At 63.8% G+C, this 54,854-nt stretch carries 61 protein-coding genes (1 of these 61 running past the window's edge); 31 read left to right on the top strand and 30 right to left on the bottom strand.

The features are described from left to right. The 4 genes in view from topA to Q2941_RS27015 are tightly spaced (at most 32 nt apart) and all read left to right on the top strand, a layout consistent with a single transcriptional unit that may run on beyond the window. Positions 1–776: the 3' end of a type I DNA topoisomerase gene (gene topA / locus Q2941_RS27030; RefSeq protein WP_254112070.1), read on the top strand. It extends 1,978 nt beyond the left edge of the window; the window shows 776 of its 2,754 coding nt (coding positions 1,979–2,754); its start codon lies off the left edge, out of view; the stop codon is at positions 774–776. Positions 777–783: 7 nt separating this feature from the next. Beyond that, positions 784–3,126 carry a ribonuclease R gene (rnr, locus tag Q2941_RS27025; RefSeq protein WP_458194253.1) on the top strand — a complete coding sequence of 781 codons (2,343 nt, stop codon included), beginning with the start codon at positions 784–786 and terminating at the stop codon, positions 3,124–3,126. Further along, positions 3,114–3,554 carry a DUF983 domain-containing protein gene (locus tag Q2941_RS27020; RefSeq protein ID WP_027522982.1) on the top strand — a complete coding sequence of 147 codons (441 nt, stop codon included), beginning with the start codon at positions 3,114–3,116 and terminating at the stop codon, positions 3,552–3,554. The genes rnr and Q2941_RS27020 overlap by 13 nt, the downstream gene beginning before the upstream one ends. A gap of 32 nt (positions 3,555–3,586) precedes the next feature. Next, entirely contained in the window at positions 3,587–4,336 is a 750-nt protein-coding gene (locus Q2941_RS27015; RefSeq protein WP_254112068.1) for an NUDIX hydrolase, read from the top strand. Position 4,337: 1 nt separating this feature from the next. On the opposite strand, the gene Q2941_RS27010 is transcribed toward Q2941_RS27015, so the two are convergent. After that, entirely contained in the window at positions 4,338–4,898 is a 561-nt protein-coding gene (locus Q2941_RS27010; RefSeq protein WP_027522984.1) for a hypothetical protein, read from the bottom strand. A gap of 294 nt (positions 4,899–5,192) precedes the next feature. Between Q2941_RS27010 and Q2941_RS27005 the strand changes: the two genes are divergently transcribed. The 3 genes from Q2941_RS27005 to Q2941_RS26995 all read left to right on the top strand — a co-directional run bounded on the left by Q2941_RS27005 (position 5,193) and on the right by Q2941_RS26995 (position 7,444). Continuing rightward, positions 5,193–6,518 (top strand): LLM class flavin-dependent oxidoreductase, encoded by a 1,326-nt coding sequence (locus Q2941_RS27005; RefSeq protein WP_027522985.1) that lies wholly within the window; start codon positions 5,193–5,195, stop codon positions 6,516–6,518. A gap of 126 nt (positions 6,519–6,644) precedes the next feature. Next, positions 6,645–6,812, top strand: a complete 168-nt coding sequence (rpmG, locus tag Q2941_RS27000) for a 50S ribosomal protein L33 (RefSeq protein ID WP_027522986.1) — start codon at positions 6,645–6,647, stop codon at positions 6,810–6,812. A 113-nt stretch (positions 6,813–6,925) separates the two neighbouring features. Further along, positions 6,926–7,444, top strand: coding sequence for a hypothetical protein (locus Q2941_RS26995; protein WP_458194252.1), 519 nt, complete (start codon positions 6,926–6,928; stop codon positions 7,442–7,444). Positions 7,445–7,591: 147 nt separating this feature from the next. Here Q2941_RS26995 and Q2941_RS26990 read toward each other — a convergent pair whose 3' ends face one another. The 3 genes from Q2941_RS26990 to Q2941_RS26980 form a co-directional block, all read right to left on the bottom strand. Continuing rightward, positions 7,592–8,581: an ABC transporter substrate-binding protein gene (locus tag Q2941_RS26990; RefSeq protein ID WP_458194251.1), complete on the bottom strand. Its 990-nt coding sequence runs from the start codon at positions 8,579–8,581 to the stop codon at positions 7,592–7,594. Between the two features lie 360 nt (positions 8,582–8,941). Beyond that, positions 8,942–9,868, bottom strand: a complete 927-nt coding sequence (locus tag Q2941_RS26985; RefSeq protein ID WP_458194250.1) for an alpha/beta fold hydrolase — start codon at positions 9,866–9,868, stop codon at positions 8,942–8,944. Beyond that, complete coding sequence (locus Q2941_RS26980; protein WP_458194254.1) at positions 9,865–10,257, bottom strand: PDZ domain-containing protein; 393 nt, start codon at positions 10,255–10,257, stop codon at positions 9,865–9,867. Before Q2941_RS26980 ends, Q2941_RS26985 begins: the two co-directional genes overlap by 4 nt. A gap of 360 nt (positions 10,258–10,617) precedes the next feature. Here Q2941_RS26980 and Q2941_RS26975 point away from each other — a divergent pair, with 360 nt between their 5' ends. From Q2941_RS26975 to Q2941_RS26955, 5 genes are all read left to right on the top strand, one after another. Further along, a complete protein-coding gene (locus Q2941_RS26975; RefSeq protein ID WP_458194249.1) occupies positions 10,618–11,157 on the top strand; it encodes a DUF2867 domain-containing protein in 540 nt (179 codons plus the stop codon). Positions 11,158–11,509: 352 nt separating this feature from the next. Further along, positions 11,510–11,701, top strand: a complete 192-nt coding sequence (locus Q2941_RS26970; RefSeq protein ID WP_458194248.1) for a hypothetical protein — start codon at positions 11,510–11,512, stop codon at positions 11,699–11,701. Continuing rightward, on the top strand, positions 11,698–11,907 hold the full coding sequence (locus Q2941_RS26965; protein ID WP_027522991.1) for a hypothetical protein: 210 nt from the start codon (positions 11,698–11,700) through the stop codon (positions 11,905–11,907). The genes Q2941_RS26970 and Q2941_RS26965 overlap by 4 nt, the downstream gene beginning before the upstream one ends. 333 nt (positions 11,908–12,240) lie before the next feature. After that, the gene (locus Q2941_RS26960; RefSeq protein WP_458194247.1) at positions 12,241–14,691 is read left to right on the top strand and encodes an arylsulfatase; all 2,451 of its coding nucleotides are present in this window, start codon (positions 12,241–12,243) and stop codon (positions 14,689–14,691) included. 35 nt (positions 14,692–14,726) lie between these two features. Next, positions 14,727–15,068, top strand: coding sequence for a hypothetical protein (locus Q2941_RS26955; protein WP_458194246.1), 342 nt, complete (start codon positions 14,727–14,729; stop codon positions 15,066–15,068). Between the two features lie 196 nt (positions 15,069–15,264). Here the strand turns inward: Q2941_RS26955 and Q2941_RS26950 are convergent, their stop codons facing one another. The 6 genes from Q2941_RS26950 to Q2941_RS26925 all read right to left on the bottom strand — a co-directional run bounded on the left by Q2941_RS26950 (position 15,265) and on the right by Q2941_RS26925 (position 21,620). Then, entirely contained in the window at positions 15,265–15,741 is a 477-nt protein-coding gene (locus Q2941_RS26950) for a hypothetical protein (RefSeq protein ID WP_458194245.1), read from the bottom strand. Positions 15,742–16,117: 376 nt separating this feature from the next. Beyond that, the gene (locus Q2941_RS26945) at positions 16,118–17,233 is read right to left on the bottom strand and encodes a DUF6745 domain-containing protein (protein WP_458194244.1); all 1,116 of its coding nucleotides are present in this window, start codon (positions 17,231–17,233) and stop codon (positions 16,118–16,120) included. Further along, complete coding sequence (locus tag Q2941_RS26940) at positions 17,223–17,567, bottom strand: hypothetical protein (RefSeq protein ID WP_458194243.1); 345 nt, start codon at positions 17,565–17,567, stop codon at positions 17,223–17,225. Before Q2941_RS26940 ends, Q2941_RS26945 begins: the two co-directional genes overlap by 11 nt. A 173-nt stretch (positions 17,568–17,740) precedes the next feature. Then, entirely contained in the window at positions 17,741–19,138 is a 1,398-nt protein-coding gene (locus tag Q2941_RS26935) for an ammonium transporter (RefSeq protein ID WP_458194242.1), read from the bottom strand. A gap of 729 nt (positions 19,139–19,867) precedes the next feature. After that, positions 19,868–21,241: a PleD family two-component system response regulator gene (locus Q2941_RS26930; protein ID WP_458194241.1), complete on the bottom strand. Its 1,374-nt coding sequence runs from the start codon at positions 21,239–21,241 to the stop codon at positions 19,868–19,870. A 13-nt stretch (positions 21,242–21,254) separates the two neighbouring features. Beyond that, positions 21,255–21,620 carry a response regulator gene (locus Q2941_RS26925; RefSeq protein ID WP_027523000.1) on the bottom strand — a complete coding sequence of 122 codons (366 nt, stop codon included), beginning with the start codon at positions 21,618–21,620 and terminating at the stop codon, positions 21,255–21,257. A 231-nt stretch (positions 21,621–21,851) separates the two neighbouring features. Between Q2941_RS26925 and Q2941_RS26920 the strand changes: the two genes are divergently transcribed. From Q2941_RS26920 to Q2941_RS26910, 3 genes are all read left to right on the top strand, one after another. Next, positions 21,852–22,151, top strand: a complete 300-nt coding sequence (locus Q2941_RS26920; RefSeq protein ID WP_458194240.1) for a DUF3572 domain-containing protein — start codon at positions 21,852–21,854, stop codon at positions 22,149–22,151. Next, positions 22,148–23,437, top strand: coding sequence for a DNA polymerase IV (locus Q2941_RS26915; protein ID WP_458194239.1), 1,290 nt, complete (start codon positions 22,148–22,150; stop codon positions 23,435–23,437). Before Q2941_RS26920 ends, Q2941_RS26915 begins: the two co-directional genes overlap by 4 nt. A 232-nt stretch (positions 23,438–23,669) precedes the next feature. Further along, complete coding sequence (locus Q2941_RS26910; protein WP_458194238.1) at positions 23,670–24,077, top strand: ACT domain-containing protein; 408 nt, start codon at positions 23,670–23,672, stop codon at positions 24,075–24,077. A 6-nt stretch (positions 24,078–24,083) separates the two neighbouring features. Here Q2941_RS26910 and Q2941_RS26905 read toward each other — a convergent pair whose 3' ends face one another. From Q2941_RS26905 to Q2941_RS26895, 3 genes are all read right to left on the bottom strand, one after another. Then, entirely contained in the window at positions 24,084–24,485 is a 402-nt protein-coding gene (locus Q2941_RS26905) for a RidA family protein (RefSeq protein ID WP_027523004.1), read from the bottom strand. A gap of 100 nt (positions 24,486–24,585) precedes the next feature. Further along, positions 24,586–25,098 carry a phosphatase domain-containing protein gene (locus Q2941_RS26900; protein WP_371933066.1) on the bottom strand — a complete coding sequence of 171 codons (513 nt, stop codon included), beginning with the start codon at positions 25,096–25,098 and terminating at the stop codon, positions 24,586–24,588. A gap of 225 nt (positions 25,099–25,323) precedes the next feature. Beyond that, positions 25,324–26,172, bottom strand: a complete 849-nt coding sequence (locus Q2941_RS26895) for a cell envelope integrity EipB family protein (protein ID WP_458194237.1) — start codon at positions 26,170–26,172, stop codon at positions 25,324–25,326. A gap of 247 nt (positions 26,173–26,419) precedes the next feature. Between Q2941_RS26895 and Q2941_RS26890 the strand changes: the two genes are divergently transcribed. The 4 genes from Q2941_RS26890 (at position 26,420) to Q2941_RS26875 (ending at position 29,604) form a co-directional block, all read left to right on the top strand. Then, on the top strand, positions 26,420–26,887 hold the full coding sequence (locus tag Q2941_RS26890) for a RidA family protein (protein ID WP_458194236.1): 468 nt from the start codon (positions 26,420–26,422) through the stop codon (positions 26,885–26,887). A 16-nt stretch (positions 26,888–26,903) separates the two neighbouring features. Continuing rightward, positions 26,904–27,650 (top strand): glycerophosphodiester phosphodiesterase, encoded by a 747-nt coding sequence (locus tag Q2941_RS26885; RefSeq protein WP_458194235.1) that lies wholly within the window; start codon positions 26,904–26,906, stop codon positions 27,648–27,650. A gap of 233 nt (positions 27,651–27,883) precedes the next feature. Next, on the top strand, positions 27,884–29,125 hold the full coding sequence (locus tag Q2941_RS26880) for a GNAT family N-acetyltransferase (RefSeq protein ID WP_458194234.1): 1,242 nt from the start codon (positions 27,884–27,886) through the stop codon (positions 29,123–29,125). Between the two features lie 50 nt (positions 29,126–29,175). Then, complete coding sequence (locus tag Q2941_RS26875; RefSeq protein ID WP_254112054.1) at positions 29,176–29,604, top strand: HIT family protein; 429 nt, start codon at positions 29,176–29,178, stop codon at positions 29,602–29,604. A gap of 108 nt (positions 29,605–29,712) precedes the next feature. Here Q2941_RS26875 and tsaA read toward each other — a convergent pair whose 3' ends face one another. The 4 genes from tsaA to Q2941_RS26855 all read right to left on the bottom strand — a co-directional run bounded on the left by tsaA (position 29,713) and on the right by Q2941_RS26855 (position 32,533). Further along, positions 29,713–30,204, bottom strand: coding sequence for a tRNA (N6-threonylcarbamoyladenosine(37)-N6)-methyltransferase TrmO (tsaA, locus tag Q2941_RS26870; protein ID WP_027523010.1), 492 nt, complete (start codon positions 30,202–30,204; stop codon positions 29,713–29,715). 31 nt (positions 30,205–30,235) lie between these two features. Continuing rightward, positions 30,236–30,580: an AzlD domain-containing protein gene (locus tag Q2941_RS26865; RefSeq protein WP_254112053.1), complete on the bottom strand. Its 345-nt coding sequence runs from the start codon at positions 30,578–30,580 to the stop codon at positions 30,236–30,238. Further along, positions 30,577–31,317, bottom strand: coding sequence for an AzlC family ABC transporter permease (locus tag Q2941_RS26860; protein WP_254112052.1), 741 nt, complete (start codon positions 31,315–31,317; stop codon positions 30,577–30,579). The genes Q2941_RS26865 and Q2941_RS26860 overlap by 4 nt, the downstream gene beginning before the upstream one ends. 244 nt (positions 31,318–31,561) lie before the next feature. Further along, on the bottom strand, positions 31,562–32,533 hold the full coding sequence (locus Q2941_RS26855; protein ID WP_051389745.1) for a lytic transglycosylase domain-containing protein: 972 nt from the start codon (positions 32,531–32,533) through the stop codon (positions 31,562–31,564). 86 nt (positions 32,534–32,619) lie between these two features. On the opposite strand from Q2941_RS26855, the gene Q2941_RS26850 reads away from it, so the two are divergent. Continuing rightward, positions 32,620–33,267: an HAD family hydrolase gene (locus tag Q2941_RS26850; RefSeq protein ID WP_027523014.1), complete on the top strand. Its 648-nt coding sequence runs from the start codon at positions 32,620–32,622 to the stop codon at positions 33,265–33,267. A gap of 30 nt (positions 33,268–33,297) precedes the next feature. Here the strand turns inward: Q2941_RS26850 and Q2941_RS26845 are convergent, their stop codons facing one another. Next, positions 33,298–34,314, bottom strand: a complete 1,017-nt coding sequence (locus Q2941_RS26845) for a carbon-nitrogen hydrolase family protein (RefSeq protein ID WP_458194233.1) — start codon at positions 34,312–34,314, stop codon at positions 33,298–33,300. A gap of 190 nt (positions 34,315–34,504) precedes the next feature. Here Q2941_RS26845 and Q2941_RS26840 point away from each other — a divergent pair, with 190 nt between their 5' ends. The 6 genes from Q2941_RS26840 (at position 34,505) to Q2941_RS26815 (ending at position 38,383) form a co-directional block, all read left to right on the top strand. Continuing rightward, entirely contained in the window at positions 34,505–35,461 is a 957-nt protein-coding gene (locus Q2941_RS26840) for an AraC-like ligand-binding domain-containing protein (RefSeq protein WP_458194232.1), read from the top strand. A gap of 75 nt (positions 35,462–35,536) precedes the next feature. Next, entirely contained in the window at positions 35,537–36,697 is a 1,161-nt protein-coding gene (locus Q2941_RS26835; protein ID WP_156944286.1) for a transporter substrate-binding domain-containing protein, read from the top strand. Positions 36,698–36,824: 127 nt separating this feature from the next. Continuing rightward, positions 36,825–37,058, top strand: a complete 234-nt coding sequence (locus Q2941_RS26830; RefSeq protein ID WP_156944287.1) for a hypothetical protein — start codon at positions 36,825–36,827, stop codon at positions 37,056–37,058. Positions 37,059–37,068: 10 nt separating this feature from the next. Continuing rightward, a complete protein-coding gene (locus Q2941_RS26825; RefSeq protein WP_458194231.1) occupies positions 37,069–37,326 on the top strand; it encodes a hypothetical protein in 258 nt (85 codons plus the stop codon). 5 nt (positions 37,327–37,331) lie between these two features. Next, on the top strand, positions 37,332–37,670 hold the full coding sequence (locus tag Q2941_RS26820) for a c-type cytochrome (RefSeq protein WP_458194230.1): 339 nt from the start codon (positions 37,332–37,334) through the stop codon (positions 37,668–37,670). A 257-nt stretch (positions 37,671–37,927) separates the two neighbouring features. Beyond that, on the top strand, positions 37,928–38,383 hold the full coding sequence (locus tag Q2941_RS26815) for a peptidase associated/transthyretin-like domain-containing protein (protein ID WP_458194229.1): 456 nt from the start codon (positions 37,928–37,930) through the stop codon (positions 38,381–38,383). Between the two features lie 72 nt (positions 38,384–38,455). Here the strand turns inward: Q2941_RS26815 and clpA are convergent, their stop codons facing one another. Both clpA and clpS read right to left on the bottom strand, forming a co-directional pair. Next, positions 38,456–40,870, bottom strand: coding sequence for an ATP-dependent Clp protease ATP-binding subunit ClpA (clpA, locus tag Q2941_RS26810; protein ID WP_458194228.1), 2,415 nt, complete (start codon positions 40,868–40,870; stop codon positions 38,456–38,458). 269 nt (positions 40,871–41,139) lie between these two features. Further along, positions 41,140–41,472: an ATP-dependent Clp protease adapter ClpS gene (clpS, locus tag Q2941_RS26805; protein WP_027523020.1), complete on the bottom strand. Its 333-nt coding sequence runs from the start codon at positions 41,470–41,472 to the stop codon at positions 41,140–41,142. Positions 41,473–41,979: 507 nt separating this feature from the next. Between clpS and Q2941_RS26800 the strand changes: the two genes are divergently transcribed. Further along, positions 41,980–42,153, top strand: coding sequence for a hypothetical protein (locus Q2941_RS26800; RefSeq protein WP_458194227.1), 174 nt, complete (start codon positions 41,980–41,982; stop codon positions 42,151–42,153). Positions 42,154–42,228: 75 nt separating this feature from the next. Here the strand turns inward: Q2941_RS26800 and Q2941_RS26795 are convergent, their stop codons facing one another. Continuing rightward, complete coding sequence (locus tag Q2941_RS26795) at positions 42,229–42,567, bottom strand: phasin family protein (protein ID WP_027523022.1); 339 nt, start codon at positions 42,565–42,567, stop codon at positions 42,229–42,231. Positions 42,568–43,004: 437 nt separating this feature from the next. On the opposite strand from Q2941_RS26795, the gene Q2941_RS26790 reads away from it, so the two are divergent. Continuing rightward, positions 43,005–44,822 carry a serine hydrolase gene (locus tag Q2941_RS26790; protein WP_458194226.1) on the top strand — a complete coding sequence of 606 codons (1,818 nt, stop codon included), beginning with the start codon at positions 43,005–43,007 and terminating at the stop codon, positions 44,820–44,822. Between the two features lie 223 nt (positions 44,823–45,045). On the opposite strand, the gene Q2941_RS26785 is transcribed toward Q2941_RS26790, so the two are convergent. From Q2941_RS26785 to Q2941_RS26770, 4 genes are all read right to left on the bottom strand, one after another. Further along, positions 45,046–45,771, bottom strand: a complete 726-nt coding sequence (locus Q2941_RS26785) for a DnaJ domain-containing protein (RefSeq protein ID WP_027523024.1) — start codon at positions 45,769–45,771, stop codon at positions 45,046–45,048. A 67-nt stretch (positions 45,772–45,838) separates the two neighbouring features. Next, positions 45,839–46,594, bottom strand: coding sequence for a vWA domain-containing protein (locus Q2941_RS26780; protein ID WP_027523025.1), 756 nt, complete (start codon positions 46,592–46,594; stop codon positions 45,839–45,841). A gap of 131 nt (positions 46,595–46,725) precedes the next feature. Continuing rightward, positions 46,726–47,586: an alpha/beta fold hydrolase gene (locus Q2941_RS26775; protein WP_027523026.1), complete on the bottom strand. Its 861-nt coding sequence runs from the start codon at positions 47,584–47,586 to the stop codon at positions 46,726–46,728. A 328-nt stretch (positions 47,587–47,914) separates the two neighbouring features. After that, the gene (locus tag Q2941_RS26770; RefSeq protein WP_458194225.1) at positions 47,915–48,838 is read right to left on the bottom strand and encodes a division plane positioning ATPase MipZ; all 924 of its coding nucleotides are present in this window, start codon (positions 48,836–48,838) and stop codon (positions 47,915–47,917) included. 271 nt (positions 48,839–49,109) lie between these two features. On the opposite strand from Q2941_RS26770, the gene panC reads away from it, so the two are divergent. Both panC and Q2941_RS26760 read left to right on the top strand, forming a co-directional pair. Further along, positions 49,110–49,961 carry a pantoate--beta-alanine ligase gene (gene panC, locus Q2941_RS26765; RefSeq protein WP_458194224.1) on the top strand — a complete coding sequence of 284 codons (852 nt, stop codon included), beginning with the start codon at positions 49,110–49,112 and terminating at the stop codon, positions 49,959–49,961. A 78-nt stretch (positions 49,962–50,039) separates the two neighbouring features. Beyond that, the gene (locus tag Q2941_RS26760; protein WP_458194223.1) at positions 50,040–50,789 is read left to right on the top strand and encodes a hypothetical protein; all 750 of its coding nucleotides are present in this window, start codon (positions 50,040–50,042) and stop codon (positions 50,787–50,789) included. A 7-nt stretch (positions 50,790–50,796) separates the two neighbouring features. On the opposite strand, the gene Q2941_RS26755 is transcribed toward Q2941_RS26760, so the two are convergent. The 5 genes from Q2941_RS26755 to Q2941_RS26735 form a co-directional block, all read right to left on the bottom strand. Next, positions 50,797–51,237 (bottom strand): DUF1489 family protein, encoded by a 441-nt coding sequence (locus Q2941_RS26755; protein WP_458194222.1) that lies wholly within the window; start codon positions 51,235–51,237, stop codon positions 50,797–50,799. A gap of 41 nt (positions 51,238–51,278) precedes the next feature. Beyond that, positions 51,279–52,259, bottom strand: coding sequence for a hypothetical protein (locus Q2941_RS26750; protein WP_458194221.1), 981 nt, complete (start codon positions 52,257–52,259; stop codon positions 51,279–51,281). 147 nt (positions 52,260–52,406) lie between these two features. After that, positions 52,407–52,610, bottom strand: coding sequence for a hypothetical protein (locus Q2941_RS26745; RefSeq protein ID WP_156944292.1), 204 nt, complete (start codon positions 52,608–52,610; stop codon positions 52,407–52,409). Between the two features lie 203 nt (positions 52,611–52,813). Further along, positions 52,814–53,206, bottom strand: a complete 393-nt coding sequence (locus Q2941_RS26740; RefSeq protein WP_479684032.1) for a YidB family protein — start codon at positions 53,204–53,206, stop codon at positions 52,814–52,816. Positions 53,207–53,297: 91 nt separating this feature from the next. Beyond that, a complete protein-coding gene (locus Q2941_RS26735; RefSeq protein WP_458194219.1) occupies positions 53,298–53,957 on the bottom strand; it encodes a glutathione S-transferase family protein in 660 nt (219 codons plus the stop codon). 125 nt (positions 53,958–54,082) lie between these two features. On the opposite strand from Q2941_RS26735, the gene Q2941_RS26730 reads away from it, so the two are divergent. Continuing rightward, positions 54,083–54,781: a DUF599 domain-containing protein gene (locus Q2941_RS26730; RefSeq protein WP_027523035.1), complete on the top strand. Its 699-nt coding sequence runs from the start codon at positions 54,083–54,085 to the stop codon at positions 54,779–54,781. The last annotated feature ends 73 nt before the right edge of the window (positions 54,782–54,854 follow it).

Below are 54,854 nucleotides of genomic sequence, written 5' to 3'. Positions count from 1 at the left end.
GGGTCAAGGCCGGCCGCTTCGGGCCCTACATCCAGCTCGGCGAGCAGAAGGACTATGCGGAAGGCGAGAAGCCGAAGCGCGCCGGCATCCCGAAGGGCACCTCGCCCGGTGATGTCGAGCTCGAGCTTGCGCTGAAACTGCTGTCGCTGCCGCGCGAGATCGGCAAGCATCCGGAGACCGGTCAGCCGATCACCGCAGGCCTCGGCCGCTTCGGGCCGTTCGTGAAGCACGAAAAGACGTACGCCAGCCTTGAAGCCGGCGACGAGGTGTTCGACATCGGTCTCAATCGCGCGGTGACGCTGATCGCGGAGAAGGTCGCCAAGGGCCCGAGCCGCCGCTTCGGCGCCGATCCCGGCAAGGCGATCGGCGATCATCCGACGCTCGGCACCGTCACCGTGAAGAGCGGCCGTTACGGCGCCTATGTCACGGCAGGTGGCGTCAACGCCACGATCCCCGCCGAGTTCGAGAAGGACGCGATCACCCTGCCCCAGGCGATCGCGCTGATCGACGAGCGCGCAGCCAAAGGTGGTGGAAAGAGCGGCGGCAAGGCCAAAGCAAAGAAGGCGAAGGCGACCAAGACCACGGCAAAGACCGCCGAGGGCGAGGACGCGCCCAAGCCAGCAAAGAAACCGGCCGCAAAAAAAACCGCGGCCAAGACGAAATCTGAATCAACCAGCAAGGCACGCGCAGCCGTGTCGTCGACCGCCAAGACGTCGCCGACCAAGGGATCTGCCGCTGCCAAGGCACCGGCCAAGAAGAGTGCCGGCAAGAATTAGAGGTTAAGTGAAACGTAAGAATGACCATGGCTTTCCTGATCGGAACGCCATCGTCGCCTTCATCAAGGCAAATCCAGGAAAGGTCGGCACTCGCGAAATAGCGCGCGAGTTCGGCCTGAAGAACGCCGATCGCGTCGAGCTCAAGCGCATGCTGCGCGATCTCGCCGACGACGGAATCATCAAGAAAAAGCGCCACAAGGTTTCAGAGCCGGACAGCCTGCCGCCGACGCTGCTCGCCGACATCACCGGCCGCGACAGCGATGGCGAGCTGATCGCCTCCCCCGCCGAATGGGACGAGGTCGAGCGCGGCGAACCGCCGAAGATCCTCATCGAGATGCCGCGCCGGCCGAAGCCGGGCGCCGCGGCCGGCGTCGGCGACCGCGCCTTGCTTCGCATCGAGCGCTCCGACGAGACCGAAGGTCCCGCCTGGCGGGGCCGCATCATCAAGGTCATCGACAAGGCCAAGAGCCGCATTCTCGGCGTCTTCCGCAGCCTGCCCGAGGGCGGCGGACGGCTCGTGCCGGTCGACAAGAAGTTCGCCGACCGTGAACTCAACATTGCGAAGACCGAGACGCAAGGCGCAGAGGATGGCGACCTCGTCAGCGTCGACATCGTGCGCTCGCGCGGCTTTGGCCTGGCCTCGGGCCGGGTGAAAGAGAAGCTCGGCTCGGTCAAGTCCGAGAAGGCGATCAGCCTGATCGCGATCTACGCCCACGATATCCCCCTGCAATTCTCTCCCGCCGCGGAGCGCGAGGCGGAAGCGGCGGAGCCGGCAAACCTGAAGGGCCGCGAGGACTGGCGCGACGTCCCGCTCGTCACCATCGATCCGCCTGACGCCAAGGATCATGACGACGCGGTGCACGCGGAGGCCGATCCCGATCCCAACAACAAGGGCGGCTTCATCGTCAATGTCGCGATCGCGGATGTGAGCTTCTACGTCCGCCCCAGCACTGCGCTCGACCGCGATGCGATCGACCGCGGCAACTCGGTCTATTTCCCGGACCGCGTCGTGCCGATGCTGCCGGAGCGGATCTCCAACAATCTGTGCTCGCTGGTACCGGGCGAGCCGCGCGGCGCCCTCGCCGTGCGGATGGTGATCGGCCCCGACGGCCGCAAGCGCTCGCACTCGTTCCATCGCATCCTGATGCGTTCGGCGGCAAAGCTGCACTATGCGCAGGCGCAGGCCGCGATCGACGGCCGGCCGGATGACACCACCGGCCCCCTGCTCGATCCGATCCTCAAACCGCTCTATGCCGCCTACGCCTGCGTCAAGCGCGCCCGCGACGAGCGCGATCCGCTCAATCTGGATTTGCCCGAGCGCAAGATCCTGTTGAAGAGCGACGGCACGGTCGATCGCGTTGTCGTGCCTGAAAGGTTGGACGCGCACCGGCTGATCGAGGAGTTCATGATCCTCGCCAACGTCGCGGCAGCAGAGATGCTGGAGAAGAAGTCGCTGCCGCTGATCTACCGCGTGCACGACGAGCCGACGCTGGAAAAGGTCCACGCGCTTCAGGAGTTTCTGGAGACGCTCGACGTTCCCTTTGCCAAGAGCGGCCCGCTGCGCCCGACCCTGTTCAACCGCGTGCTGGCCCAGCTCGAAGGTCACGACTACTACCCGCTGGTCAGCGAGGTGGTGCTGCGCGCACAGGCGCAAGCCGAGTACTCAGCCGAAAATTATGGGCACTTCGGCCTCAACCTGCGCCGCTACGCGCATTTCACTTCGCCGATCCGCCGCTACGCGGACCTCGTGGTGCACCGCGCGCTGGTTCGCGCGCTGGGCCTGGGCGAAGGCGCGCTGCCCGACAGCGAGACCCCGGAAACCTTAAGCGAAGTCGCCGCGCATATTTCGGTCACCGAACGGCGCGCGATGAAGGCCGAGCGCGAGACCGTCGACCGGCTCATTGCGCATCATCTCGCCGATCGCATCGGCGCGACGTTCCAGGGCCGCGTCTCCGGCGTCACGCGCGCCGGCCTGTTCGTCAAGCTCGACGACACCGGCGCCGACGGGCTGATCCCGATCCGATCCCTCGGCACGGAATATTTCAACTATGACGAGGGCCGCCACGCCCTCGTCGGCTCGCGCAGCGGTGCCATGCACCAGCTGGGTGATGTCGTCGACGTCCGTCTGGTAGAAGCTGCTCCCATTGCCGGCGCGCTGCGCTTCGAGCTGTTGTCGGCGGGCGAGCGCGCGCCGCGCGGCCGCAGGGACTTTCGTCCGCAGCGCAAATCGGCGAAGGCGCGCCCCGGACGCAGTCCGGAGAAGAAGCGCAAGCCAGAGAGGCAGACCGGCAAGGGAAAGAAGGGCAAGGGCGCGAAAGGCAAGGGAAAGAACAAGGCATGGAAGCGATGAGCACGGCGCCGAAGATCTGGACGCGCGAGACCGGCCTCGTCGAGAAGCGCGACGTCTGGGATGCGATGAAGCGCGGCTTTCGCGGTCGCTGCCCGCGTTGTGGCCAGGGCAAGCTGTTCCGCGCGTTCCTGAAAACTGCCGACAACTGCTCGGCCTGCGGGCTCGACTTCACGCCGCATCGCGCCGACGACCTGCCCGCCTATCTCGTGATCGTCATCGTCGGCCACATCGTGGTGCCGACGATCCTCTGGATCGAGACCAACTACACCACGCCGGCCTGGATCAGCTTTGCCGCCTATCTGCCCTTCACCTTCGTCGCATCACTCGCGTTGCTGCAACCGGTCAAGGGCGCCGTGGTCGGCCTGCAATGGGCCCTGCGCATGCACGGCTTTGACGACAATCCGCCGGATGGTATTCCGCCGGTCTAAACAACAATGAAGAAGAGAATTTGGGGTTGGAGATGACGGACGTGGCGCAAGCGGCACCGGAAAAAGTCCACGAAGAAAAGGAAGCCGACCACCATCCTTATTTTCGACCAAAGGATGCTGCCACCCTGATCCTCGTTGATCGCAGCGGCTCTGTTCCAAAAGTGCTGGTCGGCAAGCGCCACGACAAGGTGGTGTTCATGCCGGGCAAGTTCGTCTTCCCCGGCGGCCGCGTCGACAAGGACGATTATCGCGTGCCCTGCGCGGCGCCGATCACGCCTGAGCTTCAGGCCAATCTGTTCAAGGGCAGCCCGAAGACGGAAGCCTCGCGTGCAAAATCGCTTGCGATCGCCGCGATCCGCGAGGCCTGCGAGGAAACCGGTCTCTGCCTCGGGCGTCAGCACGAGGGCAAGGCGCCGAAGCTTGCCGGCCCCTGGAAGCCGTTTGCGGATGCGGGACTGTTGCCTGATCCCTCCGGCCTGTTCCTGATCGCGCGCGCGATCACACCGCCCGGTCGCGTCAAGCGTTTCGACACGCGCTTCTTCACCGCGGATGCCTCCGCCATCACCCATCGCGTCGAGGGCGTCGTGCATGCCGATGCCGAGCTGGTCGAGCTGGTCTGGGTCGAGCTCGGCTCACAGCCGCTCGCCGACCTGCATCCGATGACGCGGAACGTGCTCAACGAGCTGGACAGGCGGCTCGCCACCGGCCCGCTCCGCCATGACGCGCCGGTGCCGTTCTTCCATTTCTACGGCGGCAAGATGCAGAAGGATATCTTGAGCTGACCTATTCTTGCGGATCTCTGAGATCCGTATCATCTGGCTCGGTGCCGACGTAGTCGCGCGCGGGGAGCTTGAGGGCTCGGCCGAGCTCGTTCGCAAGCTTGTTCGCCTCGTCGCGCGACGTGAAGCTCGACAGCGTGATCGGCGTGGTGTCCCTGTTGCCGCAGAGATTGACGTCGTACATCGTCAGCTCCGCATCGCAGTCATCGGTGATGCTGATCAGGTTATAGTCGGCCAGATTGCGCAATGAGCGGAAATTCAGCGGACCAAACTGCCTGGTGATGATGACCTGGCGCAGCTTATCGTTCAGAATGATGAAATAGCGGTATGTCAGCAGGATGAGGCCGGGAATGCCGACCGCAACGCCGAGACCCGTAAACACCAGCACAGGCACCCAGTCATCCGCCAGCCGTCCGAAGCCGAACAGGTCCTGTCGCAGCCCCAGAGCGACGTTCCACAGCAGGTAGCCACTCGCCGCAAGCAGTGGCAGCGACAGCAGCCGGCCAATCCAGGGCATCGGCCGATCGATGCGGATTGTGCCGTCCAATATGGTTGCGCCGGCCATAGGCATTGGTTCTCGTCTCGCGGAAACAAGACTTTGTCGGCCGGGACGGCTGACAGGTTCGAGGGCAATGGCTCTCCACCCTCGTCATTCCGGGGCGCCGCATAGCGGCGAGCCCGGAATCCATAACCACGATCGGGAGTATGGATTCCGGGCTCGCGCCAAGGGGCGCGCCCCGGAATGACGGCCATGCTGAGTATGGAGCGAAAAACAAAAAATTGTTCTGCGCGTGGCTGATGGCACATGCGGACGCGGCACCTATGTCATGTCGAGCGACACCCAGCATGGACACGGGCGATGGCACAGCGGCAACTCAAGCTCGGCGCGTTCATGCGCCCGATCTCAATCCACACCGGCGCCTGGCGCTATCCCGGCGCCTGGCCCGACGCCAATTTCAATTTCGGCCACATCAAGCAGCTGATCAGGAAGCTCGAGGCGGGCAAGTTCGACGCTTTCTTCATGGCCGATCACCTCGCCGTGCTGAACATGCCGATCAATGCCTTGAAGCGTAGCCACACCGTGACGTCGTTCGAGCCGTTCACGCTTCTGTCGGCGCTCGCCGCCGTGACCGAGCGCATCGGCCTGATCGCGACGGGCTCGACCACCTTTGATGAGCCCTATCATGTCGCGCGTCGTTTTGCCTCGCTCGACCATCTCAGCGGCGGCCGCGCGGGCTGGAACATCGTCACCACCTCGAATCCGGACGCGGCGCTGAATTTCGGTCTCGACGATCACATGGAGCACGCCGAGCGCTACAAGCGCGCCCGCGAATTCTATGATGTCGTCACCGGCCTCTGGGATTCCTTCGCCGACGACGCCTTCGTGCGCGACGTCGAACAGGGTCTGTTCTTCGAGCCGTCAAAGATGCACGTGCTCGACCACCAAGGCAAATATCTGAAGGTACGTGGTCCCCTGAACATCGCCCGCCCCGTCCAGGGCTGGCCGGTGATCGTGCAGGCCGGAGCGTCCGAGGACGGCAAGCAGCTCGCGGCGGAGACCGCGGAAGCCGTGTTCACCGGCGGCGGCAGCCTTGCCGACGGGCAGAAGCTCTATGCCGACATCAAGGGCCGCATGGAGAAGATCGGCCGCGATCCCGAGCATCTGAAGATCTTGCCGGGCGCTTTCGTGGTGGTCGGCGATAGCGTCGATGAAGCCAAGGAGAAGCGCGCCCTGCTCGACAGCCGCGTGCATTACGACAGCGCCATCGCCTCGCTCTCGGTCATCCTAGGCACGGACGCGAGCGGCTTCGACCCGGACGGGCCGCTGCCGCCGATCCCCGAGACCAACGCCAGCAAGAGCGGCCGGCAGCGGATGGTCGATCTCGCGGCGCGCGACAAGCTCACGGTGCGCCAGCTCGCCCAGCGCGTCGGCGGCTATGGCGGGCTGTCCTTCGTCGGCACGGCGAAAACCATCGCCGACCAGATGGAGGAATGGCTCCTCAGTCGCAGCTCTGACGGATTCAACATCATGTTCCCGTTCCTGCCGGCGGGCCTCGACGATTTCGTCGACAAGGTCGTCCCGGAACTGCAACGGCGCGGGATTTTCCGGAAAGAGTACGAAGGGGCCACTTTGAGGGAGAATCTGGGGCTGCCGCGGCCGAAAAACCGGTTCTTCGAGGGTTAATCGGGCCGATTTGAGCGAGTTTCTGGCCGCAAAACCTTGACTTTGGGCGGTTTGTGGCTAGGTTGCCGGCCAACGCGGGCCGTTTGGCCGGCTCCTCAAATCCCATTCCATTCGAGGTTTCTGAACATGGCCAAAGCGGTCACCATCAAGGTCAAGCTCGTGTCCTCGGCTGACACCGGCTTCTACTACGTCGCCAAGAAGAATTCGCGCACGATGACCGAGAAGCTGGTCAAGAAGAAGTACGACCCGGTCGCGCGCAAGCACGTCGAATTCAAGGAAGCCAAGATCAAGTAAGATCGCGGAACGCTGAAGCGACTTCGGCGGGGTCCCTTGCGGGCCCCGTTTTTATTTGCGGCCGTTTTTATTTGCGGCCGTTGGTCGTAGCCTTGGCGTCCATGAGCGCAACCATGGACGAAGGAAACGTTGGTGGCTACTCGGTCGCCTATGGCCGCGACGACACCTATTTCCCCGTCTACGTGACGGCGGCGCTGGCTGCGATCTTCTGCGCCGCCGCCCTCCTCACCGGCGCGCTCTACTGGCTCCTGCTCGCAGCGCTTGCAGCCGGCTTCACCTACTACAACATTCCGCTGCTCGAGACCGGCCGTCCCACCATCGGCGCCAATCAATACGGCATCTTCATCCAGGCCTTCGGCCTGATCCGGTGGCGCGCCATCGAGCGTATCGATCTCGTCGAGATCGCCGAACGCGCGATGACCGTGCACGAGCTGCAAATCGTCCTCAACGCGCCGCTCACCAGCGCGCTGGTCGCCGACTGGCGCAAGCAGCCGTCCTGGCGTTGGCTGATGCGCCTGCCCTGGCGGATGAGCCATACCAACATGGTGCGAATCAATGTCGAGCCGTTCGACCAGCCTCCCGACATGATCCATCGCACGTTCCTGAGGATGTGGCGCTACTACCGTAGCTAGCGTGTACCCATAAATCCGTGATGTCCGCTTTCGGTGGTAAAAATGCGAAGAACCCAGTGTGAGCAAATCTGGTCCGCTGTAACCCACTGACCGGACCTCGACGAGGCGTGCGGACACGTTGCTGATGGGCCAATGGGCGACCTCAACCTATTCAATCACCTCGTCGGCGCGGGCGAGCAATGAGGCAGGAATTTCGAGGCCAAGCGCCTTTGCAGTCTTGAGGTTTATGAACAGATCAAACTTGGTGGGCTGTTCGACGGGCGGGTCGGCTGGCTTGGCACCCTTAAGGATTTTGTCCACGTAGGTAGCGCAGCGCCGGTTGAAATCATTGATGTCTGCTCCATAAGACATCAGTCCCCCGAGTTGCACAAACTCTTTACCCATAGCCATTATGGGGAGCCGATGCTCTGTTGCGAGATCAACAACGCGTCTTCGTTCGGTGTAGAGCATCGGACTCGGAAACACGAGAAGAGCCTCGGCGTGCTCTCCGGCAATTGAGGAAAATGCCCGAGGAAACTCGTCGGGGCCGTGCACAGCGACACGTCGCAGCTGTACTCCGAGGGTCCGTGCCGCCTCCTCTGCTTCCTTCATCATGTCGGTCATCGTGCGCTCGCCATATGCCCCGGGATGCCACAAGATCGCTATCTGCGAAATCGCGGGGAGCGCTTCCTTGAGCAAGGCCAAGCGCTTTGGGACAAGCTGCGGGCCGAGGAACGTCAAGCCGGTGATGTTCCCTCCGGGTCGCGCGAGACTGGCCACAAGCCCGTCTCCGACAGGATCACCCATCATAGGCACAACAATCGGGATGGTGGTGGTCACTCGTTGCACAGCACGGGCGGAAAGCGAGTTCGTTGCGACGATTAGATCGATGTTGAGACCGACAAGTTCGCTCGCCAAGGCTGGATACCGCTCAACCTTTGAGTTGGCCGCCCGGACCTCCACGATGATGTTTTGACCATCGATATAGCCGTGTTCGCGTAACCCTTGATAGAAGGCGTTGAGTCCCGCGCGTGTTTCGGGCATTTCAAGCGAGCCAGTCGTCAAGAACGCGACCCGCGGAATTTTCTTCTGAGCCTCCGCCGCGCGCGGCCAGATCGCAGCGCCAGCGAGCACCGTGATAAAGTCGCGTCGCTTCATGCCAAACTCCCCGGCCGGGGCGACCAACAACCCGCTCAACGCAGCTTAACACATCGGAAAGCAGCAGGGACGGCCTCCAGCAAGGTTTTTGGAGCGGCCAGCTACTGGGCGATGTCTCTTGTGGGTGGTAACAAGGCGACATGCCGGGTTCGGTGCCGCGTGTCTGCTTTACCACCCTGGCTGTGTGAAAACGCGAACTTTGGCGAACGGTGGAGAATCTACTTCTCAGATCACGCAGCACTAGAGCTCAGTCTCGTCATCGTGGTCTCGGAAGCGGTGTCAGAAGGAATGCTTTTCTCCAAAATTTGGGCACCGTTGCGTTTTCACACAGCCGAGACCCGAAGCGGACCTCGCTATTTCTCAACCGCTTCGGCCTGCTTGGGCCACCAGCCAATCACCGACGACCGGTTCGACCGCTGCCTGGTAAGCCGGATGTCGAGCCGGCGTTAGATCCCACGCCCGCGGAGCCTTGAAGCTCGTCGCTTGATCGGCAGCGTCAGTCAGGTAGTGATCCATGTGGTCGATAATCCGGAGCTCTCCGCGACCGGGGTGCGCGCGGTTGACGTCCTCTAGGATCGCTCGGCTGTCAGCCTCGCTGGTGATGAAATCCGCATTCCCGTAAACCACCAACACGGGTAGGTCGAGCGGGGCCCACAACGCCGGCAGGTTCAGGGCGGCGACGTTGCGCAAGTAGGCGTCTGAAGCCGGATACTTGATCATCGCGGCAGCGGCGGGCCGTTCAGCGAGCAGCGCTGCGCGTGGCTGACCATCGATCAGCAGGCGATGCATCGCCCATTCCTTGAGCGCCATACGTTTGGCCACCTCCGCCGGGGCAATCCCCTCGAGTTCGAGCTGCCGGCGCACGTTGACGAGTTCGTACTCGAACCATGTGGTACCCACGCCTTGTATGACGACGATGCCTCTCACCGGCTCGCGTGCTGCGGCCATTGGGGCTTCTACGCTCCCAATGCTGTGGCCGAGGATGAAGACCCGCTTGGGGTCGACGTCGGCCCGTGCTTTGAGCATCTTCAGGCCGGCGATGTAACCGACGAGCTCGCCATCCAGATCGACCTCCTTGGCCGGAGGACCCTCGCTGTCGCCGACGCCGCTCTTCTCAACTCGCAGGGTGACGAAGCCGCGGCGAGTGAGGGCAGCGAGCAGGCGCCGGTATGGCTCGGCGACATCGTGATCTGGATCGAAGGAATAGTCGACGCTGTAAGTGCCGATGCCGCCGATCAGCAGCACAGCCGGTCGCCGGCCGACAGCAGGCGCTTGCGGCGAGGTCATGATGGTGCGCCGGAGTCCGGTCGGTGTCGCCACGGCGTCGTAGGTGAAATCAATGCCGGGAGCGGTCTCGAACGGTACGCCGTCGAGCTTGATGGCAAGTGTGAGAGTTGGCCGGCGCGGCGCAGCTCCACAGGAACGGTGTCGCCGGCGCGGTGCACTCCGACCGCTCGCAAGAAGTCGTCAACTGCGCCGAGCGGTTTACCGTCCACGGACACCACAACATCGCCCGAGACGACGCCGGCTTGGGCGGCTGACGAGCCGGCGATCACGCGCTCGGCCAGCACGCCGGGCCCAATCGAGTCGACGCCTGCCCGCAACGGCGAGGCCGTAATGCCTAGCAAGGCCCGCCGCCCAAGATCGAGACCCGACGCCGGGGCCCCCAAGGCCATAAATAGCAGGAGCGAGCCAAACAATCCGGTCAGGTGCTTACGGATCACGTCGACCTCCTCGCAGAAGCAGTTTGGAGCGTGGCAGCATATGGAGGATACGCAGTTGTCGCAATCGCGGCAGCGTCAGCTTCTGGCCCCTCGCGTCATTTGCTGCTTCTGCACAAATGCGGGCGGGGACCGAAGCGAACGTCGATTGGTAGCGAGAACTGCCCGGCTCAGTCGCGAGTGACCCAACTGAGACATGTGCGCCGCAGGATTGTTGCGATGCAGAGCACGTGGATATAAAAAAGGACTACGGCGGCAAGATCGTCCGCAACGCCAACGGCGCGACGCCCCTCCCAGCGTCCGGTACCTAATCGCATGACCAAAGCGCGCGCCGTGCCCATGCCCAGCAACAGCGTGCTTGCGCCGCTTTACGCGGGCGCGGACCTTTTGGACGCCTTTGCAATTCAACTGCCGGCGGGGGCCAGCGATGATCTAGAGGTGCTGGCACGCGCCGCGCTCGAGCGACAGGCGTGGTGGATTCGTGCGCTCACTCGTGTTCGCGATGTGGTGATGGCGACAGTCGCCGTCAAATCGTCGCGCGCCGTCGGTCTTGCCGCAGCGGCGCGTGGGCCGGTTATCGGCTTCTTCCCGGTGCTGTCAAAGAGCGCGACGGAGTTGGTAGTGGGCGCGGATGACTGGCATCTCGACTTCCGCGTCACCATCCAACTTCGCGCCGATGCAGCAAATGGGCGCGAGCTGGTCGCGGGTACCGTGGTGCATTGCCATAACCGACTGGGGCGTATCTATCTTACGACGATAGCACCGTTTCATCGCGTGATTGTGCGGGCCAGTTTAGAACAGGCGGCAAGAGCAATGAAGATTTCAGCATGCTTTGGTGGTCGCGACTGGCTGTAGTCGGCCATTAGACGCCTACGGCCCACTGCTGGGACGCTCGTGATTTCTGTCACAGATTGAGAAACCGCCCTCCGATATCAACACGAGCAGTGGAGGAACTGGCGTGCTTTGAGCCAGACGTTGTTCACATGAGAGGGAGGAAGATCACGTCATGCCAGCATTGATTATCGGAGTGTTTCTCGTTGCTGCGTTCGCGATCAGTAGGCTCGTTTAGTAAATTGAAGTTTGCTCGCCGAAGTCTTTCAAAGCACGCTGCGGATGGTGAGACGCATCACAGATTGAATAGCAAGGCCGCGCCTATTCTTCGCCATAAAGGGAATGGTCCCTCTTGATAGTAGCAGGAGCATTCAATATGGGCGAGATTATTCGATTTGTCTCAAAGTCTGAGCGCGAGCAAGCCCGCTTAGTTCGAGAAGCCCTCGCGATATATGACAGCATCTTCCCGGCGGCTGATCCGGTTAGGGAGCAGCATGACAAGGCACCGATGAGTCATACGGTCAGCGGCACCAAAGCCCATCGCAGCGACGGGGGTCCCCTGTCGTGATCAAGGTCATCGCCGTGCTCTGCAGTCTCTCTTCTCCGACAGATTGCCACGAGCAGATCGTCACCACCTCGGACTTCGCCGACATCTCGATGCAGTCCTGCCTGATGGGCGCGCCACAGCTCGCCGAGTGGATGAACCAGCATCCGGCAGAGCGCCTGGCGGCATGGCGCTGCGTGATTGGCAACCAGGATCGCAGGGGAGCTTAGGGTGGGAAGCAGCCTCCCCAGACGCTTTGAACCGCTTAACCACGACCGCTGCGGTTCCTGACTGGGACCGTTCAATGGCCATCATCGGGTAAGTTCTTGTTTGCGGAGCATGAGTCCGGAAGTGGCCCATCGGCAACGTGTCCGCACGCCGCGTCGAGGTCCGGTCAGTGGGTTACAGCGGACCAGATTTGCTCACACTGAGTTCGTCGCATTTTGACCCATCTCGGACATTGGAACCGGACCAACTAAAAGCTGGCGCGTTGATTTAGGTCAAATGGTGTCATCCTGGCGATGACACGCTCTGGCTGGCCTTACCGCAATGGAGTGCTGGACATGAGCATCCATCGCAGCGTACTTGCGGTCGCAGCAACTTTTTTCGCCCTCGGTTGCGTCTCAACATCAGCTCAGCAGGTCACCGGCGTTCCAGGATCGCCCAGTGCCACCACCACGATAGACGGCAACCAGCTCCCGCCGCCCGACCCGAAATTCGGCGGGGTGATCAAGGAGAGTGCCTCGGAGTCGAAGCCTTGGTGGCCGCCGCGCGTCGTGCCTCCCAAGGGTGCGCCCAACGTGCTGCTGATCATGACCGATGACCAGGGCTTTGGGGCACCCGGCACCTTTGGCGGTGTCATACCCACTCCAACCATGGATCGCATCGCGCAGGCCGGACTGCGCTACACCAACTTCCACTCGACGTCGCTTTGCTCGCCGACGCGGGCCGCGATTATCACGGGACGCAACCATCACTCGGTGGGCTTCGGCGTCGTTGGCGAAATCGCAACAGGTTTCCCAGGTTACGACTCGATCATTCCGATCGAGAAAGGCACGATCGGCACCATCTTGAAGGCGAACGGGTATGCGACCTCGTGGTTCGGCAAGGACCACAACACACCCTTCTATCAGGCGAGCCAGGCAGGGCCGTTCGATCAATGGCCGAATGGTATGGGCTTCGACTATTTCTACGGTTTTGTCGGTGGCGATGCGAGCCAGTGGCAGCCGAACCTGTTCCGCAATACGACGGCCATCTACCCCTTCCTCAACAATCCCGGGTGGAACCTGGAGACGGCGATGGCCGACGAGGCGATCCAGCACATTAAGCAACTCAAGGAGATTGCTCCGGGCAAGCCCTGGTTCGTCTACTACGTGCCGGGCGCGACCCATGCGCCTCATCACCCGACTGCTGAGTGGGTGAAGAAGATCAGCGACATGCATCTCTTCGACGATGGCTGGAATAAGGTCCGCGAGAAAATCTTTGCCAATCAGAAGCGGCTGGGGATCATGCCCGAGAATGCCAAGCTGACCCCCTGGCCGAAAGATTTGCCTGAATGGGACTCCCTGAGTTGGGACGAGAAGAAGCTCTTCATCAAGCAAGCGGACGTCTATGGAGCCTATCTCGCCTACGCCGACCATGAGATCGGACGGGTCGTCCAGGCCGTCGAAGACCTCGGTGAACTCGACAACACCTTGATTATCTACATCGGCGGCGACAACGGCGCGAGTGCCGAGGGCATGCTCAACGGAACGCCGAATGAATTCACGACTTTCAACGGCATTGCCGTTCCTGTGAAGGATCAGTTCCTCTGGTATCCGTTCTGGGGATCGGAGCGGACGTTCCCGCATTACGCGGCTGAATGGGCCTGGGCGATGGACACGCCCTTCAAGTGGGTGAAGCAGGTGGCATCACACTTCGGCGGGACGGCTCAGGGCGTGGTCATGTCCTGGCCCGGCCACATCACGGATTTGGGCGGGATCCGCCGCCAGTTCCATCACGTCATTGACGTCGTGCCGACCATCCTCGAGGCGACCGGCATTCCGCAACCCGACACCCTCAACGGGATCAAGCAGATTCCGATTGAAGGCGTGAGCATGGCGTACGCGTGGGACAATGCGAACGCCGCCGCACCCACCCGGCACACCACGCAATATTTCGAGATGCTCGGCAATCGCGCCATCTATCAGGACGGATGGGTGGCCACCACGACGCCTGCGACGCTCCCGTGGGAGCTGAGCACCAAGACGCCACCGAACGTGATCACCGGATACAATTGGGAGCTCTACAACGTCCAGGAGGATCCGACGCAGTCTAATGACCTTGCTACCAAGATGCCGGACAAGCTCAAGCAGATGCAGGATGCCTTCTACGCCGAGGCGAAGAAGTACAACGTGCTGCCGCTCGACAACACAACGCTTACTCGCTGGAACACGCCTCGTCCGAGCCTCACGGCAGGACGCACGGTCTTTACCTATTCGGGCGAACTGATCGGCACGCCGGCCAGCGCAGCGCCCAACATCCTAGACAAGAGCTACACCATCACTGCCGAAGTCGACATCCCCGAGGGTGGCGCGGAGGGTATGATCGTCACGCAGGGCGGACGCTTCGGCGGCTACGGCCTTTTCCTGAGCAAAGGCGAGTTCGGATTTGATCGCGGCAGGGTGGTGTTCTTGTACAACCTGCTCGATCTCAAGCGCACGATGTGGGAGGGGCCTGAATTGACCGCTGGCAAACACACCATCGTGTTCGATTTCAAATCCGCTGAGCCAGGTTTGGGCAAGGGCGGTACCGGCGTGCTATCTGTCGATGGCAAGGAAGTGGCCCGGAATTCGATGGAGCACACCACCCCGATCACCTTCCCCGAGGATGAAAGCTTCGACATCGGCCAGGACACGCGGACCGGATTGGCACTGATCGAGTATCGCTACGATCCTCCGTTCAAGTTCACCGGCAAGATCAACAAGCTGACGTTCAAGCTTGAACCGGAGCCGCAAACGCAGGGTAAGAATTAGCAACTTATCGCAAGCGCGATTAATGCGATGGCGCGATGAAAAAGATCCTGGTTTTCGCTGCTGTCGCCGAGGCTGCCACAGGATTGGCATTGCTACTTGCTCCGTCTCTGGTGGGCCAGATGTTGCTCGGTCAACAACTTGCCGGGGTTGCAGTACCGATAGCGCGGGTCACCGGCATCGCCCTGATTGCTCTAGGAATAGCTTGCTGGCCAGCCACGCCACTCGTCGGGATGCTCGCGTATAGCTCAATCGTAACGCTGTATTTGGGTTACGTCGCTCTCGCGGGCGAGTTTGTGGGGGTGCTTCTTTGGCCCGCCGTCGTGTTTCATGCAATCCTGTCGATCCTTCTTGGTCGGGCTCGGTTTGCCCCAAACTAGAGATGCCCAAGATCGGGTAATTTCGATATGTCGGCTTGCGCCCCAAGCGGCGCTTGAGGGATGTCTGCTATTCCGCCGCTATCAGCGGATAAGCAGACATCCAGCCAACCGACCGGCGGTGACGCGACTGTATTTGGCCGCCAACGCCGACGCGAGCCGTCAACCTGCTTGTCAGAAGCCTGCGGATGTTACGCTGTTATGTGCCGGGAGTTTTAACGACCAGCTTGATGTTTAACAGGGTGACTCCCTTGAACGGGTTCGGCGCGCTTTCGATCGTTCCTGTGCCCGTAGCGTTCGCATAGGCACCTGTACCCGAAAGGATTGTGTACTCGCCCTTTGACTTGCCGTCTTTAGCCGAGCCGCTGTAACGCGCCGTGATCGAACCCTCCTCGAACGTGTAAGTGCTATAGCCGAAGAAGGAGCCCGAGCCTTTGAGCATGTCCGAGGTATTCACGAACTCTTTCACCCCGATACGGCCGTCATTGAAGACGGCGACGCCAAACAATTTACCCGACGCAACCGTCTGTCCCTCGACGTTTGCGACCTCTAAGACCTTGATGTCGATCGGCTTAGTGACGAGTTTGAACTCGAGGACCTGCTCACCCGCGAAGGCGTTCGAAGCTGCGGCGGCAAGCGCGGCTGATAAGAAATAGGAAGCGTAGCGTATTCGCATGATCTTCCCTCCAAATTAACTGAAAAAGATAGTGTCCCGCTCTGGCGGGAAGTCGATTACTAGCACAACCCCAAATGGCTTTGGGCCAAAACATCGGACAGTCATCTTGACGCGATAAGTTATCTCGCGGCTACCTTATCATCCAAGGCGCACCGCATCCAAAGGCTATCGCTGCGATCAATCGACTCAACATCATGTGCGTTAGTTCCTTGCTCATCGCTTTCGCAGGGACACGTGTCGCCGAGCGCGCCGAGCAAAAAAGCTTGGACAATGAAACAAAGCCTGGTGGCTCATTCCACTCGTCCGCCTTGGCAAGACAGGCGGATGCGATCTCGCGTCGGACCTGATCGACGACGGCGTCGCACGCCCCAGCCTTTCATGTCCTCTGGACCAGTTGCGCATAGGCCTCCGTCCGCATGCCGTAGGTCCAGGCGACCGCCTCGCGTGCGGTGCGCAGATTGGCCGGCACCTGCAGGAAGAAATGCCGGCGCGTGCCATCAGGCTCGGGCGTGGCATTGACGACTTCCACCGCGGCCCAGGCGTCCGCGGCGAGCCAGTTACGCCGCCACAGGATTCCGGTCTCGTCCTCGGCGATGCGAGTGGCGCCGCCCAGCGCGATATAGCGTTCCGGCGTCATGATCTCGATCATGCAGCGGCGGACCTGGACATCCACTTGCTCGTCGATCGAGGCCAGCGTGATTCTGTCGCTGTGCGCGATGATCCAGCGCGACACCTCCACCCCGCGCCAGGCCCAGACTGACCAGCCGTCCGGATAGCACAGCGCTGGACCGCTGGAGTGATGCAACCGGTCGCGCGCGTCACCGCACAACCGGTTCGGCCGCTCAGCGAGCCAGCAGGTCTGCTCATGCGGCTGCAACCAGCCGATACTGGTCGCAAGCTGCATCAGTCCGCGCAGCGGCTCGGTTTCGGCACGCAAGCCCAGCACCTCGCGGAGATAATCGTAGATGCCAAGCCAGGACAAATCTTGCGGCCCCACCGCGCAGGACGAAAAACTCCGTGGTGCAAGCATCGCCTCGCGCACGCCGGACCACGACAGGCCGTAGCGGCGAAGCTGGCCCAGCACGGACAGAGTCTGCTCCGGCACGCTTCGTATCACCGCATCAGTCGCGGCGGCGACCAGGGGATCGGCGCGATTGACGGCGCTCTCGACAGTGGCGAGCGCCTTCCGATGGACCCGCCTTCCGACCAGCGAATCGACTTTTCGACGCAGACGATCGACCAGAAGGGAGCGGACGTTGCGACCGTCGTCGCGCGACATCCGGCCGGCAAGCGTGGCCAGCGTAAGCGGGCTGTCGCACCAGACGATGCGCCCTGGCGGCGCAAGTTCGGCAGCATGATAGGCAAGCTGCACCGCTTGCGCCGCCGCGCCGCGGTCGGCAGGCACCGTCGAGCGCCGGACGGCAACCCACCGCGCGCGAAAATCCCCCAGCGCCGCTGTCTGCTCCGCCGTCAGCGCCTGTTCAGTCGGCAAGGACGCGTGCATCGCGTGGCCCGAGCTCGCGCTGGCGGCGCACCCGGTAGGTCCCCCGCGGCAGCGTCAGCGGCGCATGCTCCTCATGCGTCACCCGCGCATAGGCCGCACCGATCAGAAGATGCCCGATATAAAGCCCGGCCGGAATGTCGCGCGCCAGATCGTCGTCACGAAACAGCGTCACGCGCTCGCGGATCGCATGACAATGTCCGGTGCCTTCGCCCTCCAGCAGGACCAGCGGCGCGCCCTCGGCGGTTTCAGCAAGCATACCCGACGGCGCCACATCGGGTACCCGCTCGATCAGCAGGTCACCTTGCGCAAAGATCTCGGTCATCGTTTCCTCTCCCGTGCCGGTGCATCCGCGGGCAACGCGGATGCCCGGATTGCTTCGCTATTATTGCCGGCGATCCAAAGCGCGATGAGATTGAATCACCATCGCGCTTTAGGTTGTTGTTTGAGCATGCTCTCCGCGCAAACGCGTTCCGCGTTTGTCGTCCGGATCATGCTCTAGTGCACGACCTCGCCATGCAACGCGAGATCGAGACCATCGCGCTCCATATCCTCCGACACCCGCAGGCCGACGAACAGCTTGACCACATAGAGGATGATCAGGCTGACGACGGCGTCATAGACGAACACCGTGGCGACACCGATGCACTGGTTGATGAACTGGCCCAGATTGCCTTCCAGCGCGCCCGCGGTGCCGCCATATTGCTCGACGGCAAAGATGCCGGTGAGCAGTGCGCCGACGATGCCGCCGACGGCGTGGACGCCGAAGCAATCGAGCGCGTCGTCATAGCTGAACATGGCCTTCAGCCCGGTGCATCCCCAGTAACAGAGCACGCCAGCCGCGATGCCGATCACGAAAGCGCCGATCGGGCCGACGAAGCCGGACGCGGGCGTGATGGCGACGAGGCCTGCGACCGCGCCCGAGCAGATGCCGACGACCGTCGGCTTGCCCTTGAGCGACCACTCGACCAGCATCCAGGTGAAGCCGGCAACGGCCGTTGCGATCTGCGTCACCAGCATCGCCATGCCGGCCTGCATGCCCGCCGTCACCGCCGAGCCCGCGTTGAAGCCGAACCAGCCGACCCAGAGCAGCGAGGCGCCGACGAAGGTCAGCACCATGTTGTGGGCCGGTCCCGTCTCCTTGCGCTTGCCGAGCATGATGGCGCACATCAGGCCCGCCACGCCGGCATTGATATGCACGACGGTCCCGCCGGCGAAATCGAGCACCTTGACCCAGGCGGCGTCGTTGCCGGAGGCGAAGATCCCGTCAGGGCCCCACACCCAATGCGCGATCGGCGCATAGACGAAGATCGCCCACAGGCCGATGAACCAGAGCATCGCGGAGAATTTCATCCGCTCGGCGAAGGCTCCCGCGATCAGCGCCGGCGTGATGATGGCAAACGTCATCTGGAAGCAGATGTAGACGCTTTCGGGAATCGTCGCCGCGAGCGGATTGGGATTGCCGATCCCGCCCTTGCCGATGTCGCTCAGGATGTCCTTCAGGAACATACGGTCGAGCCCGCCGATAAACGGCGTGCCGGCGCGAAAGGCCAGGCTGTAGGTCAGGATCGCGAACAGGATCGTGACGAGGCACGTCACCGCAAAGCTCGTCATCACGGTGTCGCCGACGTTCTTCTTGCGCACCATGCCGCCATAAAACAGCCCAAGCCCCGGGACCGTCATCATCAGCACCAGTGCAACGGAGGTGAGCATCCAGGCGGTGTCGCCGGGATTGGGCGTGCACTTCTCGAGAATCTTGCCGCCGCAAGCCGGCGGCGCCGCGTCCTCGGCAAGAGCAACATCGCCGAGGGCGAGGTAGAGCAGCGCAATTCCCAACAGCGCGACCACCAATGTCACGAGCCTTTGGCGCGTGGATGTTCTTGATTCCATCGTCATCCTCCCAAGTCGCAAGAGATGTCTTCCGGCGATTGCCTTGACTGGAACCCGCGAGACGAGCGTTCGCGCCGGCGCGATTGGGCCAGCGTGATCAGCTCGGATTTTCGGGACACAATGTTCGCGGCTCGGCGCGATGAGGTCGTCGAGTGTCGATGGCTGGAGACTGGCGGCGACCAGCCTCATGGCTTATCGGCCTTTCCCTTGTCGCCAGATCGGAAAGCGTCAGTGACGGTTCCAATTCCTGGGTTAAGAAGAAGCAAAATTCACGCCATCGACGCTTCTCGCTCAACCCACTGAATGCGCATCGATTCCAGCTTGCTGCTTTGCGACAGGCGCCACGCACGCTGCTTCACGCAGCAGCGCTTCGCCCAACAAATGGGCAGAAGCCGACGATGCCTACGCCGTTTGCAACACCGTCGGCAACGATCGGGGCGGAGCAGTGCGAACTGGATGATGCCGGCGGCAAGCCCGACCGCAACGCCAATGCGCCAGGCCATGTCGTAGGAGCCGAGCGCGGAGCAGCGCAAGCGCGCGCCGCCGCCGTATCGCACGGTATCATCACCCGCCTTGTGCGCAATTGCGCACTGGAGCGGGTGATCCAATATTCCAGAGACGGTCGTTGGATACGGAGACGCCGCGCTACTGGATTCCCCGCTTTCGCGCGGAATGCCAGCGGAGCGGGCGGCGAGAATACGCGCCCCTCACCTGCCCTGAACCACGCCTCCAGCCTCACGCCGCCTGAGACACCACGCGGTTGCGGCCATCGTGCTTGGCACGATAGAGCGCGGTGTCGGCGCGCTTGAGCACGTCGGCGACGGCCTCGCCCTTCTGCTCCAGCGTGGTCAGGCCGATCGAGATCGTGACCTCGATGCGCCTGGTGCCCTTGTGGACGGAAAACGGCTCGCCCGCGATCGAGCGGCGCAGGCGCTCGGCGACCATGCCGGCAACGTGCAGATCGGTCTCCGGCATCACGATGACGAACTCCTCGCCGCCATAGCGACAGGCGAGATCGATGCCGCGGATCGATTTGCGCACGCGCACCGCGAATTCGCGCAAGACGTCGTCGCCGGCATCATGCCCGTAATTGTCGTTGATCGACTTGAAATAGTCGATGTCCAGAATCATCAGCGCCAGCGGCTTGCCGCGCGTCGAGGCCTGCTCGGCGAGCGTCGCCAGATGGCTCTCCATGTAGCGGCGGTTGTGCAGGCCGGTGAGCGCGTCGGTAATCGCCATCTCGATCGAGTTCTGCACGTTGTCGCGCAGATGATCGGTGTAGCGGCGGCGGCGGATCTGCGTGCGCGCACGCGCGAGCAGCTCGTTCTTGTCGACGGGGCGGAGCAGATAGTCATTGACGCCGATCTCGAGCCCGCGGAGCAGCCGCGTGCCGCTCTCGGCGTCCGCAATGGCGAGAATCGGAACGTGGCGGGTGCGCTCCAGCGAGCGCGCCTGGCTGCACAGCCTCAAGCCATCGAAATTGTTGAGGTCGAGCGAGACGATCAGCAGGTCGTAATTGCCCTCAGCGGCGTGGAACAGCGCCTCCGTCGGATTGGGCTCGACGTCGACGGTGTGCTCGGCGGCAAGCAGCGACGCCAGCCGTTCATAGGAGGACTGGCGGTCGTCGACCAGGAGGATGCGGCCGCCCTTCCCGGTGTCGGCCACCGCGCTGCGCTCCGGCGCCTGCACGCCGATCTCGAGCGAGGTGATGGCACGCATGCGCAGCTCGTCCGTCATCATCTTCAGCCGCGTCAGCGAGCGCACGCGCGCGATCAGCACGACGTCCGAGACGGGCTTGGTGAGGAAATCGTCGGCGCCCGCTTCCAGGCCGCGGATGCGGTCGGCGGGGCTGTCGAGTGCGGTCACCATCACGACGGGAATGTGGTGCGTCAGCGGATCGGTCTTCAGGCGGCGGCAGACCTCGAACCCGTCCATGTCGGGCATCATGACGTCCAGCAGGATGATGTCGCACTCGGCGCGGAGGCAGATCGCCAGCGCCTCAGCGCCGTTCGAGGCCGTCATCACATCGAAATATTCGGCGGAGAGGCGTGCTTCCAGCAGTTTGACGTTGGCAGGGACGTCATCGACGACGAGGATACGCGCGGACACTGAAATGCACTCCCTACCCGATAAAACGCCGGACCGTCTCAATGAACTTGCCGACCGAGATCGGCTTGGAAAGATACGCCTCGCAGCCACCTTCGCGTATGCGCTCTTCGTCACCCTTCATCGCGAATGCGGTCACTGCGACGACGGGAATGTTGCGCAGCTCCGGATCGTCCTTGATCCAGCGCGTCACCTCGAGCCCCGACACCTGCGGCAACTGGATATCCATCAGCACGAGATCGGGACGCATCTTGCGAACGAGATCGAGCGCCTCGTAGCCATTGCTGGTGCCCGAGGTCTGATAGCCGTGCGCCTCCAACAGGTCGCGGAAGAGCTTCATGTTGAGCTCGTTGTCCTCCACGATCAGGACGGTCTTAGCCATCCCGTCCCTCCCCATTGTCAGGAGACCTCTTCGACATGTAACGCCTCAGGCGCCTTCCGCGGGCGCTTCGAAAACTGGATTCAAACTAGCCTCAGATTCGCTCTAGTTTCGTTAAACCCGAGGGCCAACTTTCCGCGATTTGGTTTCCAGTTGCTTGTCTGGGCTCACCAGACTCGGGCATGATGATTCCAAATTAGAGACCGAAAGTTAACGGAAAGGCAAACCGTCCGCTTGAAAAAGCCTGTTCAAAACCCCCGCGAAGTAGCTGAAATCGTTGCGATTCAGGCATTGTCCTTCGTCGCCAGCGATCCCGAAAGGCTGGGCCCATTTCTGGCCGAGACAGGCATCGGCCCGGAGACGCTGCGAAACGCGGCCTCCGACCCGAATTTCCTGATCAGCGTGCTCGATTTCGTGCTGCGCGATGACGCAACCGTGAAGGCCTTTGCGAGCGCCTCGGAACTCCATCCGACCAACATCGCCGCGGCTCGTCAGGTGCTGGGCGATCCGCACTGGGAGCGCGACGTGCCGTGAGCACCCCTGAGGCGGCCGGGCCCCGCTGCTTCTGCCGGGATTGTCTGGCCGACCAGGGCATGTCGGCGCGACGCTGTTCCGCCTGCGGTTCCCCGCGCCTCGTCCGCCACCGCGCACTCGCCGCGCTGACGATCGCCCATATCGACTGCGACGCGTTCTACGCGACGGTCGAGAAGCGCGACAATCCTGACATAGCGGACAAGCCTGTGATCATCGGGGGCGGCAAGCGCGGCGTGGTGTCGGCCGCCTGCTATATCGCGCGCACGTTTGGCGTGCGCTCGGCAATGCCGATGTTCAAGGCGCTGGAAGCCTGCCCGCATGCAACCGTGATCCGCCCAGACATGGCGAAATACGTCCGCGTCGGCCGCGAGGTACGCCACGCCATGCAGGCGCTGACGCCTCTGGTCGAGCCGCTGTCGATCGACGAGGCCTTCCTCGACCTCTCCGGCACCGAGCGCGTTCACGGGATGATCCCGGCAAAGGTGCTGGCGCGCTTTGCCCGCGGCGTCGAGCGCGACATCGGTATCACCGTGTCGGTCGGGCTCTCCTGCAACAAGTTTCTGGCCAAGATCGCCTCCGATCTCGACAAGCCGCGCGGCTTTGCGCCCCTCGACCAGGAGGAAGCGCGCCTCATGCTGGCTTCGAGGCCGGTCGGCTTCATCTTCGGCGTCGGGCCGGCGACGCAGGAGCGGCTTGTTCAGCGCGGTTTCCGCATCATCGCCGATCTGCAGAAGGCCGACGAGATCGAGCTGATGCGGCAGTTTCCGAGCGATGGCCGCAGACTCTGGCGGCTCGCCCGCGGCATCGACGATCGCCGCGTCGAGCCGGACCGCGGCGCCAAGACGATTTCCAGCGAAACCACGTTCGAGACCGACATCCGCGACTTCGCGACGCTGGAGAAGATCTTGTGGCGTCTCTGCGAGAAGACCTCGTCACGGCTCAAGAGCAGCGAGCTTGTGGGCTCGACCATCACGCTGAAGCTTAAGACCGCCGACTTCCGCCAGCGCACGCGCTCGCAATCGATCAACGCGCCGACGCAGCTGGCGGCAAAGATCTTTTCGATCTGCCGCGAGATGCTCGCCAAGGAGATCGACGGCACCGCCTTCCGCCTGATGGGCGCCGGCGTCAGCGCGCTGCGCACGGGCTCGGCTGCCGATGACACCGACATGCTCGACCGCCGCGCCGCCCACGCCGAACGCGCCATCGACGGCCTGCGCAAAAAGTTCGGCAGCGCCGCGGTGATCCGCGGCATTGCGTATGACGGGCCGGAGAAGGCGCAGGAGTGAGAGTCATCTGCTGTCGCTTTAACAATAGCCGATGGCCAATCCCTCGATGTCGTCCTGGCGAAAGCCAGGGCCCATTACCACCGGCCTCGGTTTGGCGGAGGCCCGCGGTTGACAGCTCAGCGCCGCAACTTTTCCCTGGGGTAATGGGTCCTGGCTTTCGCCAGGACGACCTTGGGGAAGCATGTCGCGCTCAGATATCGAGCTGTTGGAATTTCGTGAAAGGCAAACAACCGTGACAGGCGAACGCGATCTCAATTCGCTGTTGGGGGACATGAAGCCGGAGATGCAGGAAGGCACCTTCGTGTTCTGCACGATGGCGCCAAACGAGAGCATTCCGGCCGGTATCAACCCGCTGCTGACGTTTCGCGAACAGGAAGGCACCACGCTCGTGATCCGGCGTGAAGAGGCCGAAGCGGCAGGGCTTCCTCACGCGTTTGCCTCGCGCCTGATCACCTTGACGGTTCATTCCTCGCTCGAAGCGGTCGGGTTCCTGGCTGCGATCACGACGCGGCTAGGCAAAGCCGGCATCAGCGTGAATGCGGTTTCGGCCTTTTTTCACGATCATCTGTTTGTGCCCGCTGACAGGGCCGACGAGGCGTTGCTCGTTCTGCAAGAGATGTCCCAGGCAAAGCACCCGTAGCCCGCCTCAATCCGCAACCGCCACCGCCTCGATCTCGATCAGCCATTCCGGTGCCGCGAGCGCGGTGACGCCGACGAGCGTGCTGGCCGGCGGGTCCATGCCTTCGAAGAAGACCGAGCGCGCCTTGCCGATGATGGGGCGCAGCTCGGGCTTGTAGCCGACCACGAAGGTGGTGATCTTCACGATGTTGGCGTAGCTCGCACCGGCGGCTTTCAGCGCGAGGCCAAGGTTCTGCATCACCTGCGTCGTCTGCGCAGCGAGATCGCCTTCGCCGACGATCCTGCCCTCCTCGTCGGTCGATACCTGCCCTGAGATGTAGATGGTGCGCGCGCCGGAGGCCGTGACGACGTGCGAATAGGCCGGATTGTGGTGGAGGCCGCTCGGGCGGAGATGGTCGATCTTGGGCATGGGTGCCTCCCTGACGTTTGTGATTGGGAGGGAGCGTAGCCGGGGCTGACGCTCTGGGCCAGTCTGCAATTCCGAATACAGTCTCGGTGACTGCATTCGCCTATCCGCAGGGCCGCATCTCGTCATGTAGCGTATCGCCGAAGCCCACCACCCAATCGCGCTGCTGATCGGTGTCCGGCACGATCACGCCTCGCGAGGCTCTGATCAACGCAAGCGCCTCTTCCGCTTCGATCCCGAAACAGATCAATACACATGCGGCAATGACTGAAGACCGGCCAATCCCTGCCCGGCAATGGATCGCTATCGAACGACCGTCTCGTATTCCGGCAGCCAGAGGGCCAGCTAGCTGCAAAGCCGCGCGCCGAGAATCAGGCAATCCGCGATCCGGAATCGGGAAGGACTTGAAATCGATCCCGCTAGAACGGCAAAGCTCGGCTTCATGCTGCAACCCAAGCTCATAAACCTCCTCGTGCTCCAGAAGACTTACAACGACATCGACGCCAGAGCGCTTCCACTCGTTGACCTCCGCGTCCAACCAGTCGTCAGAGCGCGGACGCGCCATGATCGCTAAGCGTCCAGCAGCGCAAACTTCAATCCAGTATAATCGGGACATTCAGACCCTCATCGGTGCGGGCCAACCCTGCGATGGCGTCGCTGACTTGGTTCGCTTTGCTCACAATGACGGGGGGATAGAGTGCGCCAAGGTCTCTTGCCCCGGATGCTGCGCAGCGCGCCGCCCATTCGCGGCGTGGTGCGCTGCTAAGCCGGGGCCCATGCGGCTGGGTCCCGGCTCTGCGTCGCAGCGTTACACGCCGCGCCGCGTCCGGGACACGAGAGCTCAATTACAGGGCTTCGTATCCTTGACGTCGAACTTGCCGAGCGCGCCGGAAATCACGAAATCATTGTAGTCGAGCACCAGCGCGCGTGAGACGCCGTTTTCGTAGAGCTCGAACGACATCGCGTAGACGGGCGTCTGCTCGCCTTCTTTCTGCTGGGCTTCGCGGTCGAAATAGCTGACGGTGACCGGCCAGCGCGTCAGCGACTTCATGTGCTCGTCCGACGTCGTCGGATCGGGCGATGACGCCGTGCGGTCGGCCGGGATCGGCTGCCCGATCACGGTCAGCGTGTTGTAGACCTTCTCGCCATTGTCGGAGCCGTCATAGACGGAGAGCTCGAGCAGCGATTTGCCCTCCTTGGCGGCTGCAATGATGCGCTGGATCTGCTCGGTCGGAAACACCGTCCTGCCGTCGAGCGTGAAATTCTTCGGCACCGGGAGCTTCAATTTGACGTTGATGTGGTCGCCATCGCGCTCGGCCGTTCCGTCGACCTGGCTCGAGCCGGTATCGTTCATCCGCGTCTCGATCTTGAAACGATAGCTCTTGCCGGCCGCGTCTTCCCAGGAATTGGAGCGGAGATCGCTGAGCGTGACCTTGCCCTCGCCGCTGTCGAGCTCGGAAACCTGGCGGAATTCCGACGTGTAGCCCTCGCAGGAATTGCCGGCGAAATTGTAGAGGATGCGACCGCGCGCGCTGTTGATCGAGTTGGAGCGCGACTTGGCCAGGCTCAGCTCGTACAGGGCCTGGTGCGAGAGGAAAGGACCATTCGCGGCCTCAGCCCCGCCGGAAGCACCAACAGCAACAGCCGCGAGCGCCATGACACCGAGCGACGTCCGGAAAAGGTGCACCATGAATATTCCTTGGGGAAATCGAGATTCGTCATTTTAATGACCGTCGCATTGCGTCGCAACTGCGGCCGCTTCACGGAAAGTTGCGCTTTTTCCCAGAAAATCGCTGCCTTGCCTCGGAAAGATGCAACCCTGCCGGGCGCCCGGGCCGCCGCCTCGCCGCCTTGCATGTCACTGCACAATCGGCGAAACAGGCGCGCCGGCCGGCTTGAGGCCGGACAGAATTTCCAGATGACATCGAGGTCGGAACATGGCGGGCACGGTCGAGCAGAAACTGGCGGAACAGGGCATCAAATTGCACGAGGCCCCCACCCCCGTGGCCAACTACGTGCCGTTCGTGCGGACCGGCAACCTCCTGTTCGTTTCGGGTCAGGTCTGCTTCGATCCGGCCGGCAAGCTGATCGCCAAGGGCAAGCTGGGCGCCGGCGTCTCCATCGAAGAGGGCGCGGCGGCGGCGCGCGGCTGTGCCATCAACCTGCTGGCGCAAGTCAAGGCGGCGCTCGGCGACCTCGACAAGGTCGTGCGCGTGGTGCGGCTCGGCGGTTTCATCAACTCGGCGTCGGATTTCGTCGACGGACCGAAGGTGCTGAACGGCGCCTCCGACCTGATGGTCGCGGCCTTCGGCGACAAGGGCCGCCATGCCCGCACCACCGTCGGCGTCGCCTCGCTCCCGGCGGACGCCGCGGTCGAGGTCGAAGGCGTGTTCGAGGTCGCCTGATCCGGGAGCAAGAGACGTGCGTGCTCCGGATTGGCTGACTGCGCGGCCGGTCGCCCATCGCGGCCTGCATGACATTTCACGCGGTATCGTCGAGAACATGCCGGGCGCGGTGCAGGCTGCGATCGCAGGCAATTTCGCCATCGAGGTCGATATCCAGCTCTCCGCCGACGGCGAAGCCATGGTGCATCACGACCATGCGCTCGGTCGACTCACGGAGGGCAACGGCGAGCTGATCGAGAAGACCGCGGCTGAGCTCAGGGCCGTCAAGTTCAAGGACACGTCCGAGCGGATGATGTCGCTGTCGGACCTCTGCACCATGGTCGCCGGGCGGGTTCCTCTTGTGATCGAGGTGAAGAGCCATTTTGGCGACGACCGCAAGCTCGTGAAGCGGATGGCGGAGGTGCTCGCCTCCTATGACGGGCCGGCCGTCGGCATGTCCTTCGATCCGGACCAGGTGCTGGCGCTGCGCGAGCTGTTGCCTTCGCGCCCACGCGGCATCGTCGCGCAGCGGACCTATGAGGACGAGTACTGGGCGAAGCTGACACAAGCCCAGCGCGACAGCATGCTGTACTTGCGCCACGGCTTTCAGACCCAGCCGCATTTCGTCGCCTTCAAGGTCGACGATCTGCCGGCGCCGGCGCCATGGATCGCGCGCAACGCTTTCGGCTGTGCCCTGCTCGGCTGGACCGTGCGCACACCCGAGCAGCGGACGCGGGCTGCGCGGTGTGCGGATCAGATGATCTTTGAGGGGTTCGTGCCGTAGGGCGCCCCAAATGTCGTCCTGGCGAAAGCCAGGACCCATAACCACCGAACGCAGTTGGCGCGAAGAACCGGTGGTTGGCGGCGCTGCGCCACAACTTCTCCTTGGGGTAATGGGTCCTGGCTTTCGCCAGGACGACTCGCGGATGGAATTGCGTGTCATCCTCGACACCGCATTCGCGCCGCGTCAGTTCCCGCCTCTTGAAGTCGCTGCTGCAATGCACGATCTTGGGCGCGATGGCATCATCCGAAATCACGCTCGAGGCCGTACCATCCATTGGCGAAGTGACGCCGGAGGACTGGGACGCTTGCGCCAATCCCGGCAAGGCCTGCAACGGACATGGCGCAGGAACCTCATCCGAGCTCCCAGGCGATTCCGCCCGACTCTTAAGACCGTCCTATAACCCATTCGTCTCCCACGCCTTTTTGTCGGCGGCGGAGAAGTCGGGTTCAGCGACGGCGCGCACCGGCTGGGGACCGCGGCATCTCGTTGCCAGGCTCGATGGCCGCGTCGCGGGCGTCGTGCCCTGCTATCTGAAATCGCATTCGCAAGGCGAGTACGTCTTCGACCGCGGCTGGGCGGATGCGTATGAGCGCGCCGGCGGGCGCTACTATCCGAAGCTGCAGGTCTCGGTTCCCTTCACACCGGCGACCGGCCCGCGCCTTCTGATCCGCGATGGCGTCGATCGCGAGCGCATCGCCTCTGCCCTGGCCAGCGGGCTGATCGCGCTGTGCGGTGTGAGCAAGGCCTCCTCGGTGCACGTCACCTTCGCGCGCGAGGCCGAATGGAAGCTGCTCGCCGAGCACGGCTTCCTGCAACGGACCGACCAGCAATTCCACTGGCACAACGATGGCTTTGCGTCCTTCGACGATTTCCTTGCCACCCTCAATTCGCGCCACCGCAAATCGATCAAGCGCGAGCGGCGCGACGCACTTGCAGCCGGCATCAGCATCCACTGGCTCACCGGCAGCGACATCACCGAGGAGGCCTGGGACGCGTTCTTCGACTTCTACATGGAGACCGGCTCGCGCAAATGGGGCCGGCCATACCTGACCCGCGAATTCTTCTCGCTGATCGGCGACACCATGAGCGACGACGTGGTCCTGGTGATGGCCCGCCGCAATCACCGCTGGATCGCGGGCGCCATCAACTTCATCGGCTCGGACACGCTGTTCGGCCGCAACTGGGGCGCGGTCGAGCATCATCCGTTCCTGCATTTCGAGGTTTGCTACTACCAGGCGATCGACTTTGCGATCAAACACGGCTTGATGCATGTCGAGGCCGGCGCGCAGGGCGACCACAAGATCGCACGCGGCTACCTGCCGCGAACGACGCATTCGGCGCATTTCATCGCTGACCCCGGCTTGCGCCGTGCCATCGACGATTACCTCAAGCGCGAACGTGCGTATGTCGCGGAAGCCGGCCGCGAGCTTGCCGAGTTGGGCCCGTTCCGCAAAGGCGCCGAAGAGGCGTCTTGACGCCTTCTTAGAGGTGATGACAGTAAGGCCGCAACTTCAGGAGCAGCCGCATGACCGCCTACGATCCCAACAATGTCTTCGCGAAAATCCTGCGCGGCGAATTCCCCTGCTACAAGGTCTATGAGAACGAGCACGTGCTCGCGTTCCTCGACATCATGCCGCGCTCGCCCGGCCATACGCTCGTCATCCCGAAAGCCCCGGCCCGCAACATTCTCGACGTCAAGCCGGACGACTACGCCCATGTCGCGCGTGGCGCGCACAAGATCGCGGCCGCCGCGATGAAGGCCTTCGATGCCGACGGCATCACCGTGCAGCAGTTCAACGAGCCGGCCGGCGGCCAGGTCGTGTTTCACCTGCACATGCACGTGATGCCGCGCCACGACGGCGTCGCACTGCTGCCGCCCGCGAGCCGCAAGGAAGACGGCAAGGCGCTGGAAGAACACGCGGCACAGCTGATCGCGGCGCTGAAGGCGGGCTAGGTCTTTCCCCCGTCATTGCGAGCGAAGCGAAGCAATCCAGACTGCCTCCGCGGAAACACTCTGGATTGCTTCGTCGCTTCGCTCCTCGCAATGACGGAGGAGAGGACTTCACTCCGTCTCGAAATCCCCAGCCTGCGGCGCGGCCAGTGGTGTGAACTCGCAACGGTCCGGCTTGATGTCGATCAGTGGCGTGTTGTCGATGCAGTCGAGGCCGCGCACCAGGATCGTGTTGCCCTCGATGCCCACCAGCCTGACGATCGAGGTGCCGATCGGATTGGGCCTGACCGGCGAGCGCAGCGAGAATGTGCCGCGGGTGTTCTGGTTGTTCTTCGGGCTCTGCAGGATGATGTCGCGGCGCGACCGGTCGAGCCAGTAGAGCACTTCGAGATTGCTGTAGAAGTCGACGCCCTTGATCGCCGGCACGAAGGGCTCGAAGATCTCCAGCCGGCACACCGGGCCGTCATGCCGCCCCTGCCGCGGCGTCTCCAGCCGCGAGGTCCAGGGCGTGCGGATCCGGCCGATGAAGACGAGGCCGGCATCCTGCGTCGCCGGCAGCTCGATCGCCACCTCGCCTTCGCGGAGCTCATTTTCGCGAACCATTTTGTCTGTTCCTTGCTGTTCGCTGGCGGTTTTAGCCCAGCCACCACTTGCCGGCCAGCATGAACAGCTCGCCGGTGACGACGCCGGCGAAGATCGAGCGGCGGGTCAGCATGAAGACGACGAAGCCCGCGACCACCGCACCATACCGCAAGACATCGGGCACGCTGGCGAGCGCGCCCGGGGGCTGGACCACGATCTGGGCGATGACGCCGGCCAGGATCGCGGTCGCCACCGCCCTCACCCAGATCAACAGCTCCGAGCCCTCGTCGATGCCGCCGCCGAACCACAGGCCCAGCATGCGCCATATCTGGTTGGGAATAACGCCGGCGACGAACAGCACGGCGAGCGCATGCCAGTCGCCGAGAAAGCCACTCATGCGCGCGCCTCTCGCCAGAAATGGACGCCATAGGCGATGGTGCCCGCCACGACGCCGCTAACGAGGATGTCGAGGCCGCTGTTCATCTTCGCGGCCAGCGGATAGAGCACGAGCCCGAGCACCAGCGCGACCACGTCAGCGATCTCGCGGCTGTTGCGCGCGGTCGAGAACAGGAACGACAGCGGGGTGAGCAGCAAGATCGCCGCGCCCAGCGTCTGCGTGAGGTTGGCGGCGAGGAAATAGCCGACCGTGTTGGCGGTCAGGCACACCGAGACCAGGCCGCAGCCGAGCCCGTGAACGAAGGCGATGCGCCGCTCGCGCGGCACCTGCGGCAGGAAGCGGTGGCATTCGACCCACAGCGTCACGGCGGTGAGATGCGCCGCGAAGATCAGCTCGCGCCGTTTTATCGTCGGCGTGCGCATCAAGGGCAGGACCGACACCACCATTGGAAACAGGCGGATGGCGCTGACAGTCACGGCGATCGCCGACTGGATGACGGTCGCCCCGGAGCCGAGCGTGGTGATCAGGATGATCTGCGCCGGCCCCGCCCAGACGAACAGCGTCGATGCCAGCGCCCAGGCCAGGCTGAAATGCGTGTCATGCGCCAGCGCCCCGATGCCCAGATAGGTCACGAACAGCACGATGGTGAGGATGGTCTGCGTGATCGAGCACAGCCCCCACGCAAAGGCGCGAAAGGCACTATGCCATTCAGGAGAATCGAGCGGAGGAAGCGCCACGGGGGGTCTTGGCCGGGAGAGGAATCGTGCCTGCATAACGGGGGATGGGGCGGCGCGCGTCAAGAAAGCGCGAGGCTGGGCTGGCATGCGCGCCACATTGACACGCCGTCATTCCGGGGCGCGCCCCCTTGGGCGCGAGCTATGATGCGCAATTGCGCATCTGAGAATCCATACTCACGATGGTGGTTATGGATTCCGGGCTCGCCGCTTCGCGGCGCCCCGGAATGACAGGTGTTGATACCCCCTATCCCGTCACGCCCCGGTTCTTCAGTACGAAGCAGGCGCCCCCCGCCTTGCGGATGCGGTTGCAGAGATCATCCGCCTCTGGCCGCGTATCGGCTCCGATGCGCACCTGGTAGAAGGCGTGCGTGCCGCGGCTGCGCATCACGGACGACAGCAGGCTCGGATCGCGGTCGCCGATCACGGCGCTGAGGCGCGTCACGGCGCGGGAATACATCGCCAGCGCCCTGTTGCGGTCGAAGCCTGCAGCGAGCTGCACACCCCAGACTTTTGCGGCGGCAAGCTCCACATGCTGCTCGAGCTCGGCGACGAACGGGTTTGGCGCGCGCTTCAGGAGCGCCATCAGATCGCGACAGCTCGTCGTCGGCGCATTCGGCGGCCCCTTGCCGGTCGCGCCGGCCTTGGCCCAAGCGTCGACCGTCGCCCCGGTGATGGCGAAGACGTAGTTGCGAGTCTGCTCCGGCATCGGACCGGTGCCCGCGAGCCATTCCTGCACCCGCCTCGGCCCGGCATTGTAGGCAGCAGCCGCGAGACCAAGATTGCCGAACTGGTTGCGCAGCTCGTTGAGGAATTCAGCCGATTTCGGCAGCGCCTGCACCGGATTGAAGGGATTAAGGAGCCCGCGCTCGCTCGCCGTGCCCGGCATGAACTGCGCGATACCCTGCGCACGCTCGCCGCTGCGCGTCACAGGCCCCACCGCGTCGCTCTGGAACCGGCTCTCCTGCCAGATCACGCGGGCGAAGAATTCCAGCGGCAGATTGGCGTCGCGCGCGGCGGCCTCGATGATCAGGCAGATCGATTCCCGTGTATCGCTCTCGCGCGCCGCCTCGGCGGGCTTGCCCGGCGGCATCGCGAGCTCCTCGACGCTCGGCACGGCAACATTGGTCTTCGCGGGCGAATTGTCCCATGCCGCTGCCGGCGCGACCAGGAACAGCGCGGTGGCGGCCTGGCAGAGCGCAAATCGGGCTCGTGTCATCGGCATGGTACCGGCGATATCGGACTTGAACTCGGAGACTAAGCGAACTAGCAACTGGCGGCATAATCAACGTAGGCCGGGGCGGAATGGCTACAATCTATTTTGATCTCGACGGCACGCTGACCGATCCGAAGCCCGGGATCACCCGCTCGATCCAGTATGCGCTGGAACGGCTCGGACAGCACGTCCCGAGCGAGGACGAATTGACCTGGTGTATCGGGCCGCCGCTGCATGCGAGCCTGAAAAAACTCACCGGAACCGATGAGCTCGCCGACCGGGCCCTGCTGCTCTATCGCGAGCGGTTTGCCGATATCGGCCTGTTCGAGAACGAGGCGTATTCCGGCATCGAGGAGACTCTATCCACGCTGTCGGCGACGGGCGCGCGCATGTTCGTGGCGACCAGCAAACCGGTCGTCTATGCGAGCCGCATCGTCGATCATTTCGGCCTCAAGCGTTATTTCGAGCAGGTGTTCGGATCCGAGCTCGACGGCACCCGCGTCGACAAGGGCGATCTCCTGCGCTACGCCCTCGACACCGCGAAAGTGGATCCGCAAGCGGCCATCATGATCGGCGACCGCAGCCACGACGTGGTCGGCGCGCGCAAGAACGGCTTGACCGCGATCGGCGTGCTCTACGGCTATGGCAGCGAGACCGAGCTCAGGGACGCCGGCGCGCATCATATCTGCGCCGCCCACCCCGAGCTGGTTGCCTACTGCACGACGCGTGCCGCTTGAACGTCCGGCACTGACGCTCTGCATCCCTGGTCAGCTCGCTGCCGCCGCGATGTCCGCGGGCTCGACGGTGTCGACCGGCAACGCGAACTGCTCGACCCGCTTATACGGCTTCTTGTTGAGCAAGAGCCGCGTCACGTCGGGCCGCGAATAGTGCCCGGCGGGATCGGCCGCATTCTTGGCGACGCCAATGACGCCGAGATCGATCTCGGCGACCAGAAGCCCTTCCTGATCCGGTGCCAGCTTGTCGCCGATCTGGCTGCCGTCGGGGCCGTAGATCGCGGCAAAGCCGCCGCCGGCATGCAACAGCGCATGCTTGTCCGGGCGGTCGCAGAGCTCATCGATCATCGCCTGCGAGACGGTTGCGCAGGGTGCAAGCACGAAGCAGGAGCCCTCCACCGCATAGACGCGCGAGGCAGCGTTGTTGACCTCCGCTCCCAAGGCGGGCGCGAAGGGATCGTAGAGCGAGAAGCTCGGCCATGACGCCACATGCACCTGCTCGTTATGGGCGTACATCGCATATTTCGACAGCGGCTGGAGATGCTCCCAGCAGCACAGCGCACCGAGACGTCCGATGTCGGGGCGGTCGTGGACGGCAAGATCGCTGCCGTCGCCCTCGCCATAGACGGTCCGCTCGGCATGGGTCGGCCGCAGCTTGCGGCGCTTTGCAATGGTCTCGCCATCTGGCCCGATCAGCCATTGCGCGATGTAGAGGCTGCCGCCGTCGCGCTCGGAAAGCCCGATGACGGCGGTCAGGCCAGCCTTGCGCACGGCCTGCCGCAGCTTCTCCGCCTGCGGGCTGTCGTAGGCGAGCGAATTGTCGAAATAGCGCTGCACGAAGCCGCGGCCGATCGACCAGGCCGGCGAATCCAGCCAGATATGCCAGGGGTATCCGGGGATGAACACCTCCGGGAAAGCGATCAGCTTCGCACCCTTTCTTGCGGCCTCCTCGATCAGCGCGATCGACTTGTCGACGGACGCGTCGAGGTCGAGCCAGGCCGGCGCCGCCTGCACCACCGCGACTTTGTATTTCGGATGTTCGATGCCCATTCCCGCCTCCACGTGATCCACTGGGACGCGCCGCTTTCCGGTTGATCGCGGCAGACGTCCGATGCAGTCTATTGGGCCACGGCTGGACCAGGCCTGCTCGACTGCCACGGCATGAAAATTCGACCGGGACGGCGGTACCGAATTTCCCTGCGCGGGGGCCAATCCAAGTTCGTGAAAGGGAGGCCCGCGCATGACCATCCAGTTCACGACGGACGGCAGCCCCGGGCACCGGCGCCTGGCGCTCTGGCAGGACATCGTCTGCGACGTCTTCGTCGAGCTCGACTGCAAGTCGGATCTCGGCAGCGCCTTCCGCGGCTCGGTGACGCAAGCTTCGCTTGGGCGCGCGGTCTGTTCGGATGTCTGCTCGGACCGCCAGCACGTCTTCCGCACGCCGTCGCGGATCGCCCGCTCGGATCTCGACTTCGTTCTCGTCGCGCTTGGCAATCAGGGCGTCGGCGGCGTCGTGCAGGACGGCCGCGAGACCGTGATCCATCCCGGCGAGTTCGCACTCTACGACACCACGCGCCCGTATGAGCTGAAGTTCGATCACGCCTTCACGCAGACCATCTTCAAGCTGCCGCGCGAGATGCTGCAGCGGCGCCTCGGAGCCACCGAGGCGCTGACGGCGATCTCGTTCGGCTCCGACGCACCGCTGCAAAAGCTCGCCTACGATTTCATCTTCAGGCTTTGCCACAGCGCCGATCAGATCGATCCGCAGCATGCCGTCGCGCTTTCCGAGCAGGCGGTCGATCTCGTCGCCATGGTGCTGAGCGACCGGCTCGGCAAGACGGCGCCGCCCTCCTCGACGCATCGCTCGGCCCTGCTCTACCGGCTGAAGGCGCATATCCGCAGTCATCTCACTGACCCCGATCTGACGCTGTCGGATACCGCGGCCGCGCTTGGCATCTCGCCGCGCTATGTCAACGATCTCCTCAGTCAGGAGCACACCTCGTTCCAGCGCTATGTGCTTGCGGAGCGTCTTGCCCAATGCAGGCGCGATCTCGCCTCACCCGCGCTCGCAGGCCGTCAGGTCGGCGAAATCGCGTTCGCGTGGGGCTTCAATGACCTCTCGCATTTCGGCCGCGTCTTCCGCGAGCAGTTCGGAATGTCGCCGCGCGACTTCCGGCAGAGCCTATTGCCGCACTAGACTGGCCACCGTTTCGCAGCAACCAACACGACCGCGGAGCACACGCTGACAACGAGGGCACAACCGGGAAACGATTTGAAGCCTCGCGCCAATCCTGCGGTCCGTTTTCGTGCTGGGACCGTCCGGCTGTTCCAGATGCTCGCGCGCAACGCGGCCCTCGGGCTTGCATTGGCGCTATTTGCCTGCATCTCCTGCTCCACGGCCCAGGAGGGGACTACCAAGCCAGGGACCACCAAGCTCCGGGTCGCGACCCGAATAGTCCCTCCCTTGGTCATCGAGAAGAACGGCACCCTGAGCGGCTTCAGCATCGAGCTCTGGAACGGCATCGGGGAGCGGCTGCATCGCGAGACCGAGTACGTCATCACGCCCGACGTCGGTGAATTGCTTGCCGCCGTGGAAAGCGGGCGGGCAGATCTCGGAATCGCAGCCATCTCGATCACATCCGAGCGCGAGAACAGGTTCGACTTCTCGCAACCGATCCTGAATTCGGGACTACAGATCCTGGTGCGCGGTACCGCCGCCAATGTCGAGCCGAATCCGCTGCTCGAGTTCGTGGAGCTGTTCTTCTCCCGCACTCTCCTGATCTGGCTTGGCATTGCGCTGCTCCTGATCCTCATACCGGCGCATCTGATTTTCCTGGTGGAGCGGCATCATCACAACGGGATCATTCCAACCAGCCGGTATTTTCCGGGAATCTTCCACGCGATGTTCTGGGCCGCCGGCACGCTGGCGACCCAGGCGGATCAAATGCCCCGGCACTGGATCGCTCGCATCGTCGCCGTGCTGTGGATGTTCACGGGCGTGGTGTTCGTGGCGTTCTATACGGCGCAACTCACCGCATCGCTGACGATCCAGCAGATCAGGGGACCGATCAACAGTCCGCAGGATCTCGTCGGCAAGATCGTCGGCACGACACGGGGAAGCACGGCAACCATCTATTTGAACGAGGTCAGGGCTCAGGTCCGTGAGTTTGAGAAGATCGATGACCTCTACGGCGCCTTGCTGAATCAGGAGGTCGACGCGGTCGTCTTCGATTCACCGGCGCTGCTTTACTACACAACTCACGACGGCAGGGGATCGGCGCGGACCGTCGGCAGCGTCTTCCATAAGGAGGACTACGGCATCGTCTTTCCGACCGGCAGCCCGCTGCGTAAGCACGTGAATGAGGCCCTTCTCGCGCTGCGCGAGAGCGATGCGTATCAGCGGATTTACGAGGAATGGTTCGGCAAGCACTAGGCCGCTGACGCCACAGCGCCGCCCCCGATGCCGCCGATGTGACTGATCGTGAAGCCGGGAGAGATTGCGGCGCCGCAAGGCGAACCTCACCTAAGGTCGGTATCAGGTTCCACCCGGGGAGAACGCAATGCGTCCCGTCTTGCTCTTGAGCCTTCTGATCGCGCTATCGAGTGCTGCCAACGCCGCTCCGGCGCATCGCACGCACCGGCACTATGCCGTTGACCCTGCCACTCGCGTGTACAGGGATCCCATGTCGAGTTTTGGCTATGCGCCGCCTCGGGCACCGGCCCCCTATCTGTCCGCGCCGAGCTATCAACCCGATGCAACGTATGACAGTCCCTACAAGAACTGGGGCGGATAGCTGACATCGCGTGCAGCCGGTCCCCCGGTTGCATGCGCGTGACGCATTGACGTGCATCAAGCCGATCTTCGCCGGACGTGCCATCGTCTATGAGCGAGGATCGCCGATGCGCCGGTTTGCCATGAAGGCACTGTTCACCGCCCTCAGCCTCAACAGAGAGGAGAGAAAGCGGATCGATTGGGATCGCAACGTTCTGATCTTCTCGACGGCGGTGACTGCGGGTCTGATCGCGCTCTATGTCCTCGGCAAGGCGACGGCGCGCTGGTAGGACGCATGAAGCGATCGCTGCCCTTACTTGCGATCGTCGCCGCACTGTCCGCCACGCCGAGCCACGCGCTGGATGCCGAGCAGCAGCACGGCCAGGCTCTCCTGCAAAGGATGTGCGCACGTTGTCACGCGGTGGGCACGTCCGGCGCAAGCCGGAACCGCCGAGCCCCGGCGTTCCGTACCCTGGGCGAGAACAAGCTCTACGACGCCGACTTCGTGCAGCGCCTGCAGGAGGGCTACAGCAGCATTCACCGCTTCATGCCGACCTTCCGTTTCGAGCGTGCCGATGCCGAGGCCGTGGTCAACTATCTCAAGGCGATTCAGGAGCCGCGCAAGCCGAACTAACGCGGACGCAGCGCCCGGACGCGCATTGGGCTCGCGCTGGAACTGTCCCGGGTCGACCAACCTGAGACTGTCACCCGCCGGTGCCCGTGGCGCGGAGCGCCCGCGGATTCAGGACGGCAGCGAATGAAGGGGGACTAGCGCGCCGCCCCCCGCGCGTCCGCGGCACAACCTGTGCGTGGCTTAACCATTTGGCGTGTCTGCCACTTGCCCGCGCGCGTTGGTTGCGCTTGATTGCAGCGGGGATTTAGGGGCATTTCATGCGTATCTTTGGAATTGTGGCGCTCGGCGTCATGCTGGGCGGCTGCGCGTCGGTGACGCGCGGCACGACGGAAAATATCGCCATTTCATCAACACCATCTGGCGTCGAGGCCGTGGTTTCCGGACTTGAAGTGCCGACCACCTGCACCACGCCATGCTCGGTCGTCGCCAAGCGCAACGCCGACATTTCCATTACCTTCGAGAAGCCCGGCTACGAGTCGCAGGTCGTGCAGCTGCAACGCGACATACCGGGGGCCGGAGCCGCCGGCTTCGCCGGCAATCTGCTGCTGGGAGGTGTCGTGGGCATGGGCGTCGACGCGGTCACGGGCGCGGCGACCGATCACAAGCCCAATCCCGTCATCGTCACGATGCAGCCGAAGGCTCCTCCGCCGCTGGCGCCGGCGCCAGCTGCGAGAAAGCCGCGCCCGCCGCGGGCACCCGAGGCGGGCACCTAATAAGCCTGCTCCGCAGATCGACAAAAAGGCCGGCTTCACAGCCGGCCTTTTTTCAGTTCATGACGCTCCCTATCAAACCTTGACCAGCGGTCCCTTGGAGGTCGGCCCCTTGGAGGGGCCGCCGGGACCGCCCGGCTTGGACTTGCCTGACGGCGGGCGCTTGCGGGCGCCGGGCAGCTTCTCCTGCTTCGGCGTGACCGGGCCCTCGACGAACTCGAAGCCGATCTTGTCCTTCTCGGCGTCGGCCTCGTCCTTGACCAGGACGACGCGGACATGGCCGCCGCCCTTGAGCTTGCCGAACAACACCTCGTCGGCGAGCGGCTTCTTGATGTGCTCCTGGATCACGCGGGCCATCGGCCGCGCACCCATCTGCTCGTCATAGCCGTGCTTGATCAGCCAGGCTTTGGCTTCCTCGGACAGCTCGATCGTGACGTCGCGGTCGCCGAGTTGCGCCTCGAGCTGGAGCACGAACTTCTCCACCACCATGCCGATCACGTCGGCATTGAGATGAGCGAAGGAGACGACGGCATCGAGGCGGTTGCGGAATTCCGGCGCGAACTGCCGGTTGATCGCCTCGTGGTCGTCGCCTTCCCGCTTGGAGCGTGTAAAGCCGAAGGCCTGCTTGGCGAGATCGGCCGCGCCGGCGTTCGTGGTCATGATCAGGATCACGTTGCGGAAGTTGACCTGCTTGCCGTTGTGATCGGTGAGCCGGCCATGGTCCATGATCTGGAGCAGCACGTTGTAGAGATCGGGGTGCGCCTTCTCGATCTCGTCCAGCAGCACCACGCAATGCGGATGCTGGTCGACGCCGTCGGTGAGCAGGCCGCCCTGGTCGAAGCCGACATAGCCCGGAGGCGCGCCGATCAGGCGCGACACGGTGTGCCGCTCCATGTATTCGGACATGTCGAAGCGCAACAGCTCGACGCCGAGGCTGGAGGCAAGCTGCTTTGCGACCTCGGTCTTGCCGACCCCGGTGGGCCCTGAGAACAGGTAGCAACCGATCGGCTTCTCCGGCTCGCGCAGGCCGGCACGCGCCAGCTTGATCGAGGCGGACAGCGACTCGATCGCCTTGTCCTGGCCGAACACGACGCGCTTCAGGGTCTGCTCGAGATGCTTGAGCACCTCGGCATCGTCCTTCGACACGCTCTTCGGCGGGATCCGCGCCATCGAGGCGATCGTGGTCTCGATCTCCTTGATGCCGATCGTCTTCTTGCGCTTGTTCTCGGCAACCAGCATCTGCGCCGCACCGGATTCGTCGATCACGTCGATCGCCTTGTCCGGCAGCTTGCGATCGTGGATGTAGCGCGAGGAGAGCTGCACCGCGGCCTCAATGGCCTCGTTGGTGTATTTCAGCCGGTGGTAATCCTCGAAGTACGGCTTCAGCCCCTTGAGGATCGCGATCGCGTCCTCGACAGTCGGCTCGTTGATGTCGATCTTCTGGAAGCGCCGCACCAATGCGCGGTCCTTCTCGAAATGCTGGCGGTATTCCTTGTAGGTGGTCGAGCCCATGCAGCGGATGGTGCCCGAGGCGAGCGCCGGCTTGAGCAGGTTCGACGCATCCATCGCGCCGCCCGACGTCGCACCCGCACCGATCACGGTGTGAATCTCGTCGATGAACAGGATGGCGTTGGGATGCGCCTCGAGCTCCTTCAGCACCTGCTTCAGGCGTTCCTCGAAGTCGCCGCGATAGCGCGTGCCCGCGAGCAGCGTGCCCATGTCGAGCGAGAACACGGTTGCAGCCGCCAGAACCTCCGGCACCTCGCTGTCGACGATGCGCTTTGCAAGGCCTTCCGCGATCGCGGTCTTGCCGACACCGGCCTCGCCCACGAACAGCGGGTTGTTCTTCTGCCTGCGGCATAGCACCTGGATGGCGCGATTGATCTCGGAATTGCGACCGATCACCGGATCGATCTTGCCGTCGCGCGCCTTCTTGTTGAGGTTGACGCAGTAGGTCTCGAGCGCCTCGCCCTTTTTCTTGGAGTCCTCGTTGCCCTTGGTCTCGGTCTCCTCGTCGACGCCGCGAACGGGGCGCGCTTCCGAGACGCCCGGCCGCTTGGCGATGCCGTGGCTGATGTAGTTGACCGCGTCGTAGCGCGTCATGTCCTGCTCTTGCAGGAAATACGCGGCGTGACTCTCGCGCTCGGCGAAGATCGCGATCAGAACGTTCGCACCGGTCACTTCCTCGCGACCGGATGACTGCACATGAATCACCGCGCGCTGGATCACGCGCTGGAAACCGGCCGTCGGCTTGGCGTCGTCGGCGCCATCCGTCACCAGATTTTCGAATTCGGTCTCAAGATAGTTGACGAGACTGGTGCGCAGCTTGTCGAGATCGACACTGCAGGCCCGCATCACGGCTGCTGCGTCGGAGTCATCGATCAGCGACAACAGCAAATGTTCGAGCGTCGCGTATTGGTGATGACGCTCATTTGCGATCGCCAGTGCACGATGCAGGGATTGTTCAAGGCTTTGAGAAAAAGTCGGCATTCGCGTCCTCTGTGGCCCCCACCATCATGATCGCCATCGCCCGGTCAGGCAACAACAACCTTTGTCACATATAGTTATACAAGATCGCGGCAAAAGATCGGTTCCGCGACACTGGACTCACGCGCGGTATTTTCGATGCAAAACCCGTTCCTATTTGGGCAGGGTTGGCGCCAGTCCCCCTACTCCCCGTAGTTCGCCGGCCATGGCGGCCGTGAGGATGACGAACGGGGTGACACGAATGTCAGAACACGCAGTAACTCGGGACGCGCCTACTTCTTTTCCATCACGCATTGCAGCGGGTGCTGGTGCTTGCGGGCAAAGTCCATCACCTGTGTGACCTTGGTCTCGGCGATCTCGTAGGTGAAGACGCCGCATTCGCCGATGCCGTGATGGTGGACATGCAGCATGATCTTGGTCGCTGCCTCGATGTCCTTGTTGAAGAACTTCTCCAGCACGAGAACCACGAACTCCATCGGCGTGTAGTCGTCGTTCAGGATCAGCACCCGGTACAGGTTGGGCCGCTTGGTCTTGGGCTTGACCTTGGTGATGACCGAGGTGCTCGGGCCGGACGGACCATTAGAACGGTTCTCGTCATTGCTCATCCGGGGAGCATAGGCGACGGCTGACGCGGGCAGATCGAGGCTGGAAGTTAGTTGCGGCATGGCACAGGCGTTCAAAATCCCCACGGAAGCGTATGGCAGCCCGCCGCGCTGCCCCGCCATCGGAGCCTCGCATAGGCGAGCCGTCTTGTTCGATCGCCGCTCCCGACCGGTCCGGTCCTCACCGGAACGGCAACGGTGAATATGGGCCCGCCCCCGGCCCGCCGCAAGCGTGCAGAGGCTGGAGCGATGCGGCCGCACGGCGGTCCCGATTCCCGGTCCCTGGCGATCCTGACCAAGGTTAATCAATCCGGACCCGTTTGACAAAAAAATCCGGTCGGCAGGTTTCTCTGCCCTCAACCAGGAACCCGACGTCGACCCGCGGCAACCAGTTCGCAGGCCGGCACGTCCGGTCTTCTACGGTCGAATTAACCAACCACTCAATTGCGCGCTCTTCACCGACGAAGCCTCGCCGGCGCTGTCACGAACCGCAGCGACCATCAAGCCAACGTGCGCAAGCAACAGCTCGACGGTCTCGACAATCCAGTCGACGACGATTTGACACCATCTGCAGAACTGCGCGAGCCGCTCGGACAAGTTCTTCATGCTGACGAGCTCGACCCGGATCGTGACGACTTCGACACGATCGGCATTGCGCTCGGCAAGCTCGGGGGCTCGCAATAGCCCTCGCAAACGCGTCCACGAAAAAAGCCCGGCTGAACCAGCCGGGCTTTTCCGATTCCAAGACTTGACGAAGAGTTAGTGAGCGGCCGGGGTGAACTTCGAGACGATGGTCTCGACCGGCTTGAACGCCTGCTTGGCGAGGTCGTTGTAGAGGCCGGCGATCTTCTGCGATTCCGCAACGAAGGTCTCGTAGGCGGAGCGCGCGAAATCGGTCTGCGCTTCCAGCGCCTTGTCCAGCGACTTCACGCCGGAAAGCTTCTCAACGAAGGACTTGGTGTCCTCGAACGACTTCTTGGTGTAGTCGCCATAGGCGCTGGCGATCGCCTGGAGGCCGTGCTGCACCGAACTCGCAGAGGCCACGCACTGCTCGAACTGCTCTTTCCCGTAGTTCTGAAAGTCTTCAACCTTGAACATCATGGAATCCTTTTTTCCCTGGCTCTCGTCCGGAAGCCTTAGATTTTTCAAGCCTTGGATATCTCAAGCCTTGGATTTCTCCTTGAGGCCACCTGACGCTGCCCATAATTAGTGCAACGCACAAAAAAGTCAAGAATATTTGTGCGACGCACAATAATACATGCAACTTGAAGTGATTCCGGGCTATCTACGCAAGGGTTCCTTAAGCTTTTGGAAACCGGGCGCCCCTACCCTGATTCCCTGGACGTGTTCAGCTTCCGACAGGCGGTCAAAAGCCGTTTGCGAACATCGCCTTAGCCAGAACAGCGGCTTGAGCTTCGATTGCCGGCGATGAGCGCTGGCGGATTGGCGGTTCAAGCAGGTCATGGTCCCGGATCTGGAGGGCACAATTTTGCCTCACGAGCCGGTGATCAAGTCAGAAACGGGGACGGGGTTTCATGCTTCGTAAGAACTGGTCTTCCTCGCGCTTGGCGCGGGCTGGAGTCTTCGGGCTTCTTACAGTCACCACCGCGGTCATCTTCACCAGCGATGCTGCCGAAGCGCGCCGCCACCGCGGCCGGCACTATGCGCATCATCGCGTGCATCGCGACTCCGGCGAGAGCTACAGCCCGCAATTCGCCTCGATCATCGTCGACGGCAATTCCGGCGCGACGCTGCAAGCGACGAGCCCCGACGGAATTCGTCACCCCGCTTCGCTCACCAAGATCATGACGCTCTATCTGCTGTTCGAGCGTCTGGAGTCCGGCAAGGTCAAGCTCGACACCGAGATGCCGGTGTCCGAACACGCCGCCGATCAGGATCCCACCAAGCTGGGCCTGCGCCCCGGCCAGACCATCCGGGTCGAGGACGCGATCAAGGGCCTCGTCACCCGTTCCGCCAACGACGCCGCAGTCGTCATCGCCGAATATATCGGCGGCACCGAAGACGATTTTGCCAGCATGATGACGCGCAAGGCGCGCGCGCTCGGCATGTCCAGGACGGTCTATCGCAACGCCTCGGGCTTGCCCAACGACGAACAGAACACGACGGCGCGCGACCAGGCCACCCTTGGCCGTGCGATCCAGGATCGCTTCCCACGCTACTACCGCTACTTCTCGACCACGGCCTTCAATTTCCGTGGCCGGACGATCACGGGCCACAATCACCTGCTCGGCAGCGTCGAGGGCGTCGACGGCATCAAGACCGGCTACACCCGCGCCTCCGGCTTCAATCTCGTGAGCTCGATTCACCGCGGCAACCGCTTCCTGGTCGGTGTGGTCCTGGGCGGCCGCAGCGGCGGCTCGCGCGACGCCATCATGCGCAACCTGCTCGCGGAGAACCTCGAGAAGGGCGCGGGCAGCCGCACCGTGGCCGCCATCACCGAGCGCAATGGCGCCGACACCAGCACCGACGTCGCCGACGCCTCCGACACACCGGCGCGAGCGGCACCGCAGGTCCAGGCCTCCGCCCCCGCTCCCGAAGCGCCCGCGCCACGGCCCGCCTCGCGCCTCGCCACGCTTGCCGCCGCCACCGCGGCGATGCCGCCGGCCGCCAAGCCAGAGCCCAAGGCAGTCGAATCCAAGGTCGAACCCGCGCCGCTGACCAATGGCGTGATCTCGAGCCAGCCGCTCTCGATCATTCCGGGCTCGTCCGAGCCGATGAAGCCGGTCAAGGTGAAGACGGTCCAGGTCAAGGCCGGCGCCGTGAAGGTCGCGTCCGCCGCCCCGTCGCAACCGGCCCCGCCGATCACCAACACGATCTCCACCGCGCGCGCCGAAGTCGCGGAAACCTCCGGCGCCGTCGTCGCCAAGGCCGACATCGTCAACAAGCCGGACGTCATCGCCAAGCCTGACGCGGTCCGCAGCGACCTGCCGCCGCAGCCGCCGGGCTTTGGTACCGGCAACGGCATCCTCGGTGTCCTGCCGGCTTCCGGCGCTGCGGCGTCCGCGCCCGCACCTACCGCAAAACTCGCCTCGGTCGAGCCGGCCCCGCAGCCGATCCAGACGAGCGCAACGACCAGGCCGGTCACGCACAGCGGCTGGATCGTTCAGGTCGGAGCGCTGGAGAGCGAGAACGAGGCGCAGCAGCGCATCGAAGCCGCCCGCAGTTCGGCCCGCGGCCTGCTCAGCAAGGCCGATCCCTTCACCGAGGTCGTCGCCAAGGACAATCGCAAGCTGTTCCGCGCCCGCTTTGCCGGCCTGGAGCGCGATCAGGCGGAAGCCGTCTGCCGCACGCTGAAGCGGGCCGAAATCTCCTGCATCACCGTCCGCAACTGACGGCGAGCAAATCGATCCGGTCCGATGCCCGCGCCTCATGCGCGGGCATTATCGTTTCAGGCAGGCACGAAGACCGTCTCGCAACAACCTCTCGTCAACGATTTACGGTTAAGATTTTGCTCAAGGGATCGACCACGCCGATAATGGCGGGCATCGGGGCGACGGCAGACAGAGCAATACGGAGCTGACGCGGTACGGGCGTTTGTAGCGTTGGTTGCCGGAGTTAGCTGTTATGCGTGCGAAGCAGAGTATCCTTGGCCTCGTTTACCCGGGCAGCGAGATACGTCGAGCCCCCCTGGTCGGGATGCAGTTTCTTCATCAGGGTCTTGTGGGCCCGTCCGATCTCGTCGCGCCCCGCTCCCGGCTGCAGGCCAAGGATCTGATAGGCCTCCTCCGCCGTCATTTTGCCGCTCGGCGCCGCGCGGCTCTGCCGCCCTGCCGCATCTCCTTGCGCGTTCTGACGCCAGGCGGGAAACCGGCGGTCCAGATAGCTTTCAAGTAACGCGACGCTCTCGGCATCGAAGGCGGGGCACATCGCAAGCAGCGCGGCGAGATCGAACTCGTCGAGCGAACGCCCGGCGTAAGGCCCGGCGACGATCTCGCCTGCAAGCTGGCCGGACTCGTGGTCCAGCCGCATGTCCAGAAATTGCGAGCGAACGCGCGAGGTCTGCCCGGGCGAGCGCGTCGCGCCACCGAACAGCCCGCCGATATTGCCGAAGCTGGAGTTCGCGAGCGGCGTCCAGCCGAGCAGGCCGGCACCGAAGATGCCGAGCGGGATCGCGACCGCCAATTCGCCCCGCAGCCCCGTGAAGGCCGCGACCGCCAGCGCCACGACCCCGCCGCCGACCTTGATGGCGCGCGCGAGCACCGCCGGATTGGCGGAACGGAACATCTGCAGCAGCAGGTAAAGTGTAACGACGGCGACAGCGCCTGCGATCAGGGTCGGCATGAGCGCAATATAGTCGCCTCGCTCGCAAAAAGCATGCGGCCGGACTTCGTTGTGGACGGCCAGCGCCTCACTTCATCTGCCCGATCAGCTTGGCCGCGCCGCTTGTCGTCTTGGCCAGCCTGAGCAGCGCCTCGCGGCCACCGGCGGCGTAGGCGGCTGCCGCGCGCAGGAGTTCGCGCAGTTGAGCCGCGGCGCCCGGATCGAACCTGCACCAGGCCCCGCCGGTCAGCCGTGCGATCTCGCGAAAGGCCTGCTCGGCCGTCGCATCATGGCCTTCCTGAAACATGAAGACGGGGACCTTGAGCATGCCGAGTTCGCCCGCCTTGGCACAGAGTTCGTCGACCTGCTCCTCCATGGCGTCGCCGACGAAAACCACCGCGCGCACGCCGGAGGATGCCGCTTCGCGCCGCGCCTCCGAAAGCACCCTGCCGATCTGGGTGTCGCCGCCGCGGCAATCGATCTTGCTCATCAGGCTCGCGAGCCTGGTGCTGTCGGAGATCCATCCCGTCGCACGGCACTCGTTGAAGCCGCGGTAGTAGACCAGCCGGATATCGAGGCTGCCGAGCGCCGCCGCCTCGCGGAACATGTCGGCCTGGAGCGCACAGGCCATGTCCCAGGTCGGCTGCCGGCTCATCGTGGCGTCGAGCGCGAAAATCAACCGGCCCTTCGCGCCCGGCGCATGGGGCGACATCGCGCGCGCCTTGGCGACGAAGGCCGCGATGTCGTCGCTGGTGGAGGTCTTGGCCTGCGGCAACTTGCCGTCTTTCTCGGCCCGCGCCGACACGGCATCGCCGCTGCGTGGTTTGGTCGGTTCGCCGGACATCCTGCTCTCACGCTGGACTACACGGCCAATATTTGGCGAGCGCACCATGATCGGTCAATGTGCAAAGGCCTCCGCGGCGGTCAGCAGCGGAGGCCTGGCAGGTCAAAAATTCGGAGGTCGACGGAAAAACGTCAGCTCTTGGCGGGCTTCATCAAAGCGACCGGACCGGGCTCGAGCACCTTGGGCGGCGCGCTGAGGGTATCGACGGGCGCCACTTCGCTGTCGGTGTCGGCCAGGAACTTGTCGAGCATGCCCTGGATCGAGTTCTTCGCGTCATCCGGACCGGTGTCGCGCATATCGTTGTGCTGGAAGTCCGTCTTCACGACGGTGATGCCCGCCTTCTCGCACTCCTCGTCGGTCGGGAGCACACCGGGATCGGTCTTGAACTGTGGATCCTTCGAGCGGAACGACAGGATCTTGAACTTGCCGGCAGTGACGAACGGAACGCGCAGGTTATCGAGGGTCACGACCTTCTTGACCTCGTCCGGATACTGCTTAGCGAAATACATCGAGATGTCGCCGCCCATGGAATGGCCGACCATCGTCACCCTGGCGTAGTCGGCATTGGGCTGGACGGCCTTCATGTCATGCAGCGCCAGATGGATGTTGGCCACGCCGCGCAGGATCTGCGGCAGGCGGCCGACATAGAGTTCGCCCGGCTTGGTCACCATGGGCGGATCGGTCGGCAGGTCATGCTGCGGGCTCATCACGAGATAGCCGCGCATCGCGAAGACGGTGGAGAGGAAGCCGTACTCGGTGTTCTTGACGGTGTTGCCGTGATTGAGGACTGCGACCGGCAGCGTGATCAAGCCAGCGTTCGCCTGCATCTCGCGATCGCGACGAACAGCGATGTCAACCGGCACCGGACGGTTGTCGCGCGAGGCATCGTAGAAGGTGATGGTCTCGTGCTTGATGGCCCACTTGTTCGCCGTGAAATAGGCGATGCCCGCAAGGGCGGTGACCGAAACCAGTACGGCAATTCCACGCTTCATTTTCGTCCTCAGCCTCAGGCTTTTCTGGCCTGAAATCCCAGTTGAAATCGTGTTGCTTGAAGGCTCTTGGGCCCCTTGTCGGTTATTCCTTAATATATGTCACAGCGTCGTGACGGGAAGACCAAAAATTGTGAACCGGCAGCCCTTTCATTGTGCGCTGCACTCGTTTTGTGGGCACGGTATTCCAAGACCACTACGTTAGGTACAATTGTCCTTCAGACGCAACTTGCCTGCGCCGGGTTCAATCGCGATTGCCCTGCCCGGTTCCCGAGGAACCGGCGGCTCGATCGAAAAATCTTGAGTGGAAGTAGCAGCGTACCGCGCCTGGTCAGGCGCCGAGGATGTCGTGAAGCTCGAGCGGCTTGTCGACCTGGCTGAACCATTCGGCGCGGTTGGCGGCGCGGCGTCGTCCGCGCTCGTCGAGCGGCAGCTTGAGCTGGCGGAGCAGGCTCGTCACCTCCTCGCGGGCGGTGACGTGGCCGAGATTGGGCCGCATGCCGAGGGTTGCTTCGTCGATATCGTCGAGGGCTGTCAGGCCACGCGGGAAAAATTCGCGGTAGACGACACGCTCGGCAAAGCCGTCGACATAGCGGAAACCGAGCCGCAGCGACAATTCCTTCAACCCGTCGGCGACGAGCTGCTTGTTGCGTGAGCCCAGCATCGACAGGCGGTTGCGCACGACGATCCAGTCGGTAGTCGAACCATCGAGCTGGCGGCGCTTGCGGCGGGCGTCGCGGACCATCTCGGCATAATGACTCTCGCCGGTCACCGCATAGTTGGCGGGATCGACGGTGCCGAGCACGTCGAAGTCGAGGAAGCTGTCGTTGATCGGGGTGACCAGCGTGTCCGCCATCGAATGCGCGAGCCGCATCAGGTAGCTGTCGGTGCCTGGCGTATCGATGACGATGAAATCGAAGTCGCTCTCGACCGCCGAGACCGCCTCCATGAACTGCAGGAACTCGGAGTTCTCGTTGTCGGCGATCTGCATGGTCTCGCCGAGCTTGATGCAGCGATGCACCGGCAACTCGAGGGCGAGGCCGGTGCGGCGCGCCCAGGCGGAACGGTTGTTGATGTAGCGGGTAAAGCTCTGCTGGCGGCAGTCGAGGTCGATGGTGGCGACGCGCTGGCCGGCCTTGAGTAACGCGACCGCGATATGCAGGGCAGTGGTGGATTTCCCGGAGCCACCCTTCTCATTGCCGAGCACGACAACGTGCGCCGAGCCCAATTGGCCTTGGCTAGCCTGCACAAGCATGTAGGAATCCTCAACGCCCCCAATAATTATCTTCAAGTTGACCGCGTCTGCGGTCAAGTGAAATGCGTGACAGGAAATGCAAATCGCGACGCGCCGTTCTTAATCATGAATCGCGCGCGTGTTTCGCGTCTGTGGTCGAGCCCACATTGTTGCTCACGCGAAACATTCTCTGACTCCTGCAGGTGCATGGCGTCCACCCGTGCCGCTTGTTAAGGTTAGCCCCTGCCCGCGGAACGCCGCATCAGCCGCATCTCCAGAGCCAAGAGTCCAGATGCCACGAAGCCCCCTGATCGCCCGCACGGTCCCTGCCCTGCGGCGCAGCCTCGATGCTCTTCGCAAGCGGAAGGCCACGGTCGCACTGGTGCCGACGATGGGTGCGCTCCATGACGGGCATATGTCGCTGGTGCGCCTCGCCAGGCGACGCGCGAGCCGGGTCGTCGTCTCGATCTTCGTCAATCCCACGCAGTTCGCGCCGACCGAGGATTTCGGCGCCTACCCGCGCACCTGGAACGCCGATATCGCGAAACTTGCGGCGGAGGACGTCGACCTCGTCTGGCACCCCACGGTCGAGGCGATGTATCCGGATGGCTTTGCAACCCGCATCGTGCCGGAGGGACCGGCGCTCGCCGGGCTCGAGGACCGCTTCCGGCCGCATTTCTTCGGCGGCGTCGCCACCGTCGTCGGCAAGCTGTTCACGCAATGCCGCCCGGATGTCGCGATCTTCGGCGAGAAGGACTTTCAGCAGTTGCGGGTGGTGACGCAGATGGCCGGGGATCTCGACCTCGGCGTCAAGGTGGTTGGCTCGCGCACGGTGCGCGAGCGTGATGGGCTCGCGATGTCCTCGCGCAACGTCTATCTGTCGGCCGAGGAGCGCCAGCGCGCCGCAACCCTCTATCGCGCCATGAAGGAGAGCGCCGGGCGGATCCGCGCCGGCGAAGCGATCGGGCCGGTGATGGCCGATGGCGCCCGGATGATCGAAAAGGCCGGCTTTGCGCTCGACTATTTTGAAGCCCGCCATGCCGAGACGCTGGCGCCGGTCACCTCGCGCAAGGACGGGCCGCTGCGCATCCTGGTGGCAGCCCGGCTCGGCACCACCCGCCTGATCGACAATATCGCGGTGTAGGACGCCCAGGTTGCGCTTGCGCGGTCCCTCGCCCGCATGGATGATCGGCGCGAGTACGGAAAGCCGACCGGCAGGGGCATGTCATCCATCCGCACGATCATCGCGAGCTGTGTGCTGGCGCTCGCCGCCAGCGGCGCCGCACAAGCGCAGCAGCGGCCGCCGATCGGCGTGTTCGGCTCGCCGCCCAACGCCATGATCTTCTATGTCGCCCATGGTGCGGCCGGCGCCTGCGGACCGGGCTGCTCGGACTGGATCGCTGCCGAGGGCACCGTGCAGTGGGACAGCTACAAGCGGCTGATCGCGATCCTCGACCGCCAGCAGGGGCGCAAGCTGCCGCTCGTCATCCATAGCTGGGGCGAGTCCGACCTCAATGTCGCGACCAGTCTCGGCCGCATCCTGCGCGACCGCGGCCTTGACGCCACCGCCGGTGCAACCGAGGTCGAAGCCTGCGCCGGCAAGCCGGAGGCCGAATGCTTTGCGCTGAAGCGTCCGGGCGGACCGCTCGACGCCAAGGTGATGGTGCCGGACCCGGCCTGCGACTTCACCTGCCTGCTCGTGCTCGCCGGCGGCGTGCATCGCAGCCTGCCGCAGGGCGCGAAGGTGGTGCTGTCGGGTCGCTTCATCCGCAACCGCGTCGCGCCCAACGTCTCGGCCGAGCAGCGCGAGAGCCTGACGGCGCATTTTGGCGAGCAGTACCGCCGATACCTGCACGACATGGGCGTCGAGCCGGAACTGATCGACATCGTGGACAGTCTTGGCGAAGGCGGGCGCCGGATCGAGATGCCGTCAACCGACTGGGCGCGGCTGCACCTCGTCACGCCGCCGTAGCGGCGGTTCAGAGCAATCCGAGATCGCGCAACTCGCGCCGCATCGGCTCGGGCATCGCCGCGATGGTTCCGGCAGCGGCCTTGCCGAGATCGGGCGGCACGGCATCTTCCGTCAGGTAGCGCCAGCCCTGGAACGGCCGCATCGGCCGCGGCGACACGGAGATCACCTTCGGCTGCATCACGATACGGCAGCGCCCGATGCCGTCCTTGTCGCGGAACGGCTCGATGCCGATGATCTTTTCGCGTGCAGCGATCTCGCCCTTGATCACCCAGTAGAGCGATCCGCCCGCGAGGATCTCGTCACCGCGCTTGGGCACCATGCGGGTGACGTGGACGTGGTGTTGCGGCAGGCCCTTCTTCTTGGCGGCCTGCATCCGTTCGACGATCCACTCCTTCAATTCCTTGACGGAGTCGCAACCGACGGCGAGCTTGATCAGATGTAGTGGCATGCCCCAGCATTAGCGAGCCGGCCGCGCCTTTGAAAGCCGAACTAATTGTTATCCGCAGCCGCGGGAGCCGGAGCCTGCTCGGGCTGAGCCGCCGGCGCAATCTGAACCGGCGCAGACGCAGGTGCGCGCGCGGCCTTCGGCGCAGGCTGCTTCTTCGCAGGTGGCGGCGCGGAGGCCTGGGCCGCGGTGGCCGCCGGCGCGCGCGCAGGCGGTGCGGCCGCAGTTCCCGATGGCGGCGCCGGCCGCGTGGCTGGCTCCGGCGCCATGATGCTGACCGCCGGCGTCGATGCGGCGCTCGGGAACTCCGCGTTGGTCGGCTTGCCGGTCGGCATTGAAGGCGGCAGCGCGGCGACGGCGCCCGGCATCGCCGCCACCGGCGTGTTCCAGTTCGATGCGTAGCGCGCGACCAGCCCCTCATAGAGATGGGCGTCCATATTGGAGGCGATCTGTTGCTGGTCCGTCAGCGAACGGAACGCGGCGCAATCGAATTGCGTGCAGCCGTCGCGGGCGACCAGCACCTGGGCGACGAGGCCGTAGCGGTCGTGCTCGATCGCCCGTCGCAACGCCTTGAGTTCCGGGGGCGGGTTCTTGCCGGCGGCAGCGACATCGCCGAGCGCGGTGAGACGGCTGATCTGGGCCGCGGTGTAGGAGACGGCGGCGGCGGTCGCTTCAGGCGATCCGAACAGCGCCTTCTCGCAGGCCGCCAGAACGGTGTCGCCGGCCAGATCGTCGATGCAGGACAGTGCGGGCAGCGCGGCGGTCGTCACGGGCCTCGCGCGGGTTTCGTTCGCGGGTGCTTCCCTGCCGCTCGGTCCATAGGCGCGAATGGTGGCAGCGCCCGCGATGCCGATCGCGAGCAGCGTGATCACGGTCAGCGCCCCGTTGGCGACCGATCGCTCGGCGCGCAGCAACGTGATCAGCAGGATCAGGCTGAAGAAGCCGGCGGCCGCCAGCGTCAGCCACATCGGAAAGCCCGGCGAGCGCCAGATGTCGTCGAGCGAATTGGCCCATGCCCAGTTCATGCGCGACGTCCCCTCACGCGAGCCGAGATCAAATTCAGTGATGGTAACTGCCCGCGAAGCGACAGCAGCCCGCTCACCATGTTGACTTGAACCGGACGTTTTGACGGCGGGACAACATCCAATTCGTCATCCCACCCTTGCGTAGCATCAGGACAGGGCGAGCTGGCTTTCCTTGGCAACCCGTTCGAAGGCTTCGGTCGAGCTCTTGATCCGATACTGACAATCGTCGCCTTCGGTCGGCAGCAGGCGGATGACCTCGTAGGTACCGCTGGCGGCCGGGCGCGCGATATTGCTGGCCGTGAAAAGGACGCGCGCGCCCACGGGGAATTTGTGCTTCAACACCCTCTCCATCACTCAAACAACGCCTGCCGCGCCCACGTGTCCCGCTGCGGCGGCCGGCCGGAAGCCCGGCGCGGTGTATAGCACGCGGCCGGCCTTCTTGGCCAGCGCTATGCCACTATAGCAAATGTGTGATTTTTGTAATATTTTCAGCACGATAGCGGGCACATGGGCCCACCAATGAGACCCCGGAACCGTAGAACTACGGGCCGACCTCACGAGCCCTGGGGCAGCTTTCCGTCGGGGCTCGCATTATCCACAGCCTTGGGCAGCTCCTGGGCCAGGATCTGGCTGAGCTGGTCGACCGGGATGTTGTAGCGCGCGGCAAGCTGCCTGACCGTGTCGTTGCCGAGCACCTGGCGGAGCTGGTCGGCCGAGATCGGCAGGTTCTGGCCGTTGCCGAGCCACGACTTGACCTGATCGGCGAAGCCCGCCTGCTCGAGCTTGGCGACGATGGCACCCAGGCCGCCCTGGTTGTTGCTGCCGAGCACCTCGTTGAGCACGGCCGGCAACACCGCTGCGCCAAGCTGGCCGAGCGCGCTGCGGAACGCGGGGTTGTTTTCCAGCGCGTCGAAGATTCCCATGGCCAGTCTCCCCTTGCGGCTGATGCGCGTTCTCTTCGTCGATTGAGCGCCGCCCGCCGGCCGGCCGTCAAGCTGCGCCCAATCACATTCCTGTCTGCGCCCGGCCCCGCCTCGCCTACGCGGTTTCGAACTTCTCGATGACCAGCGTTTCGGCGAGCCCGTCGCGCGTCCATTCCTGGAATGCCGGCTGCGCCAGCATGGTGTCCATATAGGCGCGCGTCTGCGGCGTGACCTCGATCGCATAGGTGCGGAAGCGGTGTACCACCGGCGCATACATCGCATCCGCCGCGCCGAAGCGGCCGAACAGGTAGGGCCCGCCCGCGCCATAGCGCTCGCGGCACTGCTGCCAGATCTCCTGCACGCGGGCGACGTTGGCCTGCGCATCCGCCGACAGTGTCACGGGACGCACCGGACGATGCAGGTTCATGCCGCATTCGCTGCGCAGCGCCATGAAGCCGGAATGCATCTCGGCGCACACTGAACGGGCATGTGCGCGCGCCGCGGCGTCATCGGGCCACAGCTTCTTCTCCGGAAAGCGCTCGGCGATGTATTCGATGATGCTGAGCGAATCCCACACCGTGACGTCGCCATCGACCAACACCGGTACCTTGCCGGCGCGGCTGAACGAGATGATGCGCTGCTTGTCTGCGGGATTGTCGGTGTAGAGCGGGATCACGACCTCCTCGAACGGGGTGTCGTTGGCGCGCAGCGCGAGCCATGGCCGCATCGACCATGACGAGTAGTTCTTGTTGCCGATCGCGAGCTTCAGCGCCATGTGACTGGTCCTTCTCAAATGCTGGTCCATCAAGCCGCTGCTTTTAACGCCATCGCGTGCACGCAATCAATCGTTGCCGCGACGGAACATGCATGGCAATCCTGCGCGGCAACGAGAGGATCACAATGAGCGGATACTGGGTCGACATGGCAGCGGTCGGCTTTTTCGTGCTGGAATGGCTGGTCTACGCCGCCACGCTGGAGCACTCGGCCTATGGCCGCGACAGCCTGTCGGCGCGCATGAACCGCTACCGCGAGGTCTGGGTGCGCCGGCTGCTCGACCGCGAGGCGCGCATGGTCGACATGCAGATCATGGCCTCGCTCCAGAACGGCACCGCCTTCTTCGCCTCCACCAGCCTCATCGCGCTCGGCGGCGCGCTGGCGCTGCTGCATGCGACCAACGATGCGCTCGTCATCCTCTCCAAGCTGCCGGTCGATCTCAGCCCCTCGCCCGCACTGTGGGAGCTGAAGTGCGTCGGCCTCGTCCTGATCTGCGTCTACGCCTTCTTCAAGTTCGCCTGGGCTTATCGCCTGTTCAACTATGTCGCGATCCTGTTCGGCGGCATGCCGCCGGCCTCCCAGCGCGGCACACCGGAAGCCGAAGCCCACGTCATCCGCACCTCCCGCCTGTTCGAATCGGCCGGCCGGCACTTCAACCGCGGCCAGCGCGCCTTCTTCTTCGCGCTCGGCTATCTCGGCTGGTTCGTCAGCCCCTGGGTGCTGTTCGTGACCACGGCGGCGGTCGTCATCGTGACGTGGCGGCGGCAGTTCGCATCCAGCGCGTGGGCGGCGATGGCGCCGGAGGAAGCGTCGCCGAAGGGCTAGCACTACTTTGGCAGAATCTATTTGCGCCAGTGTTTTTCAAGGATTTGTTTTCGGCAGTATGGGCACCGCTGAG

The sequence above is a fragment of the Bradyrhizobium sp. UFLA05-153 genome (assembly GCF_054185185.1).
Note: the sequence above shows the minus strand (reverse complement) of the source record. Positions and strands in the feature narration are given on the sequence as shown.

Bases quoted from the DNA above. Each gene is read 5' to 3' on its own strand.
- Q2941_RS26760 (WP_458194223.1), top strand. From the start codon at position 50,040: ATGTCATCCATCCGCACGATCATCGCGAGCTGTGTGCTGGCGCTCGCC.
- Q2941_RS26855 (WP_051389745.1), bottom strand. From the start codon at position 32,533: ATGACACGAGCCCGATTTGCGCTCTGCCAGGCCGCCACCGCGCTGTTC.
- Q2941_RS26925 (WP_027523000.1), bottom strand. From the start codon at position 21,620: ATGGCTAAGACCGTCCTGATCGTGGAGGACAACGAGCTCAACATGAAG.
- Q2941_RS26820 (WP_458194230.1), top strand. From the start codon at position 37,332: ATGAAGCGATCGCTGCCCTTACTTGCGATCGTCGCCGCACTGTCCGCC.
- Q2941_RS26995 (WP_458194252.1), top strand. From the start codon at position 6,926: ATGGACGAAGGAAACGTTGGTGGCTACTCGGTCGCCTATGGCCGCGAC.
- Q2941_RS26795 (WP_027523022.1), bottom strand. From the start codon at position 42,567: ATGTTCAAGGTTGAAGACTTTCAGAACTACGGGAAAGAGCAGTTCGAG.
- Q2941_RS26970 (WP_458194248.1), top strand. From the start codon at position 11,510: ATGGGCGAGATTATTCGATTTGTCTCAAAGTCTGAGCGCGAGCAAGCC.
- Q2941_RS26960 (WP_458194247.1), top strand. From the start codon at position 12,241: ATGAGCATCCATCGCAGCGTACTTGCGGTCGCAGCAACTTTTTTCGCC.
- Q2941_RS26940 (WP_458194243.1), bottom strand. From the start codon at position 17,567: ATGACCGAGATCTTTGCGCAAGGTGACCTGCTGATCGAGCGGGTACCC.
- clpS (WP_027523020.1), bottom strand. From the start codon at position 41,472: ATGAGCAATGACGAGAACCGTTCTAATGGTCCGTCCGGCCCGAGCACC.
- Q2941_RS26840 (WP_458194232.1), top strand. From the start codon at position 34,505: ATGACCATCCAGTTCACGACGGACGGCAGCCCCGGGCACCGGCGCCTG.
- Q2941_RS26990 (WP_458194251.1), bottom strand. From the start codon at position 8,581: ATGAAGCGACGCGACTTTATCACGGTGCTCGCTGGCGCTGCGATCTGG.
- tsaA (WP_027523010.1), bottom strand. From the start codon at position 30,204: ATGGTTCGCGAAAATGAGCTCCGCGAAGGCGAGGTGGCGATCGAGCTG.
- Q2941_RS26895 (WP_458194237.1), bottom strand. From the start codon at position 26,172: ATGGTGCACCTTTTCCGGACGTCGCTCGGTGTCATGGCGCTCGCGGCT.
- Q2941_RS26790 (WP_458194226.1), top strand. From the start codon at position 43,005: ATGCTTCGTAAGAACTGGTCTTCCTCGCGCTTGGCGCGGGCTGGAGTC.
- Q2941_RS26865 (WP_254112053.1), bottom strand. From the start codon at position 30,580: ATGAGTGGCTTTCTCGGCGACTGGCATGCGCTCGCCGTGCTGTTCGTC.
- Q2941_RS26745 (WP_156944292.1), bottom strand. From the start codon at position 52,610: ATGGAGAGGGTGTTGAAGCACAAATTCCCCGTGGGCGCGCGCGTCCTT.
- Q2941_RS26780 (WP_027523025.1), bottom strand. From the start codon at position 46,594: ATGTCCGGCGAACCGACCAAACCACGCAGCGGCGATGCCGTGTCGGCG.
- Q2941_RS26935 (WP_458194242.1), bottom strand. From the start codon at position 19,138: ATGACGATGGAATCAAGAACATCCACGCGCCAAAGGCTCGTGACATTG.
- Q2941_RS26890 (WP_458194236.1), top strand. From the start codon at position 26,420: ATGGCGGGCACGGTCGAGCAGAAACTGGCGGAACAGGGCATCAAATTG.
- Q2941_RS27005 (WP_027522985.1), top strand. From the start codon at position 5,193: ATGGCACAGCGGCAACTCAAGCTCGGCGCGTTCATGCGCCCGATCTCA.
- Q2941_RS27010 (WP_027522984.1), bottom strand. From the start codon at position 4,898: ATGGCCGGCGCAACCATATTGGACGGCACAATCCGCATCGATCGGCCG.
- Q2941_RS26955 (WP_458194246.1), top strand. From the start codon at position 14,727: ATGAAAAAGATCCTGGTTTTCGCTGCTGTCGCCGAGGCTGCCACAGGA.
- Q2941_RS26985 (WP_458194250.1), bottom strand. From the start codon at position 9,868: ATGACCTCGCCGCAAGCGCCTGCTGTCGGCCGGCGACCGGCTGTGCTG.
- Q2941_RS26770 (WP_458194225.1), bottom strand. From the start codon at position 48,838: ATGCTTGTGCAGGCTAGCCAAGGCCAATTGGGCTCGGCGCACGTTGTC.
- Q2941_RS26880 (WP_458194234.1), top strand. From the start codon at position 27,884: ATGGCATCATCCGAAATCACGCTCGAGGCCGTACCATCCATTGGCGAA.
- panC (WP_458194224.1), top strand. From the start codon at position 49,110: ATGCCACGAAGCCCCCTGATCGCCCGCACGGTCCCTGCCCTGCGGCGC.
- Q2941_RS26735 (WP_458194219.1), bottom strand. From the start codon at position 53,957: ATGGCGCTGAAGCTCGCGATCGGCAACAAGAACTACTCGTCATGGTCG.
- rpmG (WP_027522986.1), top strand. From the start codon at position 6,645: ATGGCCAAAGCGGTCACCATCAAGGTCAAGCTCGTGTCCTCGGCTGAC.
- Q2941_RS26850 (WP_027523014.1), top strand. From the start codon at position 32,620: ATGGCTACAATCTATTTTGATCTCGACGGCACGCTGACCGATCCGAAG.
- Q2941_RS26750 (WP_458194221.1), bottom strand. From the start codon at position 52,259: ATGAACTGGGCATGGGCCAATTCGCTCGACGACATCTGGCGCTCGCCG.
- Q2941_RS26980 (WP_458194254.1), bottom strand. From the start codon at position 10,257: ATGGCCTTGGGGGCCCCGGCGTCGGGTCTCGATCTTGGGCGGCGGGCC.
- Q2941_RS26845 (WP_458194233.1), bottom strand. From the start codon at position 34,314: ATGGGCATCGAACATCCGAAATACAAAGTCGCGGTGGTGCAGGCGGCG.
- Q2941_RS26900 (WP_371933066.1), bottom strand. From the start codon at position 25,098: ATGTCCCGATTATACTGGATTGAAGTTTGCGCTGCTGGACGCTTAGCG.
- Q2941_RS26785 (WP_027523024.1), bottom strand. From the start codon at position 45,771: ATGCCGACCCTGATCGCAGGCGCTGTCGCCGTCGTTACACTTTACCTG.
- Q2941_RS26905 (WP_027523004.1), bottom strand. From the start codon at position 24,485: ATGCCCAAGATCGACCATCTCCGCCCGAGCGGCCTCCACCACAATCCG.
- Q2941_RS27020 (WP_027522982.1), top strand. From the start codon at position 3,114: ATGGAAGCGATGAGCACGGCGCCGAAGATCTGGACGCGCGAGACCGGC.
- Q2941_RS26830 (WP_156944287.1), top strand. From the start codon at position 36,825: ATGCGTCCCGTCTTGCTCTTGAGCCTTCTGATCGCGCTATCGAGTGCT.
- Q2941_RS26975 (WP_458194249.1), top strand. From the start codon at position 10,618: ATGACCAAAGCGCGCGCCGTGCCCATGCCCAGCAACAGCGTGCTTGCG.
- Q2941_RS26775 (WP_027523026.1), bottom strand. From the start codon at position 47,586: ATGAAGCGTGGAATTGCCGTACTGGTTTCGGTCACCGCCCTTGCGGGC.
- Q2941_RS26815 (WP_458194229.1), top strand. From the start codon at position 37,928: ATGCGTATCTTTGGAATTGTGGCGCTCGGCGTCATGCTGGGCGGCTGC.
- Q2941_RS26755 (WP_458194222.1), bottom strand. From the start codon at position 51,237: ATGCCACTACATCTGATCAAGCTCGCCGTCGGTTGCGACTCCGTCAAG.
- Q2941_RS26875 (WP_254112054.1), top strand. From the start codon at position 29,176: ATGACCGCCTACGATCCCAACAATGTCTTCGCGAAAATCCTGCGCGGC.
- Q2941_RS27015 (WP_254112068.1), top strand. From the start codon at position 3,587: ATGACGGACGTGGCGCAAGCGGCACCGGAAAAAGTCCACGAAGAAAAG.
- Q2941_RS26950 (WP_458194245.1), bottom strand. From the start codon at position 15,741: ATGCGAATACGCTACGCTTCCTATTTCTTATCAGCCGCGCTTGCCGCC.
- Q2941_RS26730 (WP_027523035.1), top strand. From the start codon at position 54,083: ATGAGCGGATACTGGGTCGACATGGCAGCGGTCGGCTTTTTCGTGCTG.
- clpA (WP_458194228.1), bottom strand. From the start codon at position 40,870: ATGCCGACTTTTTCTCAAAGCCTTGAACAATCCCTGCATCGTGCACTG.